The sequence below is a fragment of the Bacillus sp. AFS015802 genome (genome assembly GCF_002561455.1).
Classification (GTDB): Bacteria; Bacillota; Bacilli; order Bacillales; family Bacillaceae_B; genus Rossellomorea.
This window is the reverse complement of sequence record NZ_NTUP01000012.1, coordinates 57,672-115,342: the sequence shown is the minus strand read 5'-3', so window position 1 is coordinate 115,342 and position 57,671 is coordinate 57,672. Positions and strand designations below refer to the sequence as shown.

Annotated in this window: 61 protein-coding genes, 1 pseudogene and 1 riboswitch (2 of these 63 cut by a window edge); of the genes and pseudogenes, 23 read left to right on the top strand and 39 right to left on the bottom strand. The window is 44.2% G+C overall.

What is annotated here, in order from left to right:
* Positions 1-622 carry the 5' portion of a PQQ-dependent sugar dehydrogenase gene (locus CN378_RS08400; RefSeq protein WP_098351438.1) on the bottom strand. It extends 470 nt beyond the left edge of the window, so 622 of the gene's 1,092 nt are visible here — the first part of the coding sequence; the start codon lies at positions 620-622; its stop codon lies beyond the left edge, outside the window.
* A gap of 56 nt (positions 623-678) precedes the next feature.
* Positions 679-1,548 (bottom strand): Cof-type HAD-IIB family hydrolase, encoded by an 870-nt coding sequence (locus CN378_RS08395; RefSeq protein ID WP_098351437.1) that lies wholly within the window; start codon positions 1,546-1,548, stop codon positions 679-681.
* 194 nt (positions 1,549-1,742) lie between these two features.
* Between CN378_RS08395 and CN378_RS08390 the strand changes: the two genes are divergently transcribed.
* Positions 1,743-3,056 (top strand): short-chain fatty acid transporter, encoded by a 1,314-nt coding sequence (locus CN378_RS08390; protein ID WP_098351436.1) that lies wholly within the window; start codon positions 1,743-1,745, stop codon positions 3,054-3,056.
* Positions 3,057-3,170: 114 nt separating this feature from the next.
* Here the strand turns inward: CN378_RS08390 and sda are convergent, their stop codons facing one another.
* Entirely contained in the window at positions 3,171-3,302 is a 132-nt protein-coding gene (gene sda / locus CN378_RS08385; protein WP_098351435.1) for a sporulation histidine kinase inhibitor Sda, read from the bottom strand.
* 372 nt (positions 3,303-3,674) lie between these two features.
* Here sda and CN378_RS08380 point away from each other — a divergent pair, with 372 nt between their 5' ends.
* On the top strand, positions 3,675-5,039 hold the full coding sequence (locus CN378_RS08380; protein ID WP_098351434.1) for a YjiH family protein: 1,365 nt from the start codon (positions 3,675-3,677) through the stop codon (positions 5,037-5,039).
* A gap of 60 nt (positions 5,040-5,099) precedes the next feature.
* On the opposite strand, the gene CN378_RS08375 is transcribed toward CN378_RS08380, so the two are convergent.
* The 11 genes from CN378_RS08375 to CN378_RS08325 form a co-directional block, all read right to left on the bottom strand.
* On the bottom strand, positions 5,100-6,437 hold the full coding sequence (locus tag CN378_RS08375; protein WP_098351433.1) for a cytochrome P450: 1,338 nt from the start codon (positions 6,435-6,437) through the stop codon (positions 5,100-5,102).
* Positions 6,438-6,577: 140 nt separating this feature from the next.
* Positions 6,578-7,843, bottom strand: coding sequence for an ATP-binding protein (locus CN378_RS08370; protein WP_257141085.1), 1,266 nt, complete (start codon positions 7,841-7,843; stop codon positions 6,578-6,580).
* 32 nt (positions 7,844-7,875) lie between these two features.
* On the bottom strand, positions 7,876-9,426 hold the full coding sequence (locus tag CN378_RS08365; RefSeq protein ID WP_098351432.1) for a hypothetical protein: 1,551 nt from the start codon (positions 9,424-9,426) through the stop codon (positions 7,876-7,878).
* 216 nt (positions 9,427-9,642) lie between these two features.
* Positions 9,643-10,584: an L-threonine 3-dehydrogenase gene (locus CN378_RS08360; RefSeq protein WP_098351431.1), complete on the bottom strand. Its 942-nt coding sequence runs from the start codon at positions 10,582-10,584 to the stop codon at positions 9,643-9,645.
* A gap of 79 nt (positions 10,585-10,663) precedes the next feature.
* Complete coding sequence (locus tag CN378_RS08355) at positions 10,664-11,854, bottom strand: glycine C-acetyltransferase (RefSeq protein WP_098351430.1); 1,191 nt, start codon at positions 11,852-11,854, stop codon at positions 10,664-10,666.
* A gap of 266 nt (positions 11,855-12,120) precedes the next feature.
* Positions 12,121-13,296: a MalY/PatB family protein gene (locus CN378_RS08350; RefSeq protein WP_098351429.1), complete on the bottom strand. Its 1,176-nt coding sequence runs from the start codon at positions 13,294-13,296 to the stop codon at positions 12,121-12,123.
* Between the two features lie 123 nt (positions 13,297-13,419).
* Positions 13,420-14,118 carry a DNA alkylation repair protein gene (locus CN378_RS08345; protein WP_098351428.1) on the bottom strand — a complete coding sequence of 233 codons (699 nt, stop codon included), beginning with the start codon at positions 14,116-14,118 and terminating at the stop codon, positions 13,420-13,422.
* Between the two features lie 257 nt (positions 14,119-14,375).
* The gene (locus CN378_RS08340) at positions 14,376-15,020 is read right to left on the bottom strand and encodes a YczE/YyaS/YitT family protein (protein ID WP_098351427.1); all 645 of its coding nucleotides are present in this window, start codon (positions 15,018-15,020) and stop codon (positions 14,376-14,378) included.
* A gap of 131 nt (positions 15,021-15,151) precedes the next feature.
* Complete coding sequence (locus CN378_RS08335; RefSeq protein ID WP_179884850.1) at positions 15,152-15,508, bottom strand: VOC family protein; 357 nt, start codon at positions 15,506-15,508, stop codon at positions 15,152-15,154.
* A gap of 11 nt (positions 15,509-15,519) precedes the next feature.
* A complete protein-coding gene (locus tag CN378_RS08330) occupies positions 15,520-16,539 on the bottom strand; it encodes an S-adenosylmethionine:tRNA ribosyltransferase-isomerase (RefSeq protein WP_098351425.1) in 1,020 nt (339 codons plus the stop codon).
* Positions 16,532-17,266, bottom strand: coding sequence for an SDR family NAD(P)-dependent oxidoreductase (locus tag CN378_RS08325; protein ID WP_098351424.1), 735 nt, complete (start codon positions 17,264-17,266; stop codon positions 16,532-16,534). The genes CN378_RS08330 and CN378_RS08325 overlap by 8 nt, the downstream gene beginning before the upstream one ends.
* A 195-nt stretch (positions 17,267-17,461) precedes the next feature.
* Positions 17,462-17,558: riboswitch (ZMP/ZTP riboswitch) on the top strand.
* A gap of 46 nt (positions 17,559-17,604) precedes the next feature.
* On the opposite strand from CN378_RS08325, the gene CN378_RS08320 reads away from it, so the two are divergent.
* From CN378_RS08320 to CN378_RS22895, 3 genes are all read left to right on the top strand, one after another.
* The gene (locus CN378_RS08320) at positions 17,605-18,459 is read left to right on the top strand and encodes a bifunctional 5,10-methylenetetrahydrofolate dehydrogenase/5,10-methenyltetrahydrofolate cyclohydrolase (protein ID WP_483295067.1); all 855 of its coding nucleotides are present in this window, start codon (positions 17,605-17,607) and stop codon (positions 18,457-18,459) included.
* Between the two features lie 118 nt (positions 18,460-18,577).
* Positions 18,578-20,119, top strand: a complete 1,542-nt coding sequence (locus tag CN378_RS08315; RefSeq protein WP_098351422.1) for an FAD-dependent oxidoreductase — start codon at positions 18,578-18,580, stop codon at positions 20,117-20,119.
* Between the two features lie 161 nt (positions 20,120-20,280).
* Positions 20,281-20,415 carry a hypothetical protein gene (locus CN378_RS22895; protein ID WP_257141073.1) on the top strand — a complete coding sequence of 45 codons (135 nt, stop codon included), beginning with the start codon at positions 20,281-20,283 and terminating at the stop codon, positions 20,413-20,415.
* Between the two features lie 91 nt (positions 20,416-20,506).
* Here the strand turns inward: CN378_RS22895 and msrB are convergent, their stop codons facing one another.
* Positions 20,507-21,433, bottom strand: a complete 927-nt coding sequence (msrB, locus tag CN378_RS08310) for a peptide-methionine (R)-S-oxide reductase MsrB (protein ID WP_098351421.1) — start codon at positions 21,431-21,433, stop codon at positions 20,507-20,509.
* A 41-nt stretch (positions 21,434-21,474) separates the two neighbouring features.
* Positions 21,475-21,804, bottom strand: a complete 330-nt coding sequence (locus CN378_RS08305; RefSeq protein WP_098351420.1) for a CHY zinc finger protein — start codon at positions 21,802-21,804, stop codon at positions 21,475-21,477.
* Positions 21,805-21,934: 130 nt separating this feature from the next.
* On the opposite strand from CN378_RS08305, the gene CN378_RS08300 reads away from it, so the two are divergent.
* Positions 21,935-22,549: an NAD(P)-dependent oxidoreductase gene (locus CN378_RS08300; protein ID WP_098351419.1), complete on the top strand. Its 615-nt coding sequence runs from the start codon at positions 21,935-21,937 to the stop codon at positions 22,547-22,549.
* A gap of 62 nt (positions 22,550-22,611) precedes the next feature.
* Here the strand turns inward: CN378_RS08300 and CN378_RS08295 are convergent, their stop codons facing one another.
* Positions 22,612-23,283 (bottom strand): haloacid dehalogenase type II, encoded by a 672-nt coding sequence (locus CN378_RS08295; protein ID WP_098351418.1) that lies wholly within the window; start codon positions 23,281-23,283, stop codon positions 22,612-22,614.
* Positions 23,284-23,440: 157 nt separating this feature from the next.
* Here CN378_RS08295 and CN378_RS08290 point away from each other — a divergent pair, with 157 nt between their 5' ends.
* From CN378_RS08290 to CN378_RS08260, 7 genes are all read left to right on the top strand, one after another.
* Positions 23,441-24,784, top strand: a complete 1,344-nt coding sequence (locus CN378_RS08290) for an MFS transporter (protein WP_098351417.1) — start codon at positions 23,441-23,443, stop codon at positions 24,782-24,784.
* Positions 24,785-24,914: 130 nt separating this feature from the next.
* A complete protein-coding gene (locus CN378_RS08285) occupies positions 24,915-26,384 on the top strand; it encodes a phospholipase D family protein (protein ID WP_257141072.1) in 1,470 nt (489 codons plus the stop codon).
* A 71-nt stretch (positions 26,385-26,455) separates the two neighbouring features.
* On the top strand, positions 26,456-26,713 hold the full coding sequence (locus tag CN378_RS08280) for a GlsB/YeaQ/YmgE family stress response membrane protein (protein WP_034764945.1): 258 nt from the start codon (positions 26,456-26,458) through the stop codon (positions 26,711-26,713).
* Positions 26,714-26,998: 285 nt separating this feature from the next.
* Positions 26,999-28,153 carry a CdaR family transcriptional regulator gene (locus CN378_RS08275; protein ID WP_098351416.1) on the top strand — a complete coding sequence of 385 codons (1,155 nt, stop codon included), beginning with the start codon at positions 26,999-27,001 and terminating at the stop codon, positions 28,151-28,153.
* A gap of 133 nt (positions 28,154-28,286) precedes the next feature.
* On the top strand, positions 28,287-29,423 hold the full coding sequence (locus CN378_RS08270; RefSeq protein WP_098351415.1) for a glycerate kinase: 1,137 nt from the start codon (positions 28,287-28,289) through the stop codon (positions 29,421-29,423).
* Between the two features lie 15 nt (positions 29,424-29,438).
* On the top strand, positions 29,439-30,794 hold the full coding sequence (locus CN378_RS08265; protein ID WP_098351414.1) for a GntP family permease: 1,356 nt from the start codon (positions 29,439-29,441) through the stop codon (positions 30,792-30,794).
* A gap of 163 nt (positions 30,795-30,957) precedes the next feature.
* Positions 30,958-32,730 (top strand): metallophosphoesterase family protein, encoded by a 1,773-nt coding sequence (locus tag CN378_RS08260; RefSeq protein ID WP_098351413.1) that lies wholly within the window; start codon positions 30,958-30,960, stop codon positions 32,728-32,730.
* Positions 32,731-32,872: 142 nt separating this feature from the next.
* Here the strand turns inward: CN378_RS08260 and gvpU are convergent, their stop codons facing one another.
* The 16 genes from gvpU to CN378_RS08180 all read right to left on the bottom strand — a co-directional run bounded on the left by gvpU (position 32,873) and on the right by CN378_RS08180 (position 41,943).
* Positions 32,873-33,274, bottom strand: coding sequence for a gas vesicle accessory protein GvpU (gene gvpU / locus CN378_RS08255; protein WP_098351412.1), 402 nt, complete (start codon positions 33,272-33,274; stop codon positions 32,873-32,875).
* A 19-nt stretch (positions 33,275-33,293) separates the two neighbouring features.
* Entirely contained in the window at positions 33,294-34,133 is an 840-nt protein-coding gene (gvpT, locus tag CN378_RS22580) for a GvpT/GvpP family gas vesicle accessory protein (RefSeq protein ID WP_179884849.1), read from the bottom strand.
* 15 nt (positions 34,134-34,148) lie between these two features.
* A complete protein-coding gene (locus CN378_RS08245; RefSeq protein ID WP_034764928.1) occupies positions 34,149-34,481 on the bottom strand; it encodes a gas vesicle protein in 333 nt (110 codons plus the stop codon).
* Positions 34,482-34,503: 22 nt separating this feature from the next.
* Positions 34,504-34,788, bottom strand: coding sequence for a gas vesicle protein K (locus CN378_RS08240; RefSeq protein ID WP_034764925.1), 285 nt, complete (start codon positions 34,786-34,788; stop codon positions 34,504-34,506).
* On the bottom strand, positions 34,754-35,029 hold the full coding sequence (locus tag CN378_RS08235; RefSeq protein WP_098351411.1) for a gas vesicle protein: 276 nt from the start codon (positions 35,027-35,029) through the stop codon (positions 34,754-34,756). Before CN378_RS08235 ends, CN378_RS08240 begins: the two co-directional genes overlap by 35 nt.
* Before the next feature lie 23 nt (positions 35,030-35,052).
* Positions 35,053-35,859 carry a GvpL/GvpF family gas vesicle protein gene (locus tag CN378_RS08230; RefSeq protein WP_098351410.1) on the bottom strand — a complete coding sequence of 269 codons (807 nt, stop codon included), beginning with the start codon at positions 35,857-35,859 and terminating at the stop codon, positions 35,053-35,055.
* Between the two features lie 4 nt (positions 35,860-35,863).
* Positions 35,864-36,124: a gas vesicle protein GvpG gene (locus CN378_RS08225; RefSeq protein ID WP_034764916.1), complete on the bottom strand. Its 261-nt coding sequence runs from the start codon at positions 36,122-36,124 to the stop codon at positions 35,864-35,866.
* The gene (locus CN378_RS08220; RefSeq protein ID WP_098351409.1) at positions 36,124-36,888 is read right to left on the bottom strand and encodes a GvpL/GvpF family gas vesicle protein; all 765 of its coding nucleotides are present in this window, start codon (positions 36,886-36,888) and stop codon (positions 36,124-36,126) included. The genes CN378_RS08225 and CN378_RS08220 overlap by 1 nt, the downstream gene beginning before the upstream one ends.
* A 14-nt stretch (positions 36,889-36,902) precedes the next feature.
* A complete protein-coding gene (gene gvpN, locus CN378_RS08215; RefSeq protein WP_061810574.1) occupies positions 36,903-37,826 on the bottom strand; it encodes a gas vesicle protein GvpN in 924 nt (307 codons plus the stop codon).
* Positions 37,827-37,855: 29 nt separating this feature from the next.
* Entirely contained in the window at positions 37,856-38,122 is a 267-nt protein-coding gene (gene gvpO, locus CN378_RS08210) for a gas vesicle protein GvpO (RefSeq protein WP_034764910.1), read from the bottom strand.
* 80 nt (positions 38,123-38,202) lie between these two features.
* Entirely contained in the window at positions 38,203-38,463 is a 261-nt protein-coding gene (gene gvpJ, locus CN378_RS08205; protein ID WP_034764908.1) for a gas vesicle protein GvpJ, read from the bottom strand.
* 21 nt (positions 38,464-38,484) lie between these two features.
* A complete protein-coding gene (gene gvpQ / locus CN378_RS08200) occupies positions 38,485-38,958 on the bottom strand; it encodes a gas vesicle protein GvpQ (RefSeq protein ID WP_098351408.1) in 474 nt (157 codons plus the stop codon).
* A 24-nt stretch (positions 38,959-38,982) separates the two neighbouring features.
* Positions 38,983-39,474, bottom strand: coding sequence for a GvpT/GvpP family gas vesicle accessory protein (gene gvpT / locus CN378_RS08195; RefSeq protein WP_098351407.1), 492 nt, complete (start codon positions 39,472-39,474; stop codon positions 38,983-38,985).
* A gap of 49 nt (positions 39,475-39,523) precedes the next feature.
* A complete protein-coding gene (gvpA, locus tag CN378_RS08190) occupies positions 39,524-39,784 on the bottom strand; it encodes a gas vesicle structural protein GvpA (protein WP_060674023.1) in 261 nt (86 codons plus the stop codon).
* Positions 39,785-40,158: 374 nt separating this feature from the next.
* Positions 40,159-40,752 (bottom strand): uL1 family ribosomal protein, encoded by a 594-nt coding sequence (locus CN378_RS08185; protein WP_098351406.1) that lies wholly within the window; start codon positions 40,750-40,752, stop codon positions 40,159-40,161.
* 9 nt (positions 40,753-40,761) lie between these two features.
* The gene (locus CN378_RS08180) at positions 40,762-41,943 is read right to left on the bottom strand and encodes a ParM/StbA family protein (protein ID WP_098351405.1); all 1,182 of its coding nucleotides are present in this window, start codon (positions 41,941-41,943) and stop codon (positions 40,762-40,764) included.
* Between the two features lie 527 nt (positions 41,944-42,470).
* Between CN378_RS08180 and CN378_RS22890 the strand changes: the two are divergent.
* From CN378_RS22890 to CN378_RS08165, 3 genes and pseudogenes are all read left to right on the top strand, one after another.
* A pseudogene (locus tag CN378_RS22890) lies at positions 42,471-42,647 on the top strand (carboxymuconolactone decarboxylase family protein); the annotation flags it as partial.
* A 302-nt stretch (positions 42,648-42,949) separates the two neighbouring features.
* Positions 42,950-43,849 carry a helix-turn-helix domain-containing protein gene (locus tag CN378_RS08170; RefSeq protein ID WP_098351404.1) on the top strand — a complete coding sequence of 300 codons (900 nt, stop codon included), beginning with the start codon at positions 42,950-42,952 and terminating at the stop codon, positions 43,847-43,849.
* Position 43,850: 1 nt separating this feature from the next.
* On the top strand, positions 43,851-44,219 hold the full coding sequence (locus CN378_RS08165; RefSeq protein WP_098351403.1) for a VOC family protein: 369 nt from the start codon (positions 43,851-43,853) through the stop codon (positions 44,217-44,219).
* An 83-nt stretch (positions 44,220-44,302) separates the two neighbouring features.
* Here CN378_RS08165 and CN378_RS08160 read toward each other — a convergent pair whose 3' ends face one another.
* Positions 44,303-44,932: a hypothetical protein gene (locus tag CN378_RS08160; protein WP_098351402.1), complete on the bottom strand. Its 630-nt coding sequence runs from the start codon at positions 44,930-44,932 to the stop codon at positions 44,303-44,305.
* 175 nt (positions 44,933-45,107) lie between these two features.
* Between CN378_RS08160 and CN378_RS08155 the strand changes: the two genes are divergently transcribed.
* The 4 genes from CN378_RS08155 (at position 45,108) to CN378_RS08140 (ending at position 49,593) form a co-directional block, all read left to right on the top strand.
* Positions 45,108-45,794 (top strand): response regulator transcription factor, encoded by a 687-nt coding sequence (locus CN378_RS08155; protein ID WP_098351401.1) that lies wholly within the window; start codon positions 45,108-45,110, stop codon positions 45,792-45,794.
* Entirely contained in the window at positions 45,791-46,795 is a 1,005-nt protein-coding gene (locus tag CN378_RS08150; protein ID WP_098351400.1) for a sensor histidine kinase, read from the top strand. The genes CN378_RS08155 and CN378_RS08150 overlap by 4 nt, the downstream gene beginning before the upstream one ends.
* Positions 46,796-46,895: 100 nt before the next feature.
* Positions 46,896-47,657 carry an ABC transporter ATP-binding protein gene (locus CN378_RS08145; protein ID WP_098351399.1) on the top strand — a complete coding sequence of 254 codons (762 nt, stop codon included), beginning with the start codon at positions 46,896-46,898 and terminating at the stop codon, positions 47,655-47,657.
* The gene (locus tag CN378_RS08140; RefSeq protein WP_098351398.1) at positions 47,647-49,593 is read left to right on the top strand and encodes an FtsX-like permease family protein; all 1,947 of its coding nucleotides are present in this window, start codon (positions 47,647-47,649) and stop codon (positions 49,591-49,593) included. The genes CN378_RS08145 and CN378_RS08140 overlap by 11 nt, the downstream gene beginning before the upstream one ends.
* A gap of 56 nt (positions 49,594-49,649) precedes the next feature.
* Here the strand turns inward: CN378_RS08140 and CN378_RS22885 are convergent, their stop codons facing one another.
* The 3 genes from CN378_RS22885 to CN378_RS08130 form a co-directional block, all read right to left on the bottom strand.
* Entirely contained in the window at positions 49,650-49,775 is a 126-nt protein-coding gene (locus CN378_RS22885) for a hypothetical protein (protein WP_257141071.1), read from the bottom strand.
* 203 nt (positions 49,776-49,978) lie between these two features.
* Positions 49,979-51,256: an ammonium transporter gene (locus CN378_RS08135; protein WP_098351397.1), complete on the bottom strand. Its 1,278-nt coding sequence runs from the start codon at positions 51,254-51,256 to the stop codon at positions 49,979-49,981.
* Between the two features lies 1 nt (position 51,257).
* The gene (locus tag CN378_RS08130) at positions 51,258-51,656 is read right to left on the bottom strand and encodes a hypothetical protein (protein ID WP_098351396.1); all 399 of its coding nucleotides are present in this window, start codon (positions 51,654-51,656) and stop codon (positions 51,258-51,260) included.
* Positions 51,657-51,832: 176 nt separating this feature from the next.
* Here CN378_RS08130 and CN378_RS08125 point away from each other — a divergent pair, with 176 nt between their 5' ends.
* Together CN378_RS08125 and CN378_RS08120 are read left to right on the top strand one after the other, a co-directional pair.
* Entirely contained in the window at positions 51,833-53,311 is a 1,479-nt protein-coding gene (locus CN378_RS08125) for a L,D-transpeptidase (protein WP_098351395.1), read from the top strand.
* Between the two features lie 140 nt (positions 53,312-53,451).
* On the top strand, positions 53,452-54,642 hold the full coding sequence (locus CN378_RS08120) for an MFS transporter (RefSeq protein ID WP_098351394.1): 1,191 nt from the start codon (positions 53,452-53,454) through the stop codon (positions 54,640-54,642).
* A gap of 322 nt (positions 54,643-54,964) precedes the next feature.
* On the opposite strand, the gene yiaA is transcribed toward CN378_RS08120, so the two are convergent.
* Positions 54,965-55,435 carry an inner membrane protein YiaA gene (yiaA, locus tag CN378_RS08115; RefSeq protein WP_034764842.1) on the bottom strand — a complete coding sequence of 157 codons (471 nt, stop codon included), beginning with the start codon at positions 55,433-55,435 and terminating at the stop codon, positions 54,965-54,967.
* A gap of 332 nt (positions 55,436-55,767) precedes the next feature.
* Between yiaA and CN378_RS08110 the strand changes: the two genes are divergently transcribed.
* Positions 55,768-56,763, top strand: coding sequence for a tRNA dihydrouridine synthase (locus CN378_RS08110; RefSeq protein ID WP_098351393.1), 996 nt, complete (start codon positions 55,768-55,770; stop codon positions 56,761-56,763).
* A 152-nt stretch (positions 56,764-56,915) separates the two neighbouring features.
* Here the strand turns inward: CN378_RS08110 and CN378_RS08105 are convergent, their stop codons facing one another.
* A protein-coding gene (locus CN378_RS08105) for an aldo/keto reductase (protein ID WP_098351392.1) crosses the window boundary here: on the bottom strand, positions 56,916-57,671 show its 3' portion. 180 nt of this gene lie beyond the right edge of the window; 756 of the gene's 936 nt are visible here — the last part of the coding sequence; its start codon lies off the right edge, out of view — the gene reads right to left on this strand; the stop codon is at positions 56,916-56,918.

The following is a 57,671-nucleotide window of genomic DNA, read 5'->3' as shown; positions in this document are numbered from 1 at the left end:
TGAATGGATTGTCTGCCGGGATCCCGCCATCGAGATCCATGCGGAGAATTTTCCCGCCTATGAATGAAAGATCCTGAGCCTTTGCCTGCTTGGTGGCATCCCCCGTCGTAATGAAGAGTTTATGATCGGGACTGATTTCAAGCCTGCCACCTTGATGATATTGACCGCTTGGAATCCGGTCCAACAGGACGTTTTCCTCGTTCCATCGGTTTTCCTTCCGTTTCAGTAACACGACCCGGTTGTAAGCGCCTCCCGAATCATCATACGTATAATAGGCAAAGGCTTGCTGATTGGCCTTGAAGTCCGGATGAAGGACAAATCCTAACAGTCCCGCTTCAGGACGTTTGGATAACGGCTTGGAAAGACTGGTTTGCATGACGGTTTTCTTCCCATCCCGGATTACAACGATTCCACCGGTTCGCTGGGTAAGGTAGAAGACACCATCCGACTTCTGGATGGACCAGGGAATGGAGAGGTCTTTGGCTACCACGTTGCTCTCGACACCCGGATTGGTGACCGATTCACTTTCTTCCTGCTGTACATCCCGCTGCCCGAACGAACACGCACTTAGTAGTAAGCTCTGACCAATGATCAATATGAGGCAACTTCTTTTGATTTTCATTTCGATTAGCTCCTCTTAGCTTTTTTTACCAGTATGGACAACGGAAGATGTTCTCATTACTTAGCTGTCTGCTGAATGACCTCACGGATCGCTTTTGCGACACCATCTTCACGATTGGTTGCCGTGATGAACGGGCAGAATTCTCTTATCTGATCAAGGGCATTCCCCATGGCAACGGGTCTTCCGACTACTTTCATCATGGACAGGTCATTAAGGTTATCCCCCATGGCCATGGCATTCTCTGCCGACAATCCCTTGTCATTCAGGAGCTTTTCTAGTGCGACTCCTTTTTGGGCTTCCGCACTATTCACTTCAATATTCTCTTTACCGGATGAGCTGATGGCAATGCCTGATAGTTGACTTAATTTATCGTTCGCTTCCTTTAACTGCTTATCATCAAAAGAGAAGACAAGGAATTTGTAAACAAGCTGGGAATCATCCTCGAATAAAACGCCATAGTCTTCCACCAGCTTGATATGCCCTTTTTCAAATCGTTCCCTGGCAGTTTGTCTCACCTGTTCTTCCGTTATGCCTGGATTGGCCGTCGTGAAGATATCGACGATCAACTCGACACCCATCTCATAGTTTTCCGTATACGTTCCCTGGTCTGTGTAGATTTCAAAATATATGCCGGTTTCATTCAGGGCCGCGGCAATCTCTTTTGCCCGTGCTGATTCAATTCCGGCCTGATAGATGATGTCCCCCTGCTTATTCCTAACCTCTGCCCCATTGGCACAGACGATATCACATGAGATACCGGCATCCTGTATGACGTAGCGGGCTTCTTCATATGATCTGCCTGTTGCGACAACCACTTCGATTCCCTGCTGCTGTGCATCCAGGATCGCCTGTTTATTCGCTTCACTGATTTCCTGATTTTCGTTTAATAACGTTCCGTCCATATCTGTAGCAATGAATGTGATCATCTTGTAGACACCTTCCTGTTGTTGAATATTCTTAATTTAGTCATTGTATCATGAAACATTTAACGTTTTATACTGATTAATCTCCCCAGATCACTGCACAATATTAAAATTCTGAATTTTGTAATTTGAAAGGGTTTTCATACACAACTATAGAAGAATAGGTAAGATGCATATTAAAAAATAGGGGGATTCACATGAAAGGTCTTATCTCATTGTCAAACAAAATCATGCAGCGTTATCTGCCTGATCCATTTTTATTTGTGGTGATTTTAACGCTGGCCGTTTTCGGGCTTGGCCTTATTTTCACTGAAAGTTCAAGTCTTGAGATGGTTCAGTATTGGGGGGACGGTTTCTGGAGCCTGCTTGCCTTTTCCATGCAGATGGTGCTGGTTCTCGTGACAGGGTATGTCCTTGCAAGCAGCCCACTCTTTAAAAGGTTCCTCGGTTTTCTTGCTTCATTCGCAAAGTCTCCCGGAGCCGCCATTGTGATCGTGACGGTCGTTTCCATGATCGCAAGCTGGATAAACTGGGGATTTGGTCTTGTCATCGGCGCTTTATTTGCAAAAGAATTGGCCAAACGGGTGAAGGGCGTGGATTATCGTTTGCTCATCGCCAGTGCCTATTCAGGATTTGTCGTCTGGCATGCGGGCTTTTCCGGTTCCATCCCGTTGTCGATCGCGACAGATGGTCATCCGTTCCAGGATTTGATCGGGGTGATTTCAACAAGCGAGACGATCTTTGCCACGTCCACCCTCATCATCGTCGCAGCGCTATTCATTGTCCTGCCGATCGCCAACAGGATGTTGATGCCCGCTAAAGACGAGACCATAACCGTTGACCCGGAGCTTTTCAATGAGACGGCTGTTTCTCTTGAAAAGGGAGCAATGACACCAGCAGATCGCCTGGAAAACAGTATGGTTTTATCGATTGTCGCTTCGGTACTCGGGATTGCGTTCTTATTCTCGTACTTTGTGAAAAATGGTTTCGCTCTTAATTTAGATATCGTGAACTTTTTATTCTTATTTCTCGGCATTCTGTTTCATGGGACGCCCAAGCGCTTCCTCGCCGCAGTCCAAGAGGCGATCAAGGGGGCCAGCGGGATTGTCATCCAGTTCCCTTTCTATGCAGGGATCATGGGGATGATGACGGCATCGGGACTTGCGGTCGTCATGAGCGAGGCTTTCGTGTCGATCTCAAATGATGTGACTTTTTACTTCTTTGCTTTCCTGAGTGCGGGGATCGTCAACTTCTTCGTTCCTTCAGGTGGCGGGCAATGGGCCGTTCAAGCCCCGATCATGCTCGATGCGGCTCAAACCCTCGATGCCTCCGTCGCCAAGACGGCAATGGCCGTTGCTTGGGGGGACGCCTGGACCAACTTGATCCAGCCTTTCTGGGCTCTACCGGCTCTCGCCATCGCCGGACTGAAGGCTAAGGACATCATGGGGTATTGTGTGATCATCCTTGTCATCAGTGGGATTGTCATTTCACTGGGACTACTATTCTTATAGTGCAAGCAAAAGCGCCATCCAAAACGGGTGGCGCTTTTTAGCCAATAAAAAGGCCGACCTCCCGGGAGACCAGCCGTTATGTATGGACATTCATTATCTTTATATTCTTCCTTCCTATCGGACACTTTCCCTTCTCTCCAGTTCCCCTTCTAACATCTCAATAAATTCTTCTTCCAATCCTTCTTCCTGCGCCAGTTGATAGACATTGGTCAATTGCTCTTCTGTGAGTTTTGTTAAAGACGTCATCGATTACAACTCCTGACTATCCAAGATATGAATTCATAATACCCTCTTAAACAAGAGATAAACCTCCTTTTTCAAAATAAATAATCTATTCATTCTTTTCAGGTCAATTCCCCCAATGAGTCTAAGTTATTATTGAAATTTTTAAAAATTTTAGTAAAATAGAAAGCGTACTGAAAGATAGCGCTTTCTTTTTTGTATATACCATTTACTAGATTTTATTACTAATTTATGTTTCACCATATGATCCTTCGGGAAAACCATCTGAGGAATACATAATCTCCCTTGCCCGAACTTCCTGTGGACAAATTTATATGTATGCATTAGAATGAATAATGTTTCATTTTCCGTTACAACTACTTCTGAGGTGAATTTATGAATCAGCAACATCGCTTTACACTATCAAGTCATTTACGATTTATCATCCCTTCCTTATTGGGAGTTTTTCTATTTATGATCCCGATTCCCGGTAAAGATGGAATCACGATCCCCATCGCAGTCTTATCGGGTCTTCTCCAGGATTGGATCGGAAGCTATGTGCCGGCCATCATGACAGGATTGATCATCCTCACGGTCATCGGGACGTTCATCACAAAGCTGCTTCATCCCGGTTTCATTGAAAAATCACCGTTTTTCTCGAGCTTATTCGACGTAAGACCTGTTTGGGTCGTCGTGAGGGTGCTCGGGGCCATTTTTGCCATTATGACTCTATTTAAACTAGGACCTGAATGGGTCTGGTCCGATGCAACGGGCGGGCTTCTATTAAACCCGGATGGACTACTGACCATTCTGTTCTCTGTGTTTTTATTTGCAGGCCTATTCCTGCCGCTATTATTAAATTTTGGTTTACTGGAATTATTCGGAGCACTCCTAACGAAAATTATGCGTCCCGTATTCGGACTTCCAGGGCGCTCTTCCATCGATTGTCTCGCTTCCTGGTTGGGAGACGGAACAATCGGGGTATTACTGACAAGCAAACAATATGAAGATGGATATTATACGAAGAAAGAAGCGGCGGTCATCGGGACTACCTTCTCTGTTGTGTCCATCACCTTCTGCCTGGTTGTCATTTCACAGGTGAATCTCGGGGAATACTTTATCCCGTTCTATCTTACAGTGGCCGTATCAGGGCTCCTGGCAGCGATTGTACTGCCGCGCATCCCGCCTTTATCCCGGAAGCCTGACACGTATTTCAATGGTCAGGAAGGAAAGGATACGATGGAAGTGATTCCTGAAGGCTACAGCCGTATCGGTTATGGCTACGAGCAGGCTCTTGTCCAGGCGAAAAACAACAACAGCGCATCCAAGTTCTTCACTGACGGCATGAAAAATGTGCTGGATATGTGGATGGGTGTGGCACCCATCGTCATGGCGATCGGAACAACGGCTCTGATTGTGGCGGAGAATACGAAGTTCTTCGAATACATCGGCATGCCCCTTATTCCGATCCTGGAGCTGCTGCAGATCCCGGAAGCGACGGAAGCATCACGCTCCATTCTTGTCGGTTTTGCCGATATGTTCCTTCCAGCCATCTTTGGATCCGGAATCGAGAGTGAGCTGACACGCTTTGTCATCGCTTGTTTATCTGTTACTCAATTAATCTATATGTCTGAAGTTGGCGGCCTGCTTCTCGGTTCCAAGATCCCGGTCGATTTCAAGGATCTGGTCATCATCTTCCTGCAGCGTACTTTCTTAACATTACTTGTGATCGTAGCGATCGCTCATATGATTTTTTATTAAGTGAAAACCCAGGTTCGAATTGAACCTGGGTTTTTTTATGATGTTTACTTAAACTCGCGCTTACAAGTCAGCCTCCCTTTTCTTGACCTTCATAAATAGTCCACCTTTAGGTCGGAGGGTGATGAGTGGATGACATTCTGTTTTGTGATCACCTGATAGGGTGAAGGTGAATTTCTTCACGTATAGGGCCGCAATGATCAATGCCTCTTGAAGGGCAAAGTGATTGCCGATACAGACCCGCGCCCCACCCCCGAATGGAAAGTAAGCATAGGAAGGAATGTTTCCCTCCTGGTCCTTTGAAAACCTCTCTGGGTCAAAGACAAGTGGGTCCTTGAAGTACTTCTTATTTCGATGCATGATATACGGGGAGAGGAGGACATTCTCGCCTTTCTTGATCAAGTGATTGCCGACTTCTACGTCTTTCACTGCCACTCTCCCGAACATCCATACAGGTGGATACAGGCGTAACGTTTCCTGAAGGGTTTGGCGCGTATAATGAAGATGGGAAAGATGGGTACCGTTTAATTCTTCTGAACCTACTACTTTATCAATTTCACTGCAAACCTTTTCTTTCACACTCTCATCGCTTTCCAACACATACAAAAACCAGGAAAGGAGATTGGCCGTCGTTTCATGACCCGCCACAAAGATGGTCATTACTTCATCCATCAGTTGTTCTCTGCTCATACCATTGCCGGCTTCATCACGGGAATTCAATAAGGCATGGAGTAAATCCTCTTTTTGTTCCGTTTGGCTTTCCCTTTGTTGGATGATTTCCCCTACGACTCTCTTAAGTGCCTGAATGGATGTCTTGTATTGTAAAAGCTCAGGAAGCGGCCATGATAAGGGCGGCTTAAAAAAAGAACGGATCCTTTTCGTAGCCGTTTCCAAAATGGCTTCCAAATGAACCCCTACTTTTTCATGCCCTTCCTGAACATCCATATTGAACATTGTCTTCGTAATGACCGCCAATGTCACTTCCATCATATCTTTGGATATATCCCTGGGATTTCCCGTCTCCCACCCATCCATCATTACAGTGGCGGACTCGATCATTTCGCTCATATACCCCTGGATATGCTTTGGAGTGAAATACGGCTGAATGATTTTCCTCTGCTTTGTATGTAGGGGAGACTCACTTGTGACAAGTCCTTCTCCAATCAGGGGAGAAAGCTCCTTGAATTGGTTTGATTTGTGAAAGGATCGGGACTGGGTGACCAATACCTCTTTGACCAATGCAGGGCATAACAAGAGATGAACGGTACGGTTGGCAAAACGGAATTGAACCCTTTCTTCACTTTTACTTGCCTGCTCTTCTAAAAATAAGAGCGGATCCTTCCTGAACCTATCTAACTGACCTAATGGATGAAGAGAATGGACGATCGTTTCATTGGTCATACCTGCGACACTTCCTTTATAGTTTTTTCAGTTCTCCCTTATCCCGAACACTCCTTTTATCCTATTCACCCGCGCTCTCATTCATTAACCATTTCTGTTATAAAGAAAAAGGCTGCTCCATTAAGAAGCAGCCTAGAATATTATATCGTTTCAACCGGAAAGGTGACCTCCACCTTCGTTCCCTTATCCACTTCAGACTCAATAAGAAGCGATCCCTTGTGGTCTTCGATGATTTTTTGACTGATGGTGAGACCGAGTCCCATTCCCTTTTCTTTCAGGGTAAAGAACGGCTCTCCCAGTCTTTTTAACCGATCGGGAGGGATCCCGATCCCCTGGTCTTGAATGGCGATAAGCACCGACTGGTCCCTTAGTTTCCAGTCGATGTCGATATCCCCTTCATCCATGGATTCGATCGCATTTTTAATGATATTGATGAGGACCTGTATGCACTGATTCTTATCACCGAACACATGGATCGGTGATGTTGGGAGCTTAACATGTAACGTGATGCCTTTTAGTAGGGCTTCATGTCCCATGACCTTTACCACATACCGCAGTACCTCACTCATATCGAATGTCTGGTACGTTCTCATTTGAGGCTTGGATAGAATAAGCAGCTCCCCGACGATTTGATTGATCCGGTCCATCTCGGAGGACATGACGGTAAGGTATTGGTCGGATACATGCTCGTTTTCCTTCAACAGTTGAATGAAGCCTTTTATGCTTGTGAGGGGATTCCGGATTTCATGTGCGATCCCTGCCGCCAGCTCCCCCACCACGGAAAGCTTCTCTTTACGCAGCAGCATTTCTTCCGCGATCTTCTGCTGGGAAATATCCCTGCCGATGATCACCAGTCCCTTTCTTTTATGATTCGAATGAAATAAAGGGACTTTAATGACATCAAAGGTCTTAAACTCTCCGTTCGGAAGATAAAAACCTTCTTCACAGCGTGTCACTTGTTCTGCTTTCCATGACTCTTCATCTGAATCAATGCAATAGTCAAAGGCATCTTTAAAAAAGGGCACTAATTCACCCAGCTCCCTATCTGTCTTACCGACATAATCTATCCCCTCAAGATTGTACAATTTCCGCCCAAACTGATTGACCTTCAGCCAGCGGCCGTCCCCATCCTTGAAGCAGACAAAATCCGGGAGGGCGTGGAGAAGGGTGGATAGCTGGTTTTCTTCTTCCAGAAGTGTTTTGTGCTTTGCTATGAACATATCCCCTTTTTTTAATAAGAGAAGAAGGAATGCCACCGCAGCACTTACCAGAAGAAGGGAAGCAATGGTGTTCCAAGGCTTATCAAGCATGAGTATCGCGATGACCTGAAACACGGATAGAGCCATCAGGATCATGATTATATTATGAAATGTATATGTCATCTTACGATTCATTTTCTCTATCATATTAGTCACCCGTCTCACTCATACTTTGTTTTTTAAAATAGGTTAAATATATACGGCCCAATGGAGGTGATATAGAATAGGACATAAATTCCCATAAAGTAGAAGGCTCCCGCGAAAGACCCCCACTCGGGATCTCTTCCTTTTCTCCAGATCACCCAGGTGATGACGCCTAACAGCACCAGCAATGCATAGCTGCTGCCGGGGAACACAAAGTATTCGGGTGCCACCTGGTAAAAATATGGGTTCATGGCTTTAGATGTATAGCTGATCGGCATAAGCATGAAGATGATAATCGAAGCATATTCCGCCCAGCTGACCCCGTCCTTTTCAAATACATTCGGTCTGAAAATATAGAGCAGGATTAACAGGAACAAGGACGGTAAAAACCAGTAAAAAGAGGTCATGATGGTCACGAGACTGCTGAACATCATCAGGACTCCGTTGTTAAGGGCTTCCCTCACTGACCTTTGGGACCAATTTGTACTCTTTGAAATCACTTGTTCATTCTGAGAAGCCCCATATAGTTCATATGTACCACCGTCATAATTAAACCAAACCAAGGATTCGTCCGTTATTTGCAAAGGAGAATACGTTACATGCTTGGTCGTGCTGATGGCGGTCCCTTCCAACGAGCCTCCATTTTCAAACGGAGCCATGTACAGACGGACCGAGCTGTTATCACCGACCTGCTGTCCTTCTGAAGTGAACACAACGGAATCTTTTCCACCTACGTCCACGAATTGAACGCCTCCGGGACTTTCAAGTTTTTCCCCGTTACTTTTATTCACGAATTCCATTTTGTTTCCACTCAGGATGGAATCCCCTAATTCTTGTAATGGAGCCTGTACCTTGTACACGCTGTAAGAAAGCGTGCCTTGCGTACGCGATTTCTCACTATAAAGCAGGATTAGCTGTCCATCCTTTACTTTAAATGTCAATCCATCCATTTTTTTGTTCGCAGAGGTGTTGACCAGAAGGAATGGCTTATCGGTTACTTCACCGTTTTCGTTCATATAGTAGACTAGATCGTGAGAATCATCCTTCTTCACTTGAACAATGGAACTTCCGTCCGGCCCGACGTGGATATCGGATATTTCAGACTGGAACGTGTGGACTGCCTGTGAAGAACCTTCATCGATTCTATACTCAAATAATTTTTCATTGCTCCAATAATAAACTCGATCTTCCCCTGTCCCCAATCCGGTGATCCCTTCGGAAAGAACGTCATCCTCTTGGTTGCGGGTCAGAACTAAGTTGCCATCTTTATAATAGATGAACTGATTTCCATCCGTCCAGAATGGATAGCCCCTTGTAATTTTCGTACCAATGACGTTCTCGTTTGAAACGTTCAATTGATCATTGATGGACAGGGCGTGGACCTTACCTTTACTTGATACATATACATCCCCATTGTTTTGAAAAACTTGGGGTTTTTCTTTGGAGGTATAATCAAGCGGGAGTGAGCGGCTCCAATTTGGCTGCGGAAGTTCTTTCACGAGGAATAGCTGGTGAATGAACAGGGCGGCAACAAATAGTACCATGACTCCTAAAGGTATACCGAATGTTTTCATTTTCTCTCTCATCTGAATCCCCCTTATGTCATTGTGTTAGACTTCTGAATTTTAGCATAATTCAAAGGTTCTTTCACCATTTTCTTCCACAAAAGGGGTTGGCTTTTCACTTTTCCTCTTAAGTATATCATTTTCCCTCGTTGATTCTAACAAAAATTGTCACTTTTTGTCGTATTTCCAAAGGCGATAAAAAAAGACCCCCATGAAGATTCATAGGGATCTTTTCACTTATTTTGTTTTTAGTTTATCGAGCATGTCAGCGGTCATTTTGGTTAGGTCGTATTGTGCTTTGAAGCCCCATTCGTTCATGGCTGCACTGGAGTCGATGGCGTTTGGCCAGCTTTCGGCAATGCTTTGGCGAACAGGGTCTACGTTATAATCAAGCTTGAAATCGGGTTGGTGGACACGGATCGCTCCGGCAATGTCTTCAGGAGCCACGCTCATGGCTGACACATTAAAGGAATTGCGATGCTCAAGCTTTGAGCCGTCCGCTTCCATCAGGTCGATGATCGCATTAAGGGCATCCGGCATATACATCATATCCATGTAAGTTCCTTCCCCGATATAGGACGTATACTGATTATTCTTGATTGCCTCGTAGTAGATTTCTACAGCATAATCCGTCGTCCCTCCGCCTGGCAGGGTTTCATATGAAATCAGACCCGGGAAACGAAGCCCTCTCGTATCCACTCCGAATTTTGTAAAGTAGTAATCTGAAAGAAGCTCACCTGACACTTTGTTCACTCCATACATGGTGGTAGGACGCATAATGGTGTCCTGTGGGGTCGAATCCTTAGGTGTTGTCGGGCCAAACGCACCGATTGAGCTTGGCGTGAAGAATTGGCAATTCAATTCTCTTGCCGTTTCAAGGGCGTTCACAAGTCCTCCCATGTTCAAATTCCATGCCAGCAGCGGTTTCGCTTCTGCCGTCGCCGATAGAAGGGCGGCTAAGTGAATAACGGTGTCCACATTATTCGTTTTGGCGATATCAAACATCTTCCTTGCATCGGTGACATCAAGTTGCTCAAAGGGGCCATTCTTCACAACCGGACTATCCGTCTCACGGATATCCGTTGCGATGACATGATCCGAACCGTATACGTCACGCAGCTTATTGGTGAGCTCAGAACCGATTTGTCCCAATGCTCCTGTTACTAAAATCTTTTTCATCGTCTTTCCTCCTGCATTACCCTTTGGTGTTATCGTAAAAAGATAGGGCTGACATGATGCCAGTCCCTATGCTGTTTGATTAAATGATTCCCATTTCTTTTCCGACCTTCTCATACGCTGCGATCGCTTGATCAAGCATTTCCTTCGTATGTGCAGCGGAAGGCATGTTTCTCACACGGCCAGTTCCCCTTGGTACGGTTGGGAACACAATGGATTTTGCATAAACCCCTTCTTCATACAGGCGTTTACTGAAGTCCTGTGTTGCCTGCTCTTCACCGATGATGACAGGTGTGATAGGTGTCTCACTGTTTCCGATGTCAAACCCAAGCTTCGTCAGCTCTTCCTTCAGATAGCGGCTGTTTTCCCACATATTATCCTGAAGCTCCGTCGAATTCATGATAAGATCAAGTGCTTCCGTACAGGCCGTCACGTCTGCCGGTGTCAGTGAAGTAGAGAATAGGAATGGACGGGAGCGGACTTTTAACCAATCAATCAGATTTTGCGTTCCTGCCACGTATCCACCGACTACACCGATGGCTTTCGATAACGTACCCATTTGGAAGTCGACTTTATCTGACAGGCCAAAGTGCTTGACCGTCCCTGCACCCTTTCCAAGGACACCGGAACCGTGGGCATCATCTACATACGTCATGATATCGAATTCTTCAGCGATCTCAACGATTTCAGGAAGCTTACAAACATCCCCGTCCATCGAGAATACCCCGTCCGTGATGATCATGATTTTGTTGTATTGACCTGATTCCTTCGCTTCTTTCGCTTTCGCACGGAGATCTTCCATATCGGAATGACCAAAACGGATGATCTTGGCTTTTGAAAGGCGACACCCGTCAATGATGGAGGCGTGGTTCAATTCATCGGAAAGGATGGCATCATTCTTATCCATCACAGCTGAAATGGCTGCCATATTACAGTTGAAACCTGATTGATACGCAATCGCGGCTTCTGTTCCTTTGAATTTCGCAAGCTTTTCCTCAAGCTTCACATGAAGGTCAAGGGTACCATTGATGGTACGTACGGCACCGGCTCCCACACCGTATTCTTTCACGGCTTCAATGGCCACCTTCTTCAGGCGTTCATCGGTTGCGAGTCCCAGATAGTTATTAGAAGAAAGGTTCACAAGCTTTTTACCGTTCACTGTGATCATCGGTCCATTGGCACCCTGCAATGGGTCGATTTCATTATACAAACCGCGTGATTTTAAATCTTCAAGGTTTTCTTGTAAAAAGTGATCTAACGACTTACTTGTCATATACTCGTCCTCCTGTTATGTAAGCGTTTTAAAAACAAATGTCCATTCCAAAAATACATTATTTATCAGGTGAATCTTTGTGTTTTCTAAGAATTGTTCTATTTTTTAGTTTAACATGTTTTTTCGTGATGGACAAAATTTATCTTCGTTTTTTGCCTATATGGTAGTGTTCCCTTTATAGTTGAAAAACTGCAGATTTTTTTATTTGGCCAAGCTCAAAAACAAAGGATGAACAAAAGCGGCGACTTCTGTTCATCCTTTGTTTTTTAACCATGTTTGCGGGCAACACGGTGTTCGAGAATGGCTTTGTGCATCCTTCTTAGTGCCAGGTCGACCCGCTCTTTGGGACAGGCGATGTTCATTCGGACGAAGGATTGGCCGCTGTCTCCAAATTTAAAACCTTCGTCGAATTTGACTCTGGCTTTCTCTAAGAAGAACCTGCATAGCTCTTTACCTTCCATTTCCAATCCGGTGCAGTTAATCCAGATCAGATGGGTGGCCTGAGGCTGGATGGCTTTGAGCTCCGGAAGATGTTGCTCCAGATAGTTCTGCACATACTGTTTATTCTCCTCAAGCACCAACAGAAGCTCATGTAACCACGGTTCACCTTCCTCATAGGCGGCGATGGTCCCTTCAATCCCAAACACATTCGGCCTCATCAGACCATATCCTGTGAGCTTGTCCTGATATTTTTCTCTTAAGGTTTTATTCGGGATGAGGAGGATGGAGGTTTGAAGGCCTGCAATGTTAAACGTTTTGCTTGGAGCTGCACACAGAATGCTTCTTTCCAACAGACTCTCATCCCCTTTAAAGAGCGGAATATGTTCATAGCCTTCGTATACTAGGTCTCCGTGCATTTCGTCCGAGATGATCCATAGGCCGTGACGCTTGGCAATATCCCCGATTCTCCGCAGTTCTTCCTTTGTCCAGACCCGTCCTACAGGATTATGAGGACTGCATAGAATCAAAAGCTTGGCATTTGACCGGCCCGCTTTTGCTTCCAGATCCTCAAAATCAATGGAATACACCCCATCCCCATAGACCAGCGTGTTTTTTATGACCGAACAGCCGTGATTTTCAATCGTACTATAAAAAGGATAATATACGGGATCTTGAATGATGACAGCGTCTCCAGGTTCCGTCAACACAGACAACAATACGTTGATTCCCGGAATGATCCCCGGGCTGAAGCTGATCCACTCTTTCTCTATTTCCATATGGAAGCGTCTCTTCCACCATGAAATGATGGACTCAAAGTATCGATCGCTGAACGTAGTATAGCCGTAGATGCCATGCCCGGCCTTCTTTTTCATTGCTTCCACAATCGCAGATGAAACTTGAAAGTCCATGTCTGCTATGCACATAGGGATCACATCCCCGTCAGGAAATGACCATTTAACAGAGTGAGTATTCGTTCTCTCGATGCAATCATTCCAATTCATGTCCCAATGCCCCTCTCGAATCTATCTTTCTTTACTTTATACCAGATTTAGAACCGGGTGAATACCTGAATAAAAAATAGGAATTTCTTTTTATTCCCTGGTTAGCAGGATATCGGTCCTTCACTATTTCTTCACTGATTTTTCTGACTTTGCTTTCCTGTTCAAGTGCTTTAAGCCTTCCCGTTTGCTCAATGGGGCAAGTTCCACGGTTTCAATGAACATTTCTACCGCTTCCGGGTTGGTTTTTGAATACTCACGCAGAGCCCAGCCGATGGCCTTCTGAATAAAGAATTCCTTTGATTGATTGTGCATGGAAATATATCTGAACAGACGTGCCTCATCCGTCTTTTCTTTATATTTCAACTGATACAGTATGGCGATGCGGTTCAACCACATATGATCTGAATGAATCCATTTCTCTAAGTAAGTGTCGTCTTCTTCCGTTTGAAAGATTCTACCCACATGATTGGAAGCGATATGGTCGATCGTATCCCACCAGGATTTATCGGTGATCATTTCTTCCAGAAGCGGCAGGTGCTCCTTCACTAAATACCTGGATTGCTTATCCAGAAGAGAAAGCGCGACATACTGACATTCCCTTTGAGGTTCAGACCAAAGAGAACGGACGATGGCCGGCAATTCTTCAATTGGTGGTTTACCGTTCTCCTTTAGAAAATCCCGTAGTAAAGCCGTTCGTTCCGGGGTCTTGATACCAAAGAACTCAAATTGATTTCTCATATAGGCTTCCATCGCTTCCCGGTTTGCACTATTTTGATGGTGCTTTAATAGGGCAATCAACTGATCTGCATACTCATGATTCATCTAACATCTCCTCCTTTTGACTTCGTTCCTCACATTCAAAGCAACAGTTTTTCCCGTCCTCCATTTGTACACCGTTAAAGAAACCATCTAAGCAGTAGAGGGGCTTTTGGCATAGGTAACAGTAGTCTACAAGCTCTTTCATTCTCCCACCCGTTCATTTTTATAAAATGTATTTTCCAATCGAGACATCTCCCGTTTCTATTCATACTTCTTTATGATCGATTGAAAAACCTTTTTCAACTGAAAAAAGACAATCCTCAGCTTGCTAAAGGATTGTCTCTTTTCGTCATCTGTCTTTCAATGAGGAAGTGAAGAAGTTTTTTGCTTTGAGGCAGTGAAAATCCAACGATCGACCCCAGTCCCAATGCGATGATCACAGTTCCGATCCCCACAGGACCACCCAGTAACCAGCCAAAGAAGAACACAATGATCTCCATTCCATTCCGTCCCCACTGAACCTTCCAGCCTGTTTTCTCGACCACCAGCAGCATAAGACTGTCCCGAGGTCCCGCTCCAAGATCCGCCGATACATACATGCCGATCCCATATCCGATGACCACGATCCCGATGGCAAACAAGACGGCTTGTGCTGCGAAGGATTGCGGGTCAGGCAAAACAAAATTGAATAAATCTATGAAAATACCAATTAACAGCATATTGATAAACGCTCCGGCTTTAGGAAACGACCTGGTCCCGACGCCTGTCACAAACAGGATGATAAAGCCGACGATAATGGACCACGTCCCGATCGTCAGACCAAGCTGCTTGAACAGTCCATAATGAAACACATCCCAAGGTCCGATTCCAAGATCTTTTCCTTTAATCGTCAAGCTGATGCCAAACGACAGCACAAGTAAGCCAACAAAGAAAAACGACCAGCGTAAACCTTTTTCTCGATTCATGAAAATCCCTTCCTACTCCATAGTCGGTTCATTTATTACCCGGATAACTGTATCACAGAATCCCGGACAAAAAAATTTCATAAAACCTATGGGGTTGGTGGGGATAAGTTGCTTGGCGGGGCATGAACCCTCTATCCCTCAACCATCTCGATCATTTCCCCATCCGGACCAAAGAAAAAGGCCACGTTCCAGCCATTTTCAAGAACGACCGGTCCTTCAACGGGTAATAAACCCTTCTCTTCCAAAAAACCTATCTCCTCCTCAAGGCTTGTCACTTCGAACGCTAAATGAAGAAATGTCCGGCCCAATCCGTCCTTTTCTCCCGTTTCCTCTATAAGCTCCAATCGACAATTCCCTTTTTTCAAAAACAGGATGTCCTCACTATCCCACGTCACTTTCATTTCTTCCTGGAACCCAAAATAGGTTTGATAGAATTCCTTTGAGACCGCCAAGCTTTTTACTTTCATTCCAATATGATGAACCTTCATACCCATTCTCCTTATAAAATGATATTCATATCCCCGAACTCATGCCATTTATAGTTTTTTGCCAGAGCCGTTTGATAGGCCTTTAATAGTTTTTCCTCTGAAATAAAGGCCTTTAAGAGATCCAGGTGACTTGCTTCCGGTTCGTGGAAGCCTGTAATGAGGCCGTCTACGATTTTTAGGGAGTTGTCACCGGATATATAGAGATTGGTTACCCCCTCGGAAGCCTTTAGCTCCCCGTGCTCCATCATGACGGTCTCCAGGGCCCTGACGACCGTTGTCCCCACTGCGATGACCCGGTTCCCGCCATTCTTTGCCCGGTTGATTCTATCCACTGTCCCTGACCCGATATGATAGTCTTCCGGATGATTTTTTGGAGTCGGCCACCGATCGTCCCCGTAGTAGCTCAAACCTGTGTGAAGCTGTAAGAACACGATCTCAATCCCTTTTTGTTTCAAGGATTGGATCAACTTCCACGAAAAGGCCCTTCCGGCAGATGTCATTTCGACAGACCCCGGTACTGATCCATAAACAGTCTGGAAACAATCAAGCGGCCATGGCGTTTCGATATATTCATAACGGATCGGCTCTCCGCTTCTGTAAATAAAATCAAGGAGCTCGCTGCCACTCTTGTTGAAAGACAATCGCACCAGCGGTTTTTCACTTCCTTCACCCACGAGGTCCGCCTTAACTCCCTCTTGAAAATGGACAGCTTCCCCTGTTTGATACACGTCCCCTATGATCAGCGCATCCCAGCAGTGATCATCGATTTTCCTGGATAAACGGACTTCAAGTTGCCTGTCTCCCTGTTTCCCTTTGAGAGATGCAGGGATGGTCCTGCTATTGTTGAGTACAAGTACGTCCCCCTTATTTAAAAAGGCGGGCAGCTGCCTGAAGCGGGTATCTTCACATTTGCCGGTCTTTCGGTCCATCACCATCAGCTTTACTTCATCCCTCTCGGAGCCTTGTAGCTCGATAGGAGTCGACGCGTTCAATCGGGGAGGGATATCGAATGTTTTCGCTATTTCATTCATGATCCCCGCCTCGGTCCCACTGAAATTCCCGTGCGGCAAATCGTTTCCCATTCTCATTTAAAGACGCATCAGAAGCCAGGTATAAAAACACATCAAGGTGATCCCCGGGAGCGGCAAGGGGATAATCACAGTGGGGGACAGCCTGGTCGTGCATATCCGTATCCATTTCACCCGGGTCGACCATATTCACCCGTATCCCTGTATCGCCCAGCTCGTCGGACCACGTTTGCGTCAACCCTTCAACGGCGAACTTTGAAATGCCATACGCTCCCCACTCCGCAAACCCTGTTTCACCTGCCTCCGAAGTTAAATTGATGATCGAGCCCATACCTCTTCCAATCATCCCGGGAAGAACTCTTTTGGTGACAAGAAATGGATTCAACGTGTTGATTGTCAGTACCCGAAGAAACTCTTCCTCTGGATAATCGGCCAGCAGACGGGGGCCCGGGCCGAACACAGAAGCATTGTTAAAGAGGACATCCACTCCTCCCAGCGTTTCTTCCGTTACCGATACAAAGCGATCCACGTCCCGGGCATTTGAAACATCCGCTTCCAATGCCACCACTTCTGCCCCTAAAGCTCTCAGTTCTTTCTCAACCTCCATGAGTGGTCCATGATTTCGTGCGCAAATGGCAAGTTTTGCCCCTTCTTCAGCGAACTTCAATGCCAATGCCCTCCCTAATCCTTTTGAAGCCCCCGTTACCATGACTACTTTATGTTCAAACATTTTGCATACCCCTTTCAAATTCTTGTGATACTCACAGTTTATGAAATAGTCAAAGACAACAAATCCTCTATTAGGGGTCGAATACTCTAGAAAATTTGATGTAGCCTTCCATCAGCCTTTTGGTGTACTCCACAAAAACACGAACATTAATACTAGAAATGTATTTTATATTCGTGTTATAATCAAATTGAACGTAAATAGAGCAGTGACTGGCGAAAATGTGGAATGAACCACAAGGGAGCTGCGAATCTTACAAATCATGAGCCATTAGCCGTTCGCCTGGGCAGAAGGCAAGGGGATACCTTTGTCTTTTTTTACTATAATCAGGAGGGATTGCAGTGGAACCATTACTATTAGACGGGAAACGTGTTGCATCTGAGGTTAAGGAAAGCCTGAAAGCGAGAGTAGCCGTATTAAAAGAGAATGGAATCACACCATGTCTTGCAACAGTGCTGGTTGGAGATGATCCATCGTCTGCTACCTATGTAAAAATGAAGGGGAATGCCTGCGCGAAGATCGGGATGGAATCAAGACGAATCCATCTTCCAAAGGAAACAACCACGGATGAGCTCCTAAACGTGATCAACGAGCTTAATGATGACCGTTCTGTTCACGGTATCCTTTTACAGCACCCTGTCCCCCATCACATCGACGAACGCGCTGCCTTTGAAGCGATTTCCATTGAAAAGGATGTGGATGGCGTCACAAGCCTTGGTTTCGGTCAGAATTCATTAGGGTTCGGGGAGTATCCATCCTGCACCCCTGCCGCGATCATGAGCATCATCGATTACTACGGGGTCTCCCTCGAAGGGAAGCACGCTGTCGTGGTTGGAAGAAGTCCAATCCTCGGCAAACCCGTTTCCATGATGCTATTGAACAGGAACGCAACGGTGACGACATGCCACTCCTATACTGAGAATCTGCCTGCCATCCTCTCTACGGCTGATATTGTGGTAGCAGCCGTCGGAAAACCGAATTTCATTCAAGGGGACTGGTTGAAAGAAGGGGCCGTCGTTCTTGATGCCGGGTATAACAAAGGGAATGTAGGGGACGTCGATTATGAGGCATGCTATGAAAAGGCAGGCGCGATTACACCTGTTCCTGGAGGAGTAGGTCCTGTCACCATTTCCATGCTGCTAAAACAAACCGTTGATTCTGCTGAAAAGTATGGTCAGGTTGTCCAACATTCATAAAAACAAACATCCTTTAAGAGGCGGACTCTATCTCCGTCTCTTTTTTCTTATTTCACACTTATTTTTTCGCCATTTTGGGAGAGAATGGTAAGGAATAGAAAGATAAAGGAGCGTTCACATGGACTCACAACAACACAATGCTTTTTCCCATACACCGGAACCCTATTGGAGGGAAACCGCTAAGCTTCCCGTTTTTAAAAAGCTTGAAGAAAACATAAAGGTAGATGTGACCGTGGTTGGCGGCGGGATAGCAGGGATCACCACCGCTTACCTGTTGGAAAAGGCAGGAAAAAAGGTTGCTCTCATTGAGGCCGATCACTTATTAAACGGCACGACCGGTCACACCACAGCAAAAATTTCCGCTCAGCATGGATTGATTTATGATGAACTCATCCAGCATTTCGGTGAAGAATTTGCCAAGAAATATTATCTTTCACAATCGAAGGCCCTTCAATTTATCAAGGATACGATTTCCAGCGAAAAGATTGAGTGTCACTTTACGCACGAGGACGCATACGTATACGCCACCACTGATCAATACGCTGCAAAAATCCAGAAGGAATACGAGGCGTATGAGAAGTTAGACATCAACGGAGAGCTTGTCGAAAAGCTTCCACTTGATATAGAGATAAAGAATGCCGTTTTGATGAAGGATCAAGCGCAGTTTCATCCTTTGAAATATCTTAAAGCCCTGATTGATTCTTATACGGGCTCAGGCGGTCAGATTTTCGAAGGAACGATGGCCAAGACCATCAATGAAGGTGATAGTACCCAGGTTGTGACGGCGGACGGTTACCACCTTGATAGTGAGTATGTTGTCATCTGTTCCCACTTTCCCTTTTATGATGGGATGGGATTTTATTTTACCAAGATGCATGCAGAACGTTCGTACATACTCGGGGTGAAAGCCAAAAAGGACTATCCGGGTGGAATGTACATAAGTGCAGAAGACCCTATCCGTTCCCTGCGCTATGAAGAAGATGACAATGGAGAAAAACTCATCTTGATCGGAGGAGACAAACATAAAACCGGTCAGGGTAAAGATACGATGGACCATTATAAGGCATTAGAGGATTTCGGGAGAGAAGTAGTTGGAATAGAAGAGGTCAGGTATCGCTGGTCGGCACAGGATTTGATCACGTTGGATAAAGTACCGTATATCGGCAAGCTGACGGAAAAACACCCTTCCATTTTTGTTGCAACAGGCTTTAATAAATGGGGCATGACATCCGGTACCCTAGCCGGGCAGATTCTTTCGGATCAGATCTTAGGAAATCATCATATTTATGCCGACGTATACACTCCTTCCAGGTTTGTTGCGGACCCTAGCATGAAACATTTCTTTAAAGAGAATCTCAACGTTGCAGGCGAGCTTATAAAAGGAAAATTACAGGTACTCTCCAAGAAACCGGAAGAGCTCCAAAAAGGGGAAGGCGATGTGGTCAACTTCAACGGCCGTCGCTGCGGAGGATTCAGGGATGATACCGGAAAGCTTCACCTCGTGGATACAACCTGTACTCACCTGGGCTGCGAAACCGAATGGAACCACGGAGATCACACCTGGGACTGCCCTTGTCACGGATCCCGTTTCTCCATAGACGGAGAAGTAATCGAAGGCCCGGCCAAAAAACCCCTAGAAAGATTCGAAGTACACGATTGACGGTTGGACCTCTGGAGAACTTAAGAGTTTTTGTCGAATATAGCCCGGGAAATAAACCGAAGCACCAGTGAATTTGACATATTTTGTCGCATGATTCAAAAGAATATTTCCCCGATTATTCCTCACACTATAAAGAGTTACTATATTGGGAGGGATTCTATATGGGACGTACCAAAAAAGGGAACCGCAATGCTCAAAGTAATACGAATGCGAAAAAAGGCAATCGGACAAGTTCTGAATTAGTAGAATTTACAACCGGGCAGGCGAATACCAAGAAAAACCGACCACAGGACTAGTAACGACCAGCACGAATCAAAAGAATAACCAGATCGGACAAAAAGTCCTTCTGGTTATTCTTTTTTTGTTGGATTTTTGCCTGCTTACCTTTTATTTAAACAATAATTGGAAGTCTCCATATCCTTCCTCCTCAAGCTTATCTTTCGGAATGAACCGTAAAGAAGCGGAGTTGATGCAATAGCGGAGCCCTTTAGGACCTGGCCCATCCGGGAATACATGTCCAAGATGGGAATCGGCTTCCCTGCTCCTGACCTCTATGCGCGTTGAACGATGCGAGAGATCGTATTGTTCGTTGACGCTTGCATCCATTACCGGCTTTGTAAAGCTCGGCCAGCCACATCCACTGTCATACTGATCTTTCGAAGTGAATAATGGTTCCCCTGACACGACATCCACGTATATTCCTTCTTCCACGTTGTCCCAGTATTCGTTATCAAAAGGCGGTTCAGTTCCATTTTCCTGAGTCACAAAGTATTGTATGTCCGTCAGCTGCCCTTTTAAATAAGACCGGTCCTTTGGCCAGTGCTTCTTTAAGAACTCTTCTCTACTGCGTTTATAAAGAGCATAGCGGAAAGCATTTTTCTTGTGGAAATCCTGATGATATTCTTCAGCAGGGTAAAACTCCCTTGCAGGCAGGATCTCCGTCACAATGGGTTTAGAAAACTTTCCGCCAAGCTCTTCCCTGGACGTTTTGGCGGAGCATCTTTGATTCTCATTATGATAAAAAATCGCAGTCCGATACGAGCTTCCTCGATCTTTGAATTGCCCATCGGGATCGGTGGGGTCAATTTGCCTCCAATATAGATCCAGGAGTTTCTCATACGGGAATATTTCTGGATGAAAGGTGATCTGCACCGCTTCATAATGTCCGGTTTCACCTGATGTCACGTCTTTATAAGTCGGGTGAGCCGTTACTCCTCCTATATACCCTGAAACAATTCCTTCAATTCCTTCTATATTTTCAAAAGGCTCTACCATACACCAGAAACAACCTCCTGCAAACGTCGCTTTCTCCATTTCATCACTCCTCTCGTTTCACGTGAAACAATTGCAACCATTCATCCTTGAAAGTACAAGTGGTAATGGTTCTGACAACCAGGATTAAAGGAAGACTGGCAATGTGGACAGACTGATTGACAATTCATGTACTGTAAAATGGTTAGTTCATTCCGACATTCGCCACAGAGGACCGCTTTCACATTCCACTCATCCGGGGACCAGAGAACGGGTTCATGATCGGCGACTTCTTCATGACATGCGTGACAAGGATAATACGTATCACAGCATTTGAATTTTATCGCGATGATGTCCTTTGACGTTCGGTAATGCTTACATTTGGTTTTAGCATCCACTTCCACTCCTGAAACCGGGATCAGCTTTTCAGTCATGATCATTTCCCCCCACTGTTATTCTTTGTTTATATTCCTATAAAAATCAAAACAGTTTACCTATTCATTCTAGTCTATTAATCTAACTGTACTATACAATGAATAGTAACAGAATGGGAGGGGAAGATTCTTGAAGTTAATCGTGTTTGGAGCAACCGGCGGTACAGGCAAAGAAGTCGTCAAGCAAGCTTTGGCAGAGGGACATGAAGTCACAGCTTTTGTAAGAGATCCATCTAAGCTGAATGGGGACGACCCACTATTAACCATTGTGCAGGGGGATGCTTTAAACCCTAAAGAAGTGGAAGGGGCATTAGCGGGACAGGAAGCCGTCATATCCTGTCTCGGTTCGGATGGGCTGAAGGAAACCACCGTCCTTACCAACATGACAAAGAATATCCTGACAGCCATGAATACCCATCATATTGATCGCATCGCGTACGTAGCATCGGCAGGGATTCATAAAGAAATCCCCGGTCTCCAGGGAAAGCTTGCCCAGTTTATCCTGCGGAATGTGTTAAAGGATCACAGAAATGCGGTCGAGGAAATTAAGAAGCACCACGTTCGTTATACCATTGCAAGACCTATGCAACTGACAACCCAACCCATGTCAAAGAACTACCGTCAAGATGCCGTCTCTGTCCCGGCCAAGGGACGAAAAATCGGAAGGGCTGACGTCGCTCATTTCCTACTGGAAAGCATCGTTCAAGAGAAAAACGTAGACAAATCAGTTGGTTTGGCCTATTAAAAAGGCAAGGACTGATCCCTCTTATGTCATGTTAAGACACAAGAGAGATCAGTCCCTTTCAGTTAGCTCTTATGTTCCAGTATTCCGGTTAAATCCTCATAAACAAAATCGGGCTTTACGCCAAGTTCGTCCATTACCTTATCCTGGCGGTTGATCCATGCCGTATTGAACCCAAAATTGGCGGCCCCAGCAATATCCCACGGATTTGAAGACATAAACAAAACCTCTTCCCTTTTGACGCCAAGCTTCTTAAGGACAAGCTGATAAGACATCGGAGTGGGTTTGAATTGTTTGATTTCATCCACTGTCAATACCTCATCCAGCAGGTGCCTGAATGAAGACTGCTCCACCAGTGGTGAGAGCATATCAAGGGAGCCGTTTGAGAAGATGGCGGTTTGATAAGATTTCAGTTCCCCGAGTACACTTTCTACTTCCTCATAATGAGTTAATTCCAGGTAAGCATCCAACAACTCCTTCTCTTTGTCATCGGAAAGATCGACTCCCACATGGACACATGCGTAATGCAGGGCATCCCTCGTGATAGAGTAAAATGTCGTATATGTTCCCATCAGCTGACGGAGAAAGCTATATTCCAATTGTTTCTGACGCCACACCTGACTGATCTCCTCCCCTTTATCCGGAAAGAGTTCATTACATTTTTCAATAACGGAATGGACATCGAATAAGGTACCGTACGCATCGAACACAAACGCTTTTATCGTAAGATTTGACATACTTCTCCTCCTAACAGATTCTCCTTATATAATAGACCATTTCCTAAATCTTAAACTTCCACAAGCCCACCCGGACGAAGGCACATTCATTTTCAGTACGTCTTTGTTTATGGTATATTACTTCGAGCATCAATATCTATCATGGAGGTGGTCAAAAATGACTGGTGAACAACATGCTCAAGCATCTCCTTCACATACAAAGACGATTCTTTTTCTAAGTTTGACGATTTGGCTCGTAGTCATGAATACGACTATGTTCAATGTAGCCCTTCCAAATGTATTGAACGATTTCTCTTTGGCTCCTTCTGAAGGAGCCTGGATCGTATCAGGGTATTCGATCGTACTCGCTATCTGTACGATCACTTACACCCGCTTGGCTGATTACATCCCGATCAAACGGTTGCTCATCATTGGGATCACCATCTTCGGCATAGCCTCATTGACCGGCTTCTTTGCCAATACGTTCCCATGGTTATTGCTTTCCCGTTTGTTTCAAGCGGCAGGGGCCGCAGCCATCCCCGGTCTATCCATGGTGTTTGCCGGACGGTTTGTCCCCTTGAAAAGGCGTGGCCGGGCCCTTGCGATGATCGCTTCCGCTTCTTCCCTTGGATTTGGGTTAGGTCCCGTTGTGGGAGGCGTCATAACGGATTACCTGAGCTGGAATTATTTATTCCTGATTACATTATGCGTACTTGGAATGATCCCCGTATTGTACCGCTTTCTGCCAAATGAGACGACAAGAAAGGGATACTTTGATATTTGGGGAGGCTTGCTGACCGGAATCGGAATCACCTTCTTCCTGCTATTCATCTCGACGTTCCATTGGTACTATTTCGCAGGCGCCGCGGTTTTCTTCGGTGGATTATGGATTCGGATTCATAAGATTGAGATTCCCTTTATTCAGCCCAGCTTGATTCGGGACAAAGGCTACAGGCAAATTCTATATATGAGTTTCCTTGGGTTTGTCACCCATTTCGCCATCTTGATCGTCATGCCCCTCATGCTTCAGCATGTATTCGGCAAAAACCCGACGGCTGTCGGATTCATCATTTTCCCTGGAGCGATGCTGTCTGCAGTCGCAGCCATATTTGTAGGAAGACTGATCGACCGATATGGGAATATCAGAGTGATGTTTCTCGCTCATATTCTTCTCATCGTTTCGACTGTCCTTTTTTATCTCTTATCACCGCACAGTGAGTATATGATCATGCTGGCCTATATGTTTACAAGCTTCGGATTTTCCAGTCTTTCTTCAAGCTCGACAAACGAAGTGTCCCGTGTCATGAGCAAGGAATTGACTGCCTCAGGTATCGGGATGAAGCAGCTGATCCACTATGTCGGGAGCGCATCCGGTTCTGTCCTTGGCGGAATCATCGTGGAGATGGGGGGAGCAGATTTCCCGGTAAGCTCCTTTCAGAACACTTTCCTGGTTCTGATCGGACTCATGACGGTGTCTCTCTTACTCTTGCTTTTATATCGCAGACATGTTCATCAATCGTAGGTAAGGGGTCCAGGCAGATTTTTCTGCCTGGATTTTTTTTTGGACTTTTCCACTAGATCTCCATCTATGTGGATTCCCCTCATGCCATTAAGGGTATAGTAAGAAAAAACAATAGAACAGGGGAATCCATTTGAAGACCAAGAAGAAGTGGTATAAAAAGAGAAGCTGGTGGATCGGGGGAGCCATCATTTTCATCCTGACGGCCGTCATGATATACAACCGCGTAAAGCCTTTGCCGAAAGGAATCTCCTACGCCAGCGACACTTACGCCATACCTGAAAAGGACGTAGAATTCTTATACGACCTCACCTATCAGAAGGATGGGAAAGAAAAATATGATCAATCGATCTTTGATGAAGTCTATCAAACCATTGAAGAAGCAGATGATTTTCTTATTTTGGACTTATTCTTAGTAAATGGCTATACAAAGGGTGACCGTGATTATCCCAAGATCAGTGAAACATTATCCAGAAAGATTGAAGAACAGATGAAAAAGAAGCCCGACCTGAAAGTGGTCTTTATCAGTGACGTCGTCAATACGACTTACGGATCACATCAGGCCAAACAAATTGAGCCATTGGAAAAGCTTGGAGCTGAAGTCGTCTTTACCGATTTGAACCGACTCAGGGATCCAAACCTCATCTATTCAGGTGTATGGAGAACCGCTTTAGGATGGTTCGGGCAGGACGGCTATGGCTGGCTGCCCAACCCGATGGCCCCTTCCGCACCAAAGGTCACGATGAGATCCTATTTAAAACTCTTGAACGTGAAGGCAAACCATCGAAAAGTCGTCATCACTGAGGACTCCGGGCTCATCCTTTCCGCCAATCCCCATGATGCCAGCGGTTTCCACTCAAATATCGCTTTTAAGGTGAAAGGGGACATCATCAAAGATATGGTGAAAGCTGAAAAAGCCGTAGCGGATTTTTCAGGTGGAAATCTTAATGCTTTCCCTACAGAGGAAGAGGTAAACAATTCGGTCAAATCCTTACCCTCCAGTGAAACATCTGTCAACGCACAGATCCTGACGGAAAGGGAAATTCAAAAAGGCGTGGTAAAGGCACTGGATGATGCCAAAAAAGGCGATGAGGCCTGGATCGGGATGTTCTACCTCGCCGATCGGGACATTATCGATGCGATAGAAGACGCGGCTGAACGGAAAGTAGACATACGATTGGTACTGGACCCGAATCAAAATGCCTTCGGACAAGAGAAAATCGGACTTCCGAATCTCCCCATTGCTGCCGAGCTTCATAAATTGGAGAACGAACATATTACCATTAGGTGGTATAACACGAATAAAGAGCAATATCATACGAAATTCATATATGTAAAAGGGAAAGATCAAAGCACCGTCATCGGGGGATCAGGTAACTATACGTCCCGGAATATGGATGATTATAATCTGGAAGAAAACCTGAAACTGACGGCCCCTTCAGACAGCGAAACCATGAAGGAAGTCGACGACTACTTCGACCGGATATGGACTAACAAGAACGGGACATACACCCTTGACTATGAAAAATATCAGGATAAATTGCCTGCCGTTAAGTATGTCATGTATATTCTCCAGAAAATTTTTCAAGTGACAACATATTAGGTTTTGACTTTTAGAAAAAGGGGAAATTAACTTATAACAGCATAAAAAACACTATATGGAGGTAAGAAAAAATGGGTATAATCTTGTACTTAATTGTTGGTGGAATTATCGGTTGGTTAGCTGGTCTTATATTAGGTAAAAACGTTCCTGGCGGAATCATCGGAAACATCATCGCCGGTATTATCGGTGCCTGGATCGGCGGGGAACTTCTTGGAAGCTTCGGTCCGTCCCTTGCAGGAATCGCTATCATCCCGGCATTACTGGGAGCGATCATCTTCGTATTCCTATTAAGTTTACTTCTAAGAGGAATGAGAAGAACATCTCATTAAGAATACCAAAAACCCCTGGATTCCAGGGGTTTTTCATTTGTTTGTTTTTAAATAACAAAAAAAACAGCCAATGCTGGCTGCCCTTTTAATACGTCATGGATTTCTTATGCCTTCTTTTATTCCGATACTTCTTATAAATCGGGTAAACGATAGGTCCCCATTTGATCAGTCTTCCAATTAAACGTTTCATGAAGGTAACCTCCTTTGTATAGTATTCTTTACCCGAATATACGGAAAGAAAACATATGCTAGAATGAAGGGAAGACAAATTACGGGGTGTTTCAGATGCATATCACAGAAGAATTAGCCTACCCAATCATCGCGAAATTGAAGACGGTCGTTCACTACAATATGAATATCATGAATGAGTCCGGCGTCATTGTTGCCAGCACAGATCCTTCACGCATGAATCAGGTTCACGAAGGGGCTTTGTATGTCCTCAAACAAAAAAGTTCATTGATTATTTATGAGAACGACATGAGAAAGTTTCATGGTTCCAAAGAAGGCATCAACCTTCCCATTGAGTTCATGGGAGAAATCATAGGAGTCGTTGGCGTAACTGGTTCCCCACTGGATTTGGATCAATTTGTAAAAATCGTGAAGGTCACAGTTGAAGTCATGCTTCAGCAGGTTCATTTCCATAATCAACTACAGCATCAGAAAACATTGATGGATAATTGGCTCCTCGATTTGGTACACCCCCATTATTTTGATGAAAGAAAAAATGAAGCGTTCGCTCATCACTACATTCATCTTGATACCAGCCAATATGTTCAAGTATTATTGGTCAAATTCGCTAACTTATTCACCCACTCTACCACCAACATGCCTTTATCGATGATCAAAGAAGAAATTCTGAGGAGAATAAAGCTTCAACTACCAAAGCTTCACTTCCAATCCTTTATCAACGACTCCCACTGCGTCATCGGGATCCCTTCTAGCGTCTGCCCTACTAAGGGGGGAGTCATCACTTTAGCAAAGCGTTTGCAACGACATTTAAAGGAGAAGCATTTAATGGTGAAAACGGCTGTCGGCAATGTCTATCCAGGCGTCGGCGGGTACAGAAAGTCGTATATGGAAGCACTAAGCTCATTGGAGTTGCAAGAAAGCTTCCCTCAGTTTTCCGATTATATTCACATACAGGACTGGGGCATCATGGATTTCATCAAGCGAATTCCCTTAGACATTCGCCAGGAGTTTATGAATCGCTATCGTGAGCGGACTTTTGAGCTAAGTACGACCCTGAGACATACACTTCAACGATTATTTGACTGTCAATTAAACATGAAAGAAACGGCGAACTCCTTACATATTCACCGAAACACCCTTCTTTACAGACTTGAAAGTGTCGAGGAACTGACGGGTCTAAGCCCAAGAAAATTCGATGATGCCATCATACTGCGCTTTATCTTATTAATCGATGAAATGAATAAAGAATGAGGTAATATGATTGTGCAAATGCACAATCTTTTTTATTTTCACCAGGAAATCTTTAGGTGGACTTCCATTGTAACCGCTTACTTCACTTGGTTAAATAGAGAAATAGATTATATTTTCTGAAAAAGGAGCCGCTATGAATATTCTAATTGCCCCCGATTCATTTAAAGGAAGTTTAAGCTCACTCAAGGTCGGATCCATTATGGAAAAAGCCTTTCGGGATGAATCATCAAGTTTTCATACCAATGTTATCCCCATGGCTGATGGAGGTGAAGGAACTCTGGAGACTCTCATTTACGCAACTGGGGGGATGAAAGTAAAAACGACGGCCACTGGTCCATTAGGAGAAAAAATTTCTACTGAATATGGTGTTTTAGGAGATAAGAAAACCGCCGTCATTGAAATAGCATCCATCGCCGGGTTACCTATGGTGCCTGGAGAAAAGCGCAATCCATTCCATACAACTTCCTTTGGCGTTGGAGAAGTCATCACGACGGCAATGGATGACGGGTTTCGAAACTTCATCATTGCCCTGGGCGGGAGTTCGACGAATGATGGTGGATTCGGGATGCTTCAAGCACTCGGCGTTATCTTTCAGGATGAAGAAGGGAACGCTGTCGGGGCTTTCGGAAAGGACCTCGGATCCATCGCCGAGGTGGACTGGAGTACCCTTCATCCCCTTGTAAAAGACTGTACCTTCCACATCGCTTCAGACGTTGAAAATCCTTTATGCGGGGAAACAGGTGCCTCTTCTGTATTTGGTCCCCAAAAAGGAGCTACCAAAGAGCAGGTGGAGACGCTTGATCAACAGCTATTTCACTTTAGCAAATTGCTTCAAGAAGAAAAAGGAATTAATTTCCGGGATACACCAGGGGCCGGAGCAGCAGGAGGACTGGGGTTTGCCTTTCTGCATTTGAACGGAACAATAGAATCCGGAGCAAAGCTGGTTGCTGAAGCAACGAACCTTCCAACTGCCATTCGTTGGGCTGATTGGATTCTCACCGGTGAAGGTCAGAGCGATTATCAAACATTGTTTGGTAAACTCCCCTCTTATATCGCAGCCATCGCAAAACAGCATCATACTCCGGTATCTCTTATCTCAGGAAGTTTAGGAGATGGGTATCAACATTTATACGGCGACTTCTCCAGCTGTCATTCCATTGCCATCGGTCCAATGGCTTTGCATGAGAGCATCAGTCGTGCTGAAGAACTGCTTTACCATGAAACAAGAAATGTCGCACGAATTTTACACATAACAAAGGGAGAAAAATAAAGGGGGAAAAATATCATGTCAGGAATTTGGTTATTTACGGTCATTGTATTAGGGGTAGGATTTATCATTTTCACCACCGCAAAATTGAAGATCCAGCCTTTTCTATCGTTATTGTTTGCAGCGTTCTTGGTTGGTATATTTGCAGGCCTGCCACTGAATACAGTTGTAGAAGCAGTCAATGGCGGCTTCGGAGGGTTAATGGGGTATATTGGTATCGTCATCGTAGCAGGAACCATCATCGGGACGATTTTAGAAAAATCAGGTGCCGCTCTCAGGATGGCAGAAGTGGTTCTGCGTTTAGTGGGGGAAAAGAGACCGCAACTTGCTATGTCCCTAATTGGTGCCATCGTCAGTATCCCTGTCTTCTGTGACTCCGGATACGTCATTCTCTCAAGCTTGAAAAAAGCGTTGGCGAAGCGGGCGAAAGTAGCTTTAGCTTCCATGTCTGTTGCTCTGGCAACGGGCTTATACGCAACCCATACACTGGTGCCGCCCACTCCGGGCCCCATCGCCGCAGCTGGAAACATCGGGGCGAGCGACTACTTGGGAACCATAATTTTAATCGGGATGATTGTAGCCATTCCTACGATTCTGGCAGGATATATCTGGGCCATTAAGGTCGCAAGTAAAATTGAAATCGAGGGCGAGGAAGAACTGGATCTGGATTATGATGAGATTGTCAAATCCTTTGGGGAACTTCCTTCAACGTTCAAATCCTTTGCTCCGATTGTACTTCCAATCCTCTTGATTGGTGCAGGTTCAGTCGTTAGCTTCTTTCAATGGGAAGGCGGAGCAGCGGATGTTTTCTTATTCATCGGTTCTCCTGTTGTTGCTTTACTGATCGGTGTCCTGGCTGCATTTGCCCTCATGCCGAAATGGAATGAAGAAACGTTGAATGGCTGGGTGACTCAGGGAATGAAAGATGCCACCAATATCCTATTAATCACAGGGGCAGGAGGAGCATTCGGTTCTGTCATCAAGGCGACTCCCGTTGCAAAATTGATTCAGGGAATCGCCGATGGGGGATTACTTTCCGGTGCACTCGTGCTACTCATTCCATTTATAGTTGCAGCCTTATTAAAATCGGCCCAGGGATCATCTACCGCTGCTCTTGTTATCACTTCTTCCCTGATCGCCCCATTGCTACCACAAATGGGGATCGATGGAGCCGTCCCGCTTGCTTTAGTGGTCATGGCCATTGGGGCAGGAGCCATGACGGTCAGTCATGTCAATGACAGCTACTTCTGGGTCGTGACCCAATTCAGCGGCATGAAAGTCACAGATGCTTACAAAGCTCAAACCGCCGCCACGCTGGTTCAAGGTTTAACGGCTCTGGTATTCACTTTATTATTATGGATTATACTCGTTTAACAAACGAGAAGAAGGTGTCCAATTCCATATTGGGACACCTTTTTTAATTTCAATCACCTCATCTTTCACAGGTAAATATTAGCATTAACATCTTGTAATCAAGAATCCACATTGCCTTTACATACAGCTGATACTCTTGAGACAGAAAAAGGAGGCAGGCATAATGAATTGGCTTAAAAAAGGATTTGTATTCATGTTGATATTTTCTCTTCTCCCACTTTCAGCCCAGGCACTGGACAACCCTTTTAGTGCTTCTGGCGATCGGGATGGAGGGATCGGGAACAGTACTCATTACTTAGATGAATTCCCAAATATCTCACTTGATGAAAAGGTAAATCAGATCATTTACCCTCTCTTTGCAACACCGGCTATTAAGAAGAAAGGTGAACAACTTACCTTAAAGATTGATACTCAAGGGAAAGAAGCCGGATCTTGGAACGTGAAATTAAAGCAAACGAATCACTCTTCCCTGACGAGTGAGTACGAATTACCTGTCCAATCTGTACAGCAGGGACAATCTCATTGGAAAGACAGCTCTTCTATTGTCGAGGTCACCGTCCTCATTCCTGAAGGGACCCCGCAGAAATTATATGATTTAGAAGTTTCCTATACCGGTAATGGACAAAGGGTCACGGATGAACAACCTCATTCTGTGAAAGTAGTAGACGAATATAAGAAGGACTTTACCTTCTTACATTTAACCGATACTCACATAGGGTCTCCCCGAAATCTTGGTAATCCAGATGATCCGTCTTCTTTCACTACCGGCCGGGCAAGGGAAACCGGAATGTGGAATCCGAATCCTGAGAAAAGATGGTTATATTTGCAGAAAGCCATTAAAGAAGTCAATTTAAAGAATCCGGATTTTGTGGTCGTGACAGGAGATCTAATGTTCGGTCAACTGAATCCCCTCGAATATATTTATGAATACGAAGAAACCTACAAAATGCTTCAAAAGCTGAATGTACCGGTCTATATCGTCCCAGGCAACCATGATTATTACGCCCAGGATGCAACCCTTACGGATGGAGCGAAGTATTGGGAAAAATACTTCGGGCCCCAATATTTCTCCTTTGACTATGGTCCATATGCCCACTTCATCGGGTACAATTCATTTGATTGGCACAAGATCGACCGAAGCGGCACCGGTACGGTTTCTGTCCCTACCTGGGGCGGTCAGATCCGTGAAAAGCAGCTTAATTGGGTCAAACAAGATTTACAAAAGAATGCTCAAACCGCAAAACCCGGTCAAATACGAGGCCTCTTCTCCCATCACAATCCTTTATGGCGTGATAGGGAAATCTGGCCACAAGACGATCCTGAGGTACAAGAATACTGGAAGGAATATGATGAACAACATGATCCACAACGTTTGAGCACATTGATTCTCGGGGAAAAACTCGGGATTAAATATGACCAGCAATGGCACGGGGAAAATGCCCAGGAATTGATTGATATCATGAAAGCGAATGATGTGACGGTCAGTCTTCACGGACATACTCATATTGACGATGTCACAAAGAAAGATGGCATTTTATACGCAACCACAACGGCCATTGAGCTATCCGGTAAGCCCTGGGTAGGATTCAGGAACTTTTCGGTTCAAAATGGGCAGATCGCATCCTACAATTACGAAGAACCCGGTCATTCCATCCCTGTATACCAAAACGGAGATACGGAAGGAGGCACCATGTCCTTTGACGCTGATTATCAGACTGCGAACGATGGGAGTGCCGCTTCTCAGCAAGTAGAGATAACCAATCGTTTAAACAAGCCTTTAGATGTGACGATCCCCCTATATATGAAAGAGGGAGATTATACCGTTTCCAAAGGAAGCATCGCACAAAATTACTCTTCAGATGGCAAGCAATATATAGAAGTGCACATTACCATTCCGGCCAACAGTATTGAAATCATGAATGTGCAAAAGAACTAAGAATGCAAAGATCCCCTTTCCACCTATCATGAAAAGGGGATCTTTTCTTTATGAAGCTGATTCCTGCCCGGGAAATAATGCCTTTCCCTGATCTCCTAAACGTTTAAAAGCGACTGAAAGATTTCAGTCGCTTATTTTTTGCTTATTTACTACTCTTCGATTCTGCAATTTTTCCCAAGAAAAACCCATCGACCTCGCTTATTTTCCCACGCCACATGATTTTCCCTTTTGAAGGGGTAGGTTTGCTGTCGCCACAATACACCTTCGCGTTCTTCAGGTGAATAAAGTGGGCTTCAGCACTTTGGTTTCCTTCTACAGATTCCCCGGCTTTGGCAAGCTCCTCGCTCAGCTTCTGAGCTACATCACTGCCATCCTCAAAGGTTTCACTCAATGAATCGAAGTATTCCTTTGCGGAGACGAGGGTACCTGTTACGACAGCTCCCTTGACGTTTAAGGTGATGTCTAATGAAAAATCATGCTTGTTTGATGCCTGTACAAAAAATTCTAAAATGCTATCCTTCCCTGTACCTGATTCTACACTCATTTTCACATCTCCTTTATCGTTAAGCTACAGTATCATCTTCGGTAGAAAGTGTTGTATCTTCGTCTTGATCTTCGGCTTTATCATCATCTTTTTTTGCAGATTTTTTACTTTTAGCTGAAGACTTGCGAGTAGAACGCTTCTTTCCCTTTGAACCAGATTTGCCGTTTGATTTCTTCTTGTCTGAAGCTTCTTCCTCATCATCGCTATCTTCTTCGTCGTCTGCGTTTTCATCTTCATCAGTATCTTCGTCTTCTTCATCCTCTTCGTCTTCATCAGACGCATCTTCCTTAGACTTTTTAGAAGATTTCTTACTTGAAGAAGTTTCTTCTTTGTCTTCTTCATCGTCGTCTTCCTCTTCATCGCTTTCATCTTCACGTGCTGCGGCAATTTGATTCATTTTCTCTTCTAATTGCTCCAGGCGGTTCTGAAGCTCTTCATTTTCCTGTTTAAGAGCTTCATAGTCTTGGTTCGACTCTTCCTCTTGGCTGTTCGTTTCTGTTGAATTTACGGCCGTTTCCGAGTCTTCAGAAGCTTCTTCATCTTTGTCACGCTTAAACAGGTTGGCTGTTGACGATTTTAACGTGACAGCGGCTTTTCTGGATTTTTCTTTTGCCGCTTTCCCGAAGTCCAGGCTTTTGCTCTTGATTTTCTCCTGATCAATACGGTCCAGAAGTTTCTTTCCGTTTTCGGGTGTTGCCAGATATCCTACCGTTGCTCCCAATAGACTCCCAGCTACAGTTCTCTTGATTGGGCCACTTCTTCTTGTTTTGTTCTCATTTGTTGAATTCTTTTCTGTTGAATTTTTTTCCTGTCCTTGATTCTCAATTGTTGTGTTTTGCGTATTATTTTTTTCTGCCATCGGTAAAACCTCCAATTAGTTTGTTGTTTCCGCCGTATTAAGACGGTTTGTATCCAGTTTCTTTTCAAGTGATTCCAGTCTTTCCTGTAATTTCTTATTTTCCTCTTCCAGTGCTCTCGTGTTGTTATCTGCGGCTTTGGAACTTAAATAGGGATCATTTTCCCACCAGTCCATACCTATTTCTTTTGCTTTATCTACAGAAGCAACGATTAAGCGGATCTTTATCGTAAGCAGCTCGACATCGGCGATTCCCACCGTAATATCTCCTGCTACGACAACTCCTTTATCTAAAATCTTTTCTAATACATCCACGATTGTGTTGGATTGTACCGGATGCTCCATTCCCATCATGTAACCTCCCTAATCGGCATTACATTAAACTCCCTAAAGGACCAAGATCTATATTCAAGTCTTCTGCATCAAGACCAAATACCTCTTTCAACTCTTCCATTTTTTCTTCTAAGTTCATTAGGGCAATGCCGAGATTCTCCACTTGTTCATCCGTTAATGTACCGCCTTCGACACGCCGCATGGCATGCCTTTCGACGATTTGCCTTAATAGTTCTACAACGGTCAATACAAGCTGTGCCAGTCCTTGTTCTGCTTTTTCCGGGTCGAAATTAATTCGCCCATTTGTCCCGCTGGCCTGTTGCATGAATCAATCCCTCCCTTTCTTGATCGAATTGATCGGACGTTATTGTTTTGCGCGTTCCCTGTTTATGCTGAACCAATGTTTCCACTGAGGAAATCAGCACTCGTAAATCCAGATACACGAGGTCGACCCCGGCAATGGATATAATCAAATCTCCCTTGATTGCCACACCTTTATCGAGAATGACATCTAAAATATCAATTAGGGCTATATCTTTGTTCTCGATCGATTCTCTGACTGTCATATTTCTCATTCCTTATTTTGTGATTAAGAAAAACTAGAAAAATGATAAGGTGGCCAAGGGCCGGATGCTTCAATTTTCCAACCTGCGTGTCCCAGTTCTTCTTCGTATTGCTTTATTTCATCGACAAATTCATCTACTTTGGATCCTGGAAGGAGAAATACACTATTCCACGCCATATGTTCCTGTCGGCCTGTTACATCTTTACTCCAATTCTTTTTGACATTCCCATGCAGAGAATGTTCTTTCAGCTTTTCATGAACCTCTTCACAAAGCCGGTTCTTTTCGTTTTCAAGTTCCCGATCAATCAGCTGATCGATTTTTTTCTTTTCAAAGAACTGCCTGCCCTTTGGTAATTCGCTGATTTCTTTCCTTTTGGCTTCGATGGATGGATTGTTCTCACTAACCTGTTCTTTCAGCAGCTTATCGTCACAGTAGATCTTGACGTTCCACTCTTCGTTTCCATCCAGCTGTTCAAAAGTCGTCTCCAGCTTATTTCGATTACCTTCTATTGTGGACTTGAGGCTATCTTCGTTTTTATATAATGTACAGAACTTCAAGGGGACGATGGTATACAACTTTGAAACCATCAATACCGTTTCGTGATGATGAAACGCCTTTTCCTGAAGCCAGTCCATGTCGTTATCAACTTTGTCCTTAATGGTCTCTTCAGAGTATTCATTTGATGGTAAATCACTAACAATGGCTGTCACGCCACCGATTTCTATCGTGTACAGCTCACTTTCTCCATCGAATCCTTTCATGGAGGGCAGGTTTTCTTTATTTGCTTCTTTTGTCGGTATTAAGCCGTATAAATAAAGTAAATCGCTCATTTGATCACCCTTGTTTCTTTTTCGTTAGTTCTTCCCATTGTTCCATTTCCATCTGTTTCGCGATTTCATACCTTGTTAAGAGTTCATCTTCTTTTTCCTGGAATGCTTCCTCAGGAATTTCTCCTAATTCATACATCATTTGAAGCTGAATCAATTTTTGCTGAATGGTAGGAAGGTCGTACAATTCTTTGTCTGCTTCTTCTTTGATCTTTTCAGCGACTTTTATGACCATATTAATTGGTGCACTCACCAATTTATGAATCATCAGCCTTCCTCAACCTTCAAGCGTATGTTGACAAAGTTGTAAGCCGGCCAAGGACCGCTGTAATTAAATTCGACCTTATCCTTCCATTTCTCGTGTGCTTCATTTACCTTTTGATCGAATGACTCTTCCTGATCCCGGTCAATTAAGAAAGAAGCGTTAAGAAGCATTTTCTCACTTGATGGATCGTTAGCTTTTGCCGATACTGCCTCTTCCTCAAGAGGTGCAAACACTTCTTCCTTAATCTCACTTTGCAGGGAGGCAAACAACTTCTGAGCCATTCCGCCAAGCTGAATCCGGTCATAATACGCTGCGGATTCAGATTTCCCTTTAACGGCTGTGGCCATTTTTTCCACCTGCGGGTTATCCTTCACCATGGCTTCAAGCCATTCCTTTTTACCGATAACCTTTAAGCCCAGCTCGATTTTCCCTTTAATGGCCGGGAAAAGAGTTTCGAACTGGGGATAAAGATTTTCAAGCAGGGCTTCTACATCGTCCCTTGTTTTAAAAACATTTCCGAAGCTGATCGGGATGACGGTATCCTTTTGTTCCATGACACGGGATACAGCTCCCTGATGCATCAGTAAATTCTGCTTCTTAGGATGATAAATTTTCATAGGCACTTCTGCTGCTACCATCGCTGCGTCCTTATATCTGATCGTGAACGTCTCACGTTCTTTGCCTTCTATTTCAATCGAACCAAATTGATCATCATCACTGGTTTGTATGGCACAAAAAATATAAATCCCCATTTCTTCCTGACTCATTATAAAACTCTCCTTTATTCCTCAGATACCTTCATTCGTTTACATGCATCTATAATCAATTGTTCTGCTTTTTCTTGTGGGTTTTCTTCGTCGATACATCGACTTATACTATGTGCTGCTATATCAATACATAGACGTTGAAAATCTGCATCCTTACCGTCTATGGGAATGTCCGATTCAATGGCGAGTCTTGCAATCATTAAGGAAGCACGCAAGCTCGGTCCGTTCATTTCATTTGTACATTGATCGCGTAATGTTGATATGAGTGTCGTGATCGCTCTTGCTTCACTCATAACCAGGTTAGCTTTTTCTGATACAATCTTTGCCTCTTGTTCCGCTCCCTTGTAATCTACGTTAATGGTGATCAACCGATCCAATAGAGCATCCTGTGTTTGATAAACCCCTGCATACTCTGCAGGATTACTAGTAAATATGATGGCAAATTCCGGATGTACTCTAATAAAAGGCTCTGTCAGCTTCGAACCGTACAAAGGAATGATTCCTTCTTCCAAAATGGATAGGAAGATATTATTCGTCGTCGGCTGTGATCGTGTAAATTCATCGTATACAAGGGTATAACCATTCTTGACGGCTTCCAGCAAACGTCCGTCTCTCCATGTCTCTGTGACGCTTTCGTCCTTTTTATAAACGGATCGTACATATTGATCAACGACCTTTTTACTGGTATAACCCGTAAAATCACCGATTAAGTCTTTATTATTCAATTCGTGATTACCGTGCATGAGCATCACCGGTCTTTTTCTCTTTTTCGCCAAAGCGAGTGCAAGAGATGTTTTCCCGGCCCCGGAAGGACCCGTGAAATGCACAGGATATCCAGCTTTAAGGTATTGCAATGAGCGCGAAAGCAATTCTTTCGTTTCATCATCTTGTATTAATGCCCTGCTATCCTTTTTGATCCGTTTTGTTAAGACCGTCACGTACAATTCCCTCCTACTCGCTCAGGACACTACATTTCCTGTCCAATGGCACTTCTGTAACGGATATCCCGTCGTTTAAAAGACGTGACTTCCTTTTCTTTATTAAGGAGAACATCATATGTTCCAAGCATTTCGTCTTTCGCATATTTCTTCATATATTCCTTTTCTTCAATCACTTCAACTTGCAGTTTCCAGCCTTCGTCTTCTGTCAGTTCCACTGACGTAATCTTATGGACCGGAGCTACATGTTCATTGAAGAAATCCGTCACACTATTCATGATTTCTTTGATTACCATAGCTGCCTCCTACTGTAGATGAAGGGGAGGGTGCCAATAATGGCCCCCTTCATACATATATTCTTTTGCTGGCACTCCCTTTAGATGCTGAACTGGGAGCTTCTTTCGTTCTGCTGTGTAGCAAGTCCGTTTTCTTCGACATCATCCCGTAAGAGACCTACTGCCTCTGCATAGCGCAACCATGTATCGACGCTTGCGATGACGACCCTTGCTTCAACTGTCAAAATTTCAATTCCAACTACAGACACCCTTGCAAATGCGTCAATGACGATCCCTTTATCTAGAATTCGGTCGATGACTTCTGCTAAACTTGAACTGTTATTACTCTTTTGAATAGCCAATTGTTATTCTCCTTCCGGTGTTTATGAACAAATTGTCTTGATGTCTTTTGAAGATTTAATGTTTTCAGAACTTTTGATTTCAGTGGAACTCTTTATATTAAAGGAGCTCTTGATGTCACTTGCTCCCTTGATATTTCCCACGCCTTTAACTTTTGTTTGTTTGTCATTCGATGAAGAAATTTTCTTTTGGAACTCTTCTCCTGCTTCTTTTGCGTTCCCTAACTTTTCCCGTACCGAAAGCAGGACATCCTGGACTTTTTCTTTTGCTTCTTCTGCTTTGGTATGAACATTATCGGCATTTTTCTCTTTTGCGTTCTCTAACTTCTCTGATGCTTCGTTAGCTTTTGATTGAAGGCCGTCTTCCACACTGTTCACAAATGTTTCTTTCGCTTTTTCTTTCAGCGTATCTTTCACTTTCTCTTTCACGGGCTCCGGAGCATGGTCGTATGCTTTTTTAGCCATCTTGCCGACTGCTTTTTTTACAGGCTTACTCATGTAATGCCCCCTTCAGGGATGCGCTTATTTCTTAGACTCAACCAGGCTGTTAAGCATTTCCTCGATGCGTTCTAAACGCTCATTCAAATTCTTGTTCTCTTCTTTGATTTCTTCTAATTCTTCTGATTGATTGGAAGAACTTTCGCTGTTTTCAACTTTAACATCTGAGTTTTCCGATGCCTCTTCTTTTTTCTTTTTTGGTGACAGCAAGCCACCTTCCAACTTGCTCATATATCCTGTAGCCGACTGTCTGAGCGTAATAATGGCTTGCTCTGTCAAAAATTCCTGTGCTGATCTTCGCAGTTCTTTACTTGCGGCTCTCATCACTTCTGACTTCCCTAAACTGTCCACCATTTTCTTACCTGTACCTGGATTCGAAAGTAATCCGATACCAGCTCCGACTACTCCGCCGATAATCGCATAATTCATGGATTGTCTGTTTTCAGCTGATTGCTCTTCATTTTCTTCCGTATTTTTCGTTTCTTCTACTTGTTGACTGCTTTTCACTTCTGACATATTCATCCTCTTTTCTATTAAATAGTAAAACTATATTTTATTTACTTGTTTATATGCTGAATGCGGTCCCTCTTTCATTCTCCTGCTTGGCGAGACCTTCTTCCTGGACCTCATCTCTTAATAGTCCAACTGCTTCTGCATATCGTAACCATGTATCCACACTTGCGATTACGACCCGTGCTTCTATTGTAAGAATCTCGATTCCTACTAAGGAAACCCTTGCAAACGCATCAATGACGATTCCTTTATCCAGGATTCTATCAATTACTTCCGCGAGACTTGAGCTATCATTACTTTTTTGAATACTCATCGAATCTCTCCTCTTTAGTGGTGTAGCCAACGACTGACGTGCCATGCTTTATTCTGTTTAATCGGTGTTTACCTCGATTTCCACCTCCCCTAAACTAGGCCATGGGAATCATTTGAAATAAACTGCCATTTTTTATACATGTTTTAAGCTATTTTGAAGGATCTGTAACATTTCTCCCTTAGAGGTATATACCTTGTCGGGTTTTAAGTAGAAATAATAATTCAAATAAGACAAATTGATTACATTTTCCATCTATAATAGGTGGTTGTAATGAGACGGGAACTGTGCAGTCAAACGAGAGGGAGGAGTGACCGTCCAACTGGCAGTTCATCCCTTTTGTAAATAAAAAAGAACCTGAANNTTCAGGTTCTTTTTTATTTATTCATTTGAGCCAGGAAATCTCCCAATAGATCGTCCATCGATTCTTCTTTGGGCTCTTCGTTGGCGGATTCCTGTGGTTTCATGGCACTTTCCCAGTCAAAGTTTTCCAATTCTTCATCTGTAGAGTACGAGCGCTCATCCACTACTTCTTCAGGTGAATCATCTATTACTTGATCGAGGGACCATTCCCGTGAGGTATCGTGACTTGCTGCCGATTCTTCCTGAAGATAGAGGGCTTCATTGATATCCAATGAGTTACTGCTTATGGAAGCAAGCAGGGAGGCCGTACGCACCGGGTTAGAGAGCAGCTGGTAGACGATGCTCCCTAAGAGCGCTTCTGAGTGTTCATGCTTTAACCAATCACGCTGGGACTTGTCCAAGCCCTTCGGAAGGGGGATCGTAATCGCTTCCCGCTGCTTGGAAATTGTATCATTTACACCGTTCAATACAAGCTCTGCAATCTTACTGGAGAAATTTCGTTTTTCCGTTTCCTTCAGTTTTTGTAGATGCTTTAATACATGGTCAGGTGTATCAGAAGGAAGCCGAAACGTAATCGGCTGTCCCCTCGACATCCCTTTTTCTTTCATACCATCACCCTATTTGGTTTTCGCTAATTTTTGTTCGTCTTTCTGGGCTTGTTGTTGTTTCTCATTCTTTCTTGAGAAGTCGGCAATCAGCTTGTAGTAAGCATTGGCCATCATCCAGATGCTTTCTTTCTCATCTTCAAAAAAGTCGATATTGTACCCATCAAGATTGTTGTTAAGCGTCTTGATATACTCCTTCAGGACGCTTGATCCACCACCTATGAAGTAGCAGATTTCCGTCTGGGAATTCTTTTGCCACATGTTACGCAGGTGACGGTACTGCTTTTTAGCCAGTTCAAGCATGATGCGGTCCACGATGTCATGGACGCTTGTACGGCTTCCTTTAACCATGATATGATTGCGGTCATTTTTCTTCGTGATGATTTCTACAACGTCTCGTCGGCTGTCTAGCTCAATACCGTGTCTCGAGCGGATTTCTTCACGGATTAGTTCAAGAGATTCAGAAACTCCCAGGTTAAATCCCTGCGCCTTATCATCGTCAACTTTTCGATCTTTGATCACTGCGATATCCGTAGATAATCCACCGATATCCTGAATCAGGATGCGCTTATCAATTAAATCTTTATTGATAATATTGGCGTTATTATCCATTACCAGGTTGATAAAAGCAGCAAATCCTTCAGGATACACCTTCACTTCATCAAATTTAACATTTACTTTGATCCCTTGATAGCGTGGAGTGACAAGGAACTCGACCTGGTGAACAGAACCTAATAACCTTGAACGGTACCCAACATCTTTTCCTTCTTTTACTTCTCGAAGGGGAAGACCTGTTCCGAGTGTATAGTTTGCTTCTATTACATTATTATTCTTTTTGAAGTCTGAGCCATTTCGCGCTGCATCCAGAGCAATGGAAGCAAACAGCATAATGAGTGTTTGATCTTCTTCTGATTTACTGCTGCCCGGATCAAGTTCAGTTGAGTTATTACTCTTCGTTGCCAGATTACCGACACGATAAATCGCATTATTGTCTTTCAAAGCAGGGGAGTGGACACGGATATGTATGCCGTCTAGTGGGTCTTGTGTATCCAGCTCCTCGATTCCGATGATTGGACGATCTTCAATATCCCTAGCGATGACGTTCGGAATATTCACCTCAGCGTCCATTTTTCCAAAAATACCTTTTAAAGAATCATTACCAACATCAATGGCTGCAATTCGAGAATTCGTCATTAAAATCATCCTTTCAATCATGAGTAAGAATTTGTCAAAAAATTTCAACTCTTACTTTCAGATTAAACAATTTCTTGTCTCCGGTCAATCCTACTTTTCTATCGAAATTTAAAGAGTCAGGATGAGAGATTGTATACTTTTTTGTATCGTTGTACACATATTTTGTACACATGCCTTTAAATCAACGAGTGTACTGATTTGTATACTTGTATACATTTTTGTCTACAATTGTACACTAATTTGTATACAAGTATACTTTTTTGTAAACTTTATATTTTTTACATATTCTTACTTCGAATGGTGCTCATTCTACTACTCTATAAAACTAGAGAACTACCAGATATTTTCTAAATGGGAAGAAAGAACAAAGAATGGTGTTTGCATAAAAATTGAAGTTATAAAAATGAAGAATAGACCGACCGGTGAAAAAGAGGGAGAAGATTGTCGATTAAAGAAGAAATATGGGAGGATGACCTCTATCTAAGGGTTGAAGTCAGCAAAAGATTTAAAGAAGGCTCCGGCACTATCAAATGCCGGAGCCTCAGCTTGAACTTCATATCAATACGGGGTTGACCGCGGGCTTAACAGAGGAAGAAATCGTTGAGAGCATTACACATTTAATTCCTTATACCGGTTTCCCGCGTGTCCTGAATGCCCTGACCGTTGCGAAAAATGTATTCGCTGTGCGCCGAGAGGAAAAACACTATATAGAAAGAGGCCTNNAGGCCTCTTTCTATATAGTGGGTTACAAGGGCTTTTTCACCTTTAACACTACCCTTACCTTGGTTCTGCCTGTTTCGACGTATAGGACGGCCTCCTGAGCCTTCTCAAGGGGATACACTCTACCCACCACAAGTCATATCCTCCCTCGTTCAACAAGGTCTTTGATTTTAGCCAGCTGTTCTCCGCTCGGTTTCATAATCAAGAAGTATCAGTCAATAAAATAGCAAAATCGTTTCCACTATTTTGTATAATGGTAGTAATCATGCATTGGGGAGAAAATCGTATGACACAATCGGACTCATCTAACTATATCCTTCAGGCAAAGAGCGACAAATTCCATTGGGAGGGAGCGGGACAGCTTTCCATTAAGACCTTCATGAACGGAAGGGCCTTCTACAAAACCAACAGAGGCTACTTCAGTGTAGAGGAAGGACGGTATCTATTGGTCAATGAGGGCCCATACACCATTACCATTGAGGAAGATCAGCCAGTGGAATCATTCTGTGTCTTCTTTAAACCGGGATTAGTTGTAGATGTTCACCGTACCCTGACTGATTCTACTGACAACCTCGTATCTGACCCGTATAAACAAAACGGACCCGTTGAATTTTTTGAAAGGACCTACGCCACCACACCCTCACTCTCAAAGCTATTACAGAAGACGAAAGCACTTCATTCCCATGTGGAACGTACCTGTTATGAGGAACAGTATCATTTCTTGATGGAGAATCTCTTAATCTCTCACTTTCGTCATTTGAAAGAAACCGAATCCATCCTTGCTGTGAAACGCTCTACCCGTGAAGAAATATACCGGAGGGTCAGCATCGCTCATGAATATATCAGGGCTTATTTTCACCACTCCCTTTCAATAGAGGACCTTGCAAAAATGGCCTGCTTATCACCCAATCACCTGATAAGAACCTATTCCCAGCTTTATGGGAAAACACCACACCGCCATATATCAGAATTCAGAATAGAAAAGGCTAAAAAATTACTGAAAGATCCCGGGCTTTCCATGACGGATATAGCCTTTGAACTCGGTTATCAGAACCCGGCTTCGTTCACCAGGATGTTTACCCAATTCGTCGGTATCCCTCCGACTCACTTTCGAAAAAAAGTGATTTTGGAAAAGAATGAATTCCGTCCATCCGCTACAATGATGAAGAAACGAAAGGAGAAATAATATGAAAACCATTCAAGGAATCAAACAAATCGGCGTTCCCGTAAAGAACCTGGAGCGTGCCATTGGATTTTATCAAGAAAAACTTGGACTTCCCCTCTTATTCACCACCGATCATATGGCATTTTTCGATTGCGCTGGGATCAGGCTTCTTCTTACGCTACCTGAAAAAGAAGCATACAGCCATTGCTCTGTCCTTTACTTTGAAGTGGACGATATCCATTCCAGCTATGAAGAAATGAAGGGAAGTGGGGTCAATTTCGTGGATGAGCCCCATTTGGTCGCCAAGATGGACGACGTAGAAACGTGGATGGTGTTTTTTGAGGATAGTGAAGGGAATACACATGCATTGGCTAGTGAAGTAGAAAAATGAAAATAGGAAGGGGATCCATTTTGAGGTGGGATCCCTTTCCTGTCCCTTTAAGTAGGAACTTTTGTTCAAATTTACAACAGGAATCATAATGCATCTACATTCTCACTAAGTTCATCCACCTGATATGTTACATCATATTGTTCTGCCAGGAGTTTCATATCCGAATGGTAGGCTTCTACCAGTCTATAATATTCCTCGATCTTGGCATTGGACTCCTCGATCAATCCTTCATCCTGGTCTTCAATTGCCTTCTTCTCAAGCATGAGAGAGTCATAAAAAACCTGGGTCGCCTCCACAATCCGGTCCGTCATTTCCTCAAGCTCAGGAATCTCTCCTTCGATGGACTTCGCTTCCTCAAGGGCCTTCTCATAAGATGGGATGGTCGTAGTAGTCAGCTCTTGATAGAGGGTCTGATCATCGGTATAATTCACTCCCGATACCGATGCAAGGGATTCAAAAGCCAGGACTTCATATTGTGCAACTTTCTGGATATCTTCATTAATGAACTCAATAATGGCTTTTTGTTTATCAGCATCTGTTATCTTTTCATCTTCTGTAGTATCATCGACCAGCGTCACCCCTTTGTTCATCTCCTCATTGCTGTTGTTCTCTCCATTCTGTGGTTCGACATCCTTATTAATCGAAATCTGCACTTCACCACATCCGCTTAGCAAAACCGCTGCGATAACTGATAACCCTAAAAGTTTCTTCATGACTTAATTCCTTCCTTATGCAATTGGGTAAATTGCTTTTAGAAGTTAAATACCCATCTTTTGTAAAAATAATCTAAATATTTCTAAATTGGATAGTTCCTTTCTTCGTCATATGGCAAACCTATTCAATTTCCTATACAATTTATGTAAACAGCAAGATTGAGTGGTGAAAGCAATGAAACTATTACTAATTGAAGATGATACAACCTTATTCAATGAAATCAAGGATCGGCTTTCCCAGTGGTCCTACGAAGTATATGGAATCACCGACTTCCATCACGTGATGCAGGAGTTCGCAGAGGTTAAGCCTGATTTGGTGATCATCGATATCCAATTACCTAAATTCGACGGCTTCCACTGGTGCCGGATGATCCGCACACACTCCAATGTGCCGATCCTTTTCCTGTCCTCGCGAGATCATCCGACGGATATGGTCATGTCCATGCAGCTCGGGGCAGATGATTTCATCCAGAAGCCATTCCACTTCGATGTACTGATTGCAAAAGTCCAGGCGACCCTCAGGAGGGTGTATAACTATAACACCGAGCAGGTAAGCATCAAGACCTGGTGCGGGGCGACCGTTGATTTTGAACGGAATACGGTATCCAATGAACAGGGATCCGTTGAACTGACGAAGAATGAAATGTACATTTTGAAGCTGCTCATTGATCAGAAGAATAAAATTGTGAGCAGGGACGATCTCATAAACAGTCTGTGGGATGACAAACGATTCATCAGTGATAACACGTTGACCGTCAATGTGAACCGTCTCCGGAAGCGTCTTGAAGAAATAGGGCTGGGCCGCTTCATTGAAACGAAGGTCGGGCAAGGGTATCTTGCCATTGAAGAGGATGCGCCATGATCCGTACATACTTATGGGAACGGAAAAGCTGGATATTGTTCGTGAGTGGACTTCACCTGTTATGGATCTTCATCGGTTATATCGATACGGCTATTCCCTTACAGCCAATCCTGTATATGGTATTTCTATCTATGCTCTTCTTCATCGTTTTTGTTTTAATCCGATACCAGAAGGAAACCCGTTTCTTCAAAAGACTGACAGAATGGGATCATAATCTCCATATGACAGGGGTTGATGCCCCCGATTCACCTTTTGAAGAAATCGTCTCAGAGAGTTTGTCTGAGCAGGCGACCCTTCTGAGACAGACTTCATCTCAGAATCGAGTGATGCTCGAACAGGAAAAGGATGACCTGCTGTCCTGGATTCATGAAGTGAAAACCCCGCTGACGGCCATGCATTTGATGATTGAACGGTTGGAGGACGCGCCTTTAAAGGCCCCTTTGAAATACGAGTGGCTAAGGATCCATCTGCTTCTGGATCAACAGCTTCATCAGAAGCGTATGACGTTCCTGGAGAATGATCTGTACATAGAGGACACGGATCTCGAAACCGTTATTTTTCAGGAAATAAAAACCCTGCAATCCTGGTGCATTCAAAAAGGGATCGGGTTTGATCTTCAACTGGATGTCACGAACGTGCTCAGTGATGCGAAATGGCTGGCGTTTATGATCAGACAGCTTTTAACCAATGCCGTTAAGTACAGCACGTCATCGGATATTGTGATTTCAAGTGTACTGCGTGATGGTAAAGTGACACTCACCATTCAGGATTCCGGCAGGGGGATTGACACGAGGGACTTGCCGAGGATCTTTGACAAAGGCTTTACATCGACCCTCGACCACAATGACCACGCCTCTACCGGAATGGGATTGTATTTGACCAAAAAGGTGTCCGAGTCTTTGCTGATTACCATAGAGGCCGAGTCTAAACGGGGAGAAGGAACCAAGATCACCCTCACCTTTCCAGAGAAAAATGATTTCGTCCAACTTACCGGCGTGTGACAAAAATGTCACATGCTTTTCTGTTTTGTTCGAACAATAAAAGGAAAACAACCTTCCTGCTTTTTATAATAAAGGTATCAAATCAAAGGAGTTTTATATGATGACCATACTAGAAGCAAGCAAACTTCATAAAAGCTACGGAAATAAATTTAATAAGCAGGAAGTGTTAAAGGGTATCGACCTGTCGATCCAAAAGGGTGAATTCGTCAGTATCATGGGGGCGTCGGGTTCCGGAAAGACCACCCTCTTAAATGTCCTATCCTCCATCGACAAAGTGAGTGAGGGCTCTATTAAAATTGAAAGCAATGAAATGACGATGATGAAAGAAAAGCAGCTCGCACAATTCCGAAAGAATCATCTCGGCTTTATCTTTCAGGATTACAACCTCCTCGACACGTTAACGGTGAAAGAAAATATCCTTCTGCCATTATCCATCACCAAGACCCCTAAGAAAGAAGCCGACCAGAAGTTCAATGACCTTGCTTCGGAGCTTGGAATCCTTGAACTGAAAGATAAATATCCGAACGAAATCTCAGGCGGGCAGAAACAGCGGACATCAGCCGCCCGTGCCTTCATCCATGAACCAAGCATCATTTTCGCAGATGAACCGACGGGAGCCCTGGACTCGAAATCGGCCTCTGATCTCTTGAACAAACTGAGTGAACTGAATCAAAAGCTGAGGGCGACGATCGTCATGGTCACACATGATCCCGTTGCGGCGAGCTACTGCAGCCGGGTCATATTCATCAAGGACGGTCAAATCTATACGCAATTAAATAAAGGTGACCAGGAGAGACAGCATTTCTTCAGTGACATCATGAAAACCCAAGGAGTGCTTGGCGGGGTGCAGAATGAACATTAATACCCTTATACTCAGAAATCTGAAGAAGAACCTGAAAAATTATTACCTCTACGTATTTGCCCTGGTATTTAGTGTCGCCCTATATTTCGCCTTCGTGACCCTGCAGTACGATCCATCCATGGATGCAACGAAGGGAACCATCAAGGGTGGAGCAGCCGTCAGAGCCGCATCTGTCCTACTTGTCGCCATTGTCTCGATATTTCTTTTATACGCCAATACCCTTTTCATTAAGAGAAGAAGTAAAGAAATCGGGTTATTTCAGCTGATCGGCATGACAAAGAATAAAATCTTTCGCATTTTAAGTGCGGAGAACTTCATCCTTTATTTCGGGTCATTGTTACTCGGCATATTGATCGGATTCTCCTTCTCAAAATTGATCATCATGATACTATTCAATATCACCGGAGTCGATGCCATCGCCACACTTCATTTTTCGACCAAGGCACTTCTCCAGACCATCATCGTGTTCTGTGCGATTTACCTGCTTATCATGATGATGAACTTTGTATTCATCAAAAGACAAAGCATATTGTCACTATTCAGAGTCCGTTCATCCACTGAAACGAAAGTGAAAAAGATGTCCTCGTTCGAGATCATGATCGGGATCTTTGGGATCATAATGATTGCCTCCGGATACTACGTGTCTTCCAAATTGTTTGGCGGGGACTTCTCAACCATGCCTCAATTATACGGGGCCATGCTCTTTATACTTGGGTCTGTGATTCTTGGAACCTATCTGTTTTATAAAGGGTCCGTCAGCTTTATTTTTAACGTGATCCGTAAGAAGAAAGATGGCTATCTGAATATCAATGAGGTCCTGTCCCTTTCATCCATTATGTTCCGGATGAAATCCAACGCTTTATTGCTGACGATTATCACGACGGTATCGGCACTGGCTATCGCATTATTATCGTTAAGCTATATCGGCTATTACTCAGCTGAAAAAACGGCTGAAAATAATGTACCGGCGGATTTTACATTCACCAATAAACAAGACTTAGAGAAATTTAAGGGTGCCCTTCTAGAAAAGGGCATTGAATACAAGAAAGAAGAGATTGAGGTCATCCAGGTCCTCGTCAATCTGAAAGGAATCACAGACTCGGAATTCGGCGAACTGAACGGGTCACTGGATGCCATGCCGAATTCGGTCATCAGCGAGAAAAGCGTTGACGGCGTTGATGTAAAAGAAGACGAAACCCTTTTTACAGGCTACAGCGACTTACTCCAAAAGGTCATTCCGCTACACGATTCAGGGATGACGGAGTTGAAAGGCAAAACAGAGGTCACCAAGCTCAAATACTTGGGAATGCGGGATGAATATCCGATTTCATGGTATTTCACAGCAGGGGGTTCACCGGTTGTGATCGTCGATGATCAGATATTCCAGCAGTTAAAAAGAGATATGGATCCTGAGGTTCAGAAAGAAAACTCACTCTATATCGGTGTGACCATCGAAAAGGAAAAGGATCTCATGAAAGCAAACGAACTCTTTCATGAGTTGGGTCTGGATGGAGAATGGGCAAACGATTCCCAGTACGACATGAAAGCCGAACAAAAACAAAACATCGGACTCATCATGTTCATCGTCGGATTCCTCGGCCTCACCTTCCTGATCACATCGGGCTGCATCCTCTACTTCAAACAGATGGATGAAAGTGAAGATGAAAAACCGAACTATACGATACTAAGAAAACTGGGCTTCACGCAGGGTGACTTATTGAGCGGCATTCAAGCCAAACAACTCTTCAGCTTCGGAATCCCTCTCCTCATCGGACTTCTGCACAGTTATTTTGCTGTCCAATCCGGATGGTTCCTTTTCGGGGCCGAGGTCTGGACGCCGATGATCATCGTGATGGGATTATATACGGTGCTCTATTCGATTTTCGGTGTATTATCGGTCCTGTATTATAAAAAGGTGATCAAAGCATCGCTTTAATGGAAAAAGCCATCCCTTGGTATGAAACCGGGATGGCTCTTTTATGTACTGCAGGTTTACTTCCTTTTCTGGCTTTTCATCTTATTCATTTCAAGTTCAGCAGCATATTCTTCCTGGGATTTCCCTTGCTTGAAGCTTTCAGACTGAATTTTTTTGAATTTGTTATCGTTTTGATTCGGCATGTGTACACCTCCCTATAACGGGTATAGTTTATACTTATTGCCGAATATTATGCTTTTCATCATATAAAATATCACATTATATGAAAATCGTAACTTGACTTGACCATTTTTCAAATGAAAAAATCCGCCCCAGTATGAGACGGATTTCTATTTTAATTCGGGTAGGGAGCTTGAATATAAGGTATATTCCTTGGCATTTTGTTTTACAAACCTTTAGGATCTTCCCCGCCATACTGATCCTCATAACTAATAAATTCATGCTCCTGATACGCTGCCATAACCCCATGATAACTGATGTCGAGGCCCATTTCTTCTTCCTCTTCAGTGGAGCGCACAGGTATCCATAACCTTATGAGGGAAAGACCCAACCAAGTCATTCCGAAACCCCATACACAAAGTACGATTAAGCCCAGTAATTGGACACCCAACAGCTCCCAGCTGCCGCTTGAGAAAAGTCCACCCTCTGTTGAGAATAACCCCAGTGCTATCGTTCCCCACATACCTGAAACGGCATGGACCGGAAACGCTCCAACCGGGTCATCAATCTTTTTTGCGTCCAACCAATCCGTAGCAAACAGCATGAGCAGACCAGAGACGGCTCCTATGAAAATCGCTGCTTCATCACTTACGAACGCACATCCAGCCGTAATCCCAACCAATCCTGCCAGTGATCCATTAATGACGGCAGGGGCATCTGAGCGTTTATAACGGAACAAGGTGTATAGAAGGGTCGCAGCCCCCCCAGATGCGGCTGAAAGCATGGTCACCACGGCTATATGGCCAATTTTCACATCCGTGGCACTCAACGTACTCCCGGCATTGAAGCCAAACCAACCAAACCAAAGTAAGAATGCTCCGACTGAGGCCAGCGGCAGATTACTTGGCAACGCGATTGTACTGGTACCGTGTTGTGTGAACTTCCCTTTTCGGGGACCGATGAACATGGCTGCAGCCAGTGCCGAAAATCCTCCGAGGGCATGGATGACTGCGGATCCGGCGAAATCCGTCATACCCAGGCTTCCCAGCCATCCGTCTCCCCACACCCAGTGTCCGCCAATGGGATAAATGACAGCCGTCATGAGGATGGCAAGAAGAATATAGGCCCGGAAATTAATGCGCTCTGCAACCGCTCCGGACACAATGGAAATGACGGCAATGACAAACGCTGCCTGGAATAACCAGAACGTATCGAGGGAAATTGTGAGATCCAAATGATTCAGGTCCCCTTTCAACATCGAACCGCTCGTGCCGATCACACCGAGGAAGTCACTCCCATACATGAGTCCGAATCCAATAAAGTAAAAGCAAAGGGCGCCAATCGTGATATCAACGAATACTTTCATAATGATATTGACATTATTCTTATGTCTGACAAATCCCGCTTCCAAAAGGGCAAATCCACCCTCCATCAGGATGATCATGGCTGCGGTCAAGACTACCCAAATCGTATCCAACCCTGAATTAAGTGTTTGTATTGTCATCTCATTCCTGTCCTTTCCGGTAGTTGAGTATCTCTTCAGTCATCATACTGGTGACCTCCACTTCTTCTTCGGAAGAATGGTCCCTGCATAATGCAATGACCTGATCGATTTGCCGGATGCGATCTTTGATCACGTTTATCTGTTTCAACCTATCCTTTACATGAACCATATATTCCACTGCCTGGTGATGACTGGGCGGTCGGCTGGCGAAGAACTTCCTTACAGGTGATAGCGAACGGTAAAACGTTTCTTCCGCACGCTTTTTGTCTTCATACCGTTTGATTTTATGTTTTAGTTCATCCATCTCGTGTTCTCTATGACTCTTAATGTCTTGCAGTATATCTGTTAGTTCATCACAGGCATAGTCCAAGGTACGATTCAATTCATCACGAATTTTCATGTAAATTCTCCTCACCAAAACATGTTATGTTTTCTAACATAATACCAATTTACTGAAAATTTGTACAGATAAATACTTTATTGGAGTAAACAATTCCATTCCCCATCACCGTTCTTTTTTCCCTATCACAAAAATATAGATAGAAGTAGAGCAGCCTGTTTATAGGGGGATAATTAATGAGCCGATTTGACAGCCACCTGAAAAAGAACCTGTTACACATTCATAAAAATATCTACCTATCGAAAAGCGATGAGTATTATCATGAAAAGATACTCCGCTATCATGACCCTTCTTCTCCGGAGGCACATTACCTTCTGGGACAGAAAATGGAGCAAAAAGGACATCTTGTGAAGGCATATAAACACTACCAGGAAGCAGCGGGCATTTATTCTCCTTACTATTTCAAAGCAAAGCATGCCTGCAGGAACCTTGAAGATCAAATCACGGAAGACATTGGACAAGTTCCACAACCAGCCAGGACCACTCTTCCACTTACCGTGAAAATCATGTTGTTTTTCCTTCTTTTTATTAACATGTTTTTATTGATTTTATTGTTTTTCTTTCCTTCCTTCAGCGGTGCCATTTCGTCCAGCCTAAAGATGTGGAACACCGGCACGGATGTCGTATATGAGGTGGAAGATCTTCCTTATATCATGTATTTCCCGGAGGACACGCCCAAGGATGAAATCGAAAAATCCCTTCATGATCAGTCTATCCGCCTTGGAAGGGATGCGAAAAACAAAAACATCCTGATATACGGAGTCGCGACGAACGATCAGAAACTTTCCTTTGAGGTCCTTCCGTTAAAAAGTGAAGCGATCCAAGAGAGCTCCTTTGTAAGGGCAGAATACAATTCAACTTTAAACGATCCTGTGAAAATCCGATTTTTAAATAAGAGCGGGGCCGTATTAAAAGGCGGTCCTCATCCCCTTCAATTTATCGGGGCCAATTTAGTCCGGACAGCCCTGCAGTCCTATATGAAGAACAACGGATCCCCTCCTGACAGCCTTGATCAACTGGTGGCTGATTATCCCGACAATTACCTTAGCTTCATTCCAAATGAAGCCACCACCGGCTCCAATTCGATTTCCAGCACATTCTCAGGTTCCGGGGGATGGGTATACAATCAGGAAGCATTGACGCTTTCAGAAATGTTTTATCCAAACACCCCCGCCAATGCCCTTCAACCCTCCCCGATTCCTTACAGTCCCGTTAAGATCGACATTGATAAAAGAGCGTTCTCACTCGTTGTCACAATCCCGCCCTATATCATTTCATCTCAAAAGGTTGGGATTGGAAAGGACGATTCCACTCGGCAGGGACAGTTCCCGATACTTAACCGCGTACAGAATCCAAGAGGAGCACGCCCAAATATGTATGGGACAGCAGCACTTGGCATGGGGGACATTGCCATCCATGGCACCCTTGATAAAGGATCCATCGAAAGGACCAAATCACATGGATGCATCCGCCTGGTCAATCCAGATATTGAGGAGATATTTGATTTTGTTCCTAAAGGAGCTGTTGTGAACATCTACAATAAAGCTCCAGACAAGGGGCTGAAGCCTGTGACACAAAGCCTTGAACAACTGATTCCTGATAAAGACCCTGTGAACAAACAGACGACGACTTCGATTTTTTCATGGGCAGGGTGAGATGGAAGGAGGGCACGTCTTATGAAGGACGACGGGCCGCTTCTTCATGCTGTTTTCGCTACGATGTAAGTATGATATGATAATTAAATTGTTTGCCCAATCTATTCCACATGTATATTCATCTTAGAAAAGAGGTACTTATGCAAGAGACTGCCTTAAACAGACAACATTGGTTTCTCATATTGACCCTTACGTTACTGACATTCGTCCTCGGGACAAGCGAGTTTGTCATCGTCGGGATCTTAACGGAGATTTCCTCAAGTCTTCATATTACAAATGCAAAGGCAGGGACGCTCGTTTCGGCTTTTGCCATTACCTTTGCCATCGCCACCCCCATCGTCATGTCGGCAACAAGCCATTTTCCAAAACGGAAATGGGTGTTGTTTTTGATAGGGTCATTCATCGTTTTGAATGCGTTGTGCGTGATTTCAACCAGCTACATCATGCTTATGACGCTTCGGATGCTGACAGCGGTTGTCACAGGAGTCCTGATTTCCCTTGCCATGACGATTGCCAGTGAAGTCATTCCCATTACAAAACGGGGAGTCGCCATCTCTTTCGTTTTCGGTGGATTCACCCTTGCAAACGTGATCGGAGTCCCCATCGGCACGGTCATTGCCGAATGGTACGACTGGCATGCTACGTTTCTATTAACGACGTCACTTGGTGTGGTTGCCTTTCTGGCATCTTTCATGAATCTACCGAGTAAGCTCAGTCAATACCGCAGTTCTATGCGGGATCAATTTTCTTTATTGACCCATCCGCGGATCCTGATGGCTTTCTTCATTCCATCCCTTGGATTCGGTGCCACCTATGCGGTATTTACGTATCTTGTTCCGATTCTGCACATGATGGATGCACCAGGCAGCTCTATCAGCTTGATCTTGTTCGCCTACGGATTCATCTCGATCTTCAGCAATATCCTGGCCGGAAAGATTGCCAGTCACAATGCCATCGGACGCCTTCGATTTGTTTTTCTCATCCAGGCATTTGTTCTGGCCGCCCTGTACTTTACAACCGGGCACTTTATCATCGGATTGATCAATATCGGCTTGATGTCCTTGATGGCCATCCTCCTCACCACGTCGACCCAGCTTTACTTGATCGACCTGGCTGGTGTTTATCAACCAAAAGCGACGGGACTCGCCGCTTCACTGATGCCCGTTGCAAGCAACGTCGGCATCGCCATGGGATCGGCACTCGGAGGCCTTGTCTACCACCAAGGGCCGTTGATGAATGTGACACTTGTCGGCGGTGCCGTTGCGGTTTGTGCCAGTGTGCTGACGTTCTTGAGTCATCGGTTGGATCGTAAGTCCGAGACATTGGCATAAAGATTCATGACTAAAGGAAGTATCCGGAACGTAAAGTCGTTCATTGATACTTCCTTTTTATGAATACGGGGTTATTTTAAATAGAGTCCCGGGGTTTTCTATTTGGAATTCATTGCGTAGGAATCTCTTTCGGCGGAATCATGCGGGAAATGAGTTGAATCGTGCGGTATATGGGTTTTTCATGCAGGATATTCATTTATCATGCGTCATTTCAAATAATTATGCCGGGATGTCGAATTTTCTTTATTCGGAATCCCCCTGCATACCACACTTTTTCCTGAACAACAAAAGGCAGCACTGAAAACAGCGCCGCCCTCCATTATTAATCTCTATCCCTGGCCACCTGTGTATCCCGAATGTTTTTCTGAATGGTAATGGCCGCAAACAAACTAAGAACAAACGACATTCCATAAAATCCTTTTTCACTTAAGATGATACTTCCGGCGTTATAGAGTCCGATGGTCATCAAGGATACGGCTACAATGACGGCGAACCAGCTGAGCCCATAATAGATGCCCGACACAGGGATATCCTCTTCCTTGTCCCTTACTGCTTTTTGCAGGGATACAGCTGCATAGAGTCCGAATACCAATACTGCAAAGTAGTACCCCTTCTCATTTAGTTCCATTCCGGCATTGAACAAGCCGATCAAATATGCAGAAACTCCTATCACCAAAGCTGCCCAACTTGCCCCTTTAAATGCAGAAGTCGGTTCTCCTTCTTTTCTTTCCACCTTAATCTTCGGTTTCTTTTCATCGCTCTTCATTAACGGATTTTCATTCAACTCAGACATTGGCCGCTCCCCTTTACTGTCGCAGGTCGATACACTGCTTCTGTAAACAATTATAGCAATTTTTTACAGATTTTGTTCAGTATTATGAAATAAATTCTTCCATATTCAAAGTGCTGATCACCTTATTAATCTATTCAAAATTTGGTTCATTTTTCTTCAATAATAAGTATTTCCCTCCTAACAAGACGGCGCATTCCCTTGCACTTTTCGTCCAATACCATTAAAGTATATACTGGTTGGAATCCATCCTAACCGGGAATGGATAACAGTAAAGCATCTTACTTTTTAATTTTGGGAACACGCTTCCCTAAAGGAAAGGGTTTAAATAGAGTATGAAAGAAAATTTCTGGCATGAGTTGCCTAAGCCATTTTTTGTTCTGGCACCGATGGAAGCCGTGACCGATGTCGTTTTTCGTCATGTGGTAAGTGAAGCGGCGAGACCTGACGTGTTTTTTACAGAATTTACAAATACAGAAAGCTACTGTCATCCGAAAGGAAAAGACAGCGTACGCGGGCGTCTGACGTTCACGGAAGACGAACAGCCGATCGTCGCCCATATCTGGGGGGACAAGCCAGAATACTTCCGTCAAACGAGTATCGGTGTGGCTAAAATGGGCTTTCGCGGAATCGACATCAATATGGGATGCCCCGTGCACAATGTTGCAGCGAATGGAAAAGGATCCGGCCTGATCCGCCGCCCGGATGTCGCAGCGGAAATCATCCAGGCAGCGAAAGCAGGGGGACTTCCCGTCAGTGTGAAGACACGCCTTGGTTATACGAAAGTCGAAGAATGGCACGACTGGCTGAAACACTTGTTGGAACAGGACATCGTCAATCTTTCCATCCATCTCCGGACGAAAAAGGAAATGAGTGACGTTGATGCTCACTGGGAGCTGATTCCGGAGATCAAGAAACTTCGTGACGAAATCGCTCCTCATACCCTACTGACCATCAATGGAGATATCCCTGACCGTCAGAAGGGCCTTGAACTCGCGGAGAAATACGGAGTGGACGGCATCATGATCGGACGTGGAATCTTCCATAATCCGTTCGCTTTCGAAGTGGAGAAGAAAGAGCATACGAGCCAGGAACTGCTTGATCTTCTTCGACTGCAGCTCGACCTGCATGATCAATACTCCGAAGAATTGGAGCCTCGTCAGTTCAAACCGCTTCGCCGCTTCTTTAAGATTTACGTACGCGGATTCCGGGGAGCGAGTGAGCTGAGAAATCGTCTGATGGAAACAGAAACCACGGATGAAGTTCGGGCTCTGCTTGATGAGTATGCAGATCGATTGGTACAGGAAGAAGAAGGGTTTTCGATTTCTTAGGAAAGCCTATGCTATAAAAAGAATAAGATCCCATTACCATTGTGACCCGGTAAATTGGGATCTTATTCTTTTTTCTTTTATTCTATTTTCCATAATAAATCTTAACCTGCGAAAGGTATTCAGCGATCCCTTTCTGTTTTCTGTTGATTACATTACCATGTTAACCTGGAACCCTTTATTTCTTCTTCCCACATATCCTTTAGTTCCTGTATCGTATTTGTTGACAAACTTCCCTCTGATGCTGATATATTCTGATTTAATTGCTGAATATTTCTTGCTCCCGGGATAATCGTTGACACTTCGGAGTACGAAAGAATATAACGTAGTGCTGATTGCACCATTGAACTATCGTTTCCCAGTATCCGACGTACTTTTTCGACTAACTTTCCTCTTCTTTGAATCTCATCTTCACTCCATCTGCTTCTAATTCCACTGAATGTACTTTGGCCATCATACTTACCGGTAAGCCAGCCTGAATCCAGAGGCACCTTCACAATAACCCCAACCCCTTGGTTTTGAGCTGACTTCATTGCAGCAGCTGGTTCTTGATGGAATAAGTTAAACATAACCTCAATGATCTGACTATCCGTCTTATTTAGTAATTCATACATCTCTTCTCCAGTATCAACCGAAGCTCCAAACGCTCTGATTTTCCCTTGTCTTTTCAGATTGTTCAGCACTTCAAATTGAGGGGAGTTCCCATCAAGGCTTGAGAATGGAGGATTATGAAGCAGAAGGCTATCAAGATACTCCGTATTTAAGCGTCTTAAACTGTCTTCCACTGATAAAACCAATTGATCAGGATCAAAGTTTTGCTCATCATCGGGGTGGTGGCCACACTTACTGCTGATCACCACTTGATCTCTTTTTCCCTCGAAGGCTTTTCCAAGAAGCTCTTCACTTTTACC

Coding starts and splice junctions, on each gene's coding strand:
- CN378_RS08395 (WP_098351437.1), bottom strand. CDS start 1,548: ATGATCACATTCATTGCTACAGATATGGACGGAACGTTATTAAACGAA.
- CN378_RS08390 (WP_098351436.1), top strand. CDS start 1,743: ATGAAAGGTCTTATCTCATTGTCAAACAAAATCATGCAGCGTTATCTG.
- sda (WP_098351435.1), bottom strand. CDS start 3,302: ATGACGTCTTTAACAAAACTCACAGAAGAGCAATTGACCAATGTCTAT.
- CN378_RS08380 (WP_098351434.1), top strand. CDS start 3,675: ATGAATCAGCAACATCGCTTTACACTATCAAGTCATTTACGATTTATC.
- CN378_RS08375 (WP_098351433.1), bottom strand. CDS start 6,437: ATGACCAATGAAACGATCGTCCATTCTCTTCATCCATTAGGTCAGTTA.
- CN378_RS08370 (WP_257141085.1), bottom strand. CDS start 7,843: ATGATAGAGAAAATGAATCGTAAGATGACATATACATTTCATAATATA.
- CN378_RS08365 (WP_098351432.1), bottom strand. CDS start 9,426: ATGAGAGAGAAAATGAAAACATTCGGTATACCTTTAGGAGTCATGGTA.
- CN378_RS08360 (WP_098351431.1), bottom strand. CDS start 10,584: ATGAAAAAGATTTTAGTAACAGGAGCATTGGGACAAATCGGTTCTGAG.
- CN378_RS08355 (WP_098351430.1), bottom strand. CDS start 11,854: ATGACAAGTAAGTCGTTAGATCACTTTTTACAAGAAAACCTTGAAGAT.
- CN378_RS08350 (WP_098351429.1), bottom strand. CDS start 13,296: ATGAATTGGAATGATTGCATCGAGAGAACGAATACTCACTCTGTTAAA.
- CN378_RS08345 (WP_098351428.1), bottom strand. CDS start 14,118: ATGAATCATGAGTATGCAGATCAGTTGATTGCCCTATTAAAGCACCAT.
- CN378_RS08340 (WP_098351427.1), bottom strand. CDS start 15,020: ATGAATCGAGAAAAAGGTTTACGCTGGTCGTTTTTCTTTGTTGGCTTA.
- CN378_RS08335 (WP_179884850.1), bottom strand. CDS start 15,508: ATGAAGGTTCATCATATTGGAATGAAAGTAAAAAGCTTGGCGGTCTCA.
- CN378_RS08330 (WP_098351425.1), bottom strand. CDS start 16,539: ATGAATGAAATAGCGAAAACATTCGATATCCCTCCCCGATTGAACGCG.
- CN378_RS08325 (WP_098351424.1), bottom strand. CDS start 17,266: ATGTTTGAACATAAAGTAGTCATGGTAACGGGGGCTTCAAAAGGATTA.
- CN378_RS08315 (WP_098351422.1), top strand. CDS start 18,578: ATGGACTCACAACAACACAATGCTTTTTCCCATACACCGGAACCCTAT.
- CN378_RS22895 (WP_257141073.1), top strand. CDS start 20,281: ATGGGACGTACCAAAAAAGGGAACCGCAATGCTCAAAGTAATACGAAT.
- msrB (WP_098351421.1), bottom strand. CDS start 21,433: ATGGAGAAAGCGACGTTTGCAGGAGGTTGTTTCTGGTGTATGGTAGAG.
- CN378_RS08305 (WP_098351420.1), bottom strand. CDS start 21,804: ATGACTGAAAAGCTGATCCCGGTTTCAGGAGTGGAAGTGGATGCTAAA.
- CN378_RS08295 (WP_098351418.1), bottom strand. CDS start 23,283: ATGTCAAATCTTACGATAAAAGCGTTTGTGTTCGATGCGTACGGTACC.
- CN378_RS08290 (WP_098351417.1), top strand. CDS start 23,441: ATGACTGGTGAACAACATGCTCAAGCATCTCCTTCACATACAAAGACG.
- CN378_RS08280 (WP_034764945.1), top strand. CDS start 26,456: ATGGGTATAATCTTGTACTTAATTGTTGGTGGAATTATCGGTTGGTTA.
- CN378_RS08275 (WP_098351416.1), top strand. CDS start 26,999: ATGCATATCACAGAAGAATTAGCCTACCCAATCATCGCGAAATTGAAG.
- CN378_RS08270 (WP_098351415.1), top strand. CDS start 28,287: ATGAATATTCTAATTGCCCCCGATTCATTTAAAGGAAGTTTAAGCTCA.
- CN378_RS08265 (WP_098351414.1), top strand. CDS start 29,439: ATGTCAGGAATTTGGTTATTTACGGTCATTGTATTAGGGGTAGGATTT.
- CN378_RS08260 (WP_098351413.1), top strand. CDS start 30,958: ATGAATTGGCTTAAAAAAGGATTTGTATTCATGTTGATATTTTCTCTT.
- gvpU (WP_098351412.1), bottom strand. CDS start 33,274: ATGAGTGTAGAATCAGGTACAGGGAAGGATAGCATTTTAGAATTTTTT.
- gvpT (WP_179884849.1), bottom strand. CDS start 34,133: ATGGCAGAAAAAAATAATACGCAAAACACAACAATTGAGAATCAAGGA.
- CN378_RS08245 (WP_034764928.1), bottom strand. CDS start 34,481: ATGGGAATGGAGCATCCGGTACAATCCAACACAATCGTGGATGTATTA.
- CN378_RS08240 (WP_034764925.1), bottom strand. CDS start 34,788: ATGCAACAGGCCAGCGGGACAAATGGGCGAATTAATTTCGACCCGGAA.
- CN378_RS08235 (WP_098351411.1), bottom strand. CDS start 35,029: ATGACAGTCAGAGAATCGATCGAGAACAAAGATATAGCCCTAATTGAT.
- CN378_RS08230 (WP_098351410.1), bottom strand. CDS start 35,859: ATGAGCGATTTACTTTATTTATACGGCTTAATACCGACAAAAGAAGCA.
- CN378_RS08225 (WP_034764916.1), bottom strand. CDS start 36,124: ATGATTCATAAATTGGTGAGTGCACCAATTAATATGGTCATAAAAGTC.
- CN378_RS08220 (WP_098351409.1), bottom strand. CDS start 36,888: ATGAGTCAGGAAGAAATGGGGATTTATATTTTTTGTGCCATACAAACC.
- gvpO (WP_034764910.1), bottom strand. CDS start 38,122: ATGGTAATCAAAGAAATCATGAATAGTGTGACGGATTTCTTCAATGAA.
- gvpQ (WP_098351408.1), bottom strand. CDS start 38,958: ATGAGTAAGCCTGTAAAAAAAGCAGTCGGCAAGATGGCTAAAAAAGCA.
- gvpT (WP_098351407.1), bottom strand. CDS start 39,474: ATGTCAGAAGTGAAAAGCAGTCAACAAGTAGAAGAAACGAAAAATACG.
- gvpA (WP_060674023.1), bottom strand. CDS start 39,784: ATGAGTATTCAAAAAAGTAATGATAGCTCAAGTCTCGCGGAAGTAATT.
- CN378_RS08185 (WP_098351406.1), bottom strand. CDS start 40,752: ATGAAAGAAAAAGGGATGTCGAGGGGACAGCCGATTACGTTTCGGCTT.
- CN378_RS08180 (WP_098351405.1), bottom strand. CDS start 41,943: ATGACGAATTCTCGAATTGCAGCCATTGATGTTGGTAATGATTCTTTA.
- CN378_RS08170 (WP_098351404.1), top strand. CDS start 42,950: ATGACACAATCGGACTCATCTAACTATATCCTTCAGGCAAAGAGCGAC.
- CN378_RS08165 (WP_098351403.1), top strand. CDS start 43,851: ATGAAAACCATTCAAGGAATCAAACAAATCGGCGTTCCCGTAAAGAAC.
- CN378_RS08160 (WP_098351402.1), bottom strand. CDS start 44,932: ATGAAGAAACTTTTAGGGTTATCAGTTATCGCAGCGGTTTTGCTAAGC.
- CN378_RS08155 (WP_098351401.1), top strand. CDS start 45,108: ATGAAACTATTACTAATTGAAGATGATACAACCTTATTCAATGAAATC.
- CN378_RS08150 (WP_098351400.1), top strand. CDS start 45,791: ATGATCCGTACATACTTATGGGAACGGAAAAGCTGGATATTGTTCGTG.
- CN378_RS08145 (WP_098351399.1), top strand. CDS start 46,896: ATGACCATACTAGAAGCAAGCAAACTTCATAAAAGCTACGGAAATAAA.
- CN378_RS08140 (WP_098351398.1), top strand. CDS start 47,647: ATGAACATTAATACCCTTATACTCAGAAATCTGAAGAAGAACCTGAAA.
- CN378_RS22885 (WP_257141071.1), bottom strand. CDS start 49,775: ATGCCGAATCAAAACGATAACAAATTCAAAAAAATTCAGTCTGAAAGC.
- CN378_RS08135 (WP_098351397.1), bottom strand. CDS start 51,256: ATGACAATACAAACACTTAATTCAGGGTTGGATACGATTTGGGTAGTC.
- CN378_RS08130 (WP_098351396.1), bottom strand. CDS start 51,656: ATGAAAATTCGTGATGAATTGAATCGTACCTTGGACTATGCCTGTGAT.
- CN378_RS08125 (WP_098351395.1), top strand. CDS start 51,833: ATGAGCCGATTTGACAGCCACCTGAAAAAGAACCTGTTACACATTCAT.
- CN378_RS08120 (WP_098351394.1), top strand. CDS start 53,452: ATGCAAGAGACTGCCTTAAACAGACAACATTGGTTTCTCATATTGACC.
- yiaA (WP_034764842.1), bottom strand. CDS start 55,435: ATGTCTGAGTTGAATGAAAATCCGTTAATGAAGAGCGATGAAAAGAAA.
- CN378_RS08110 (WP_098351393.1), top strand. CDS start 55,768: ATGAAAGAAAATTTCTGGCATGAGTTGCCTAAGCCATTTTTTGTTCTG.